Source organism: Brevundimonas diminuta, assembly GCF_050310045.1.
In the GTDB taxonomy this organism is placed as follows: domain Bacteria; phylum Pseudomonadota; class Alphaproteobacteria; order Caulobacterales; family Caulobacteraceae; genus Brevundimonas; species Brevundimonas diminuta_F.
In genome coordinates this window covers 2,376,398-2,434,068 of the sequence record NZ_CP190005.1, presented here as the reverse complement: position 1 = coordinate 2,434,068, position 57,671 = coordinate 2,376,398, and the positions used below count along the sequence as shown (strand labels likewise).

The following is a 57,671-nucleotide window of genomic DNA, read 5'->3' as shown; positions in this document are numbered from 1 at the left end:
CGACCATCGGCGCCATCGGCTTCATGATCGTCAGCTTCGGCCTGTTGTCGATCGCGATGAAGACGCTGCCGCTGGGCACAGCCTATGTCATCTGGACCGGCATCGGCGCCGTCGGGGCCTTTCTGGTCGGCATCGCCGTGCTGGGCGAGCCGGTCACGCCCATGCGTGTCATCGGCGCCGTTCTGATCGTCAGCGGTCTGGTTGTGCTGAAGCTCGCTTCCAGCCAATAAAAGCGGCGACAGCATCGGAGCCTCGCCATGGAATTGATCGTCGGGCCGCGCCTTTTCTCAACGTGGTCCCTGCGGCCGTGGCTGGTGTTGCGGCGAGCGGGCGCGGCGTTCGATACGCGCGAGGTCTGGTATCGCACCGCGGCCGAGAAGGCGGAACTGCGCCGTGTTTCGCCTTCCGGTTTCGTCCCCCTGTTGAAAGTCGAAGGCGAGACCTTGTGGGACTCGCTGGCCATCTGTGAATGGGCGGCTGAACGCTATCCCGAGGCGAAGCTGTGGCCGGGCGATCCGGTCGTGCGCGCCCTGGCCCGCGCGGCGACGGCCGAGATGCACGCGGGCTTTGCCGCCTTGCGCGACCTGTGCGGCATGGGGCCGGATCATCCGATCGCGGGCGAGGCGCGTAGCACGGCGCCGTCTGACCCGGGGCTGGATCGTGATCTGGCGCGTCTGGTCGTGCTGTGGTCGCAGATGCGCGATCGCTTCGGCGCGGGCGGGCCATGGCTGTTCGGCGACTGGTCGATCGCCGACGCCTTCTTCACGCCTGTGGCGGCGCGGGTGCGCCACTATCAGATCGACCTGTCGGTCCACGGCGACGACGGAACGGCCGCCGCCTATGTCGCCGCCCTGCTGGACCAGCCGCATTTTCATGAGTGGGAGGCGGCGGCGCTGTCATCCAATCTTGATTAACCGATCCTGAGAACGCGGGTTTAAGACGTGGAGACTATAGTCCAGCCTGTTCTCGGGGGAGCAGAACCATGCGCATGATCAGCAGAAACACCAACTGGGCGCGCATGGCGCGGGCCTACGCCCTTGCGGCCATTGTTCTGGCGCTTGTGTGGGTTTCTCTGAGCTCCGTGATCATCTGACGTCGGCGATGAATTAGCGGGCGTCTCCGATGACCGCCTCGGCCACCTGTAGGGACGGCTGCGCGGGCGGGACATAATCCAGATGGATCGGCACGGCGCGCGCGCCCGAAGCCAGCGCGTCCAGCGTCTTCAGCGGCCCGCCCATCATGCGTTGATAGATCCAGTAGGCCGCGACGACCTTCTCGACGTATTCGCGCGCCTGCGGGACGTCGATCGTCTCGATCAGCAGCAGGGGGTCGGCGTCGGCGCCCAGTTTGCGGATCGCCGCCAGCATCGGTCCCGGCCCGGCGTTGTACGAGGCCACCGCCTTCAGCAGGTCGCCCTGGAAGGACTCGATCTGGAACAGGCGGTTCACATAGTCCTGACCCAGCTTCATGTTCACCGCCGGGTCCAGCAGGCGCTGGGGCGTGCGGACATAGCCCTGATCGCCGGTCATATAGGCGGCGGTGGTCGGCATCACCTGCATCAGCCCATAGGCCCCGGCGCTTGAGCGGGCGCTGGCGTTGAAGTCCGTCTCCTTGCGCGCGATGGCGTAGACGAGGGCCTTTTCGATGGTGAAGCCGCCCATCGGCTGCAGGTCCGGCATCGGATAGCGGACGGCGTCGATGCGCATGGCCTCGGCCTGGGCGGCGCGGCCGGGCGCGACCAGACGGTAGAGGCCCGCCCACATCTGGCGCGCGGCGTTGTCGCCGCTGGCGGCGCGCAGGCCGTTGCGGGCGGCCAGTTCGGCGTCGCTGCGGCGGCCGACTTCAAACAGGGCCACGGTGCGACGAGCGTCCTCGTCTGACTGGATGAAGGCGTTCAGCGCCCCGGCGTCGACGCCGATCGGCTCTCGCGACAGGGCGGCGCGTTGCGCTGCTGTCTCATAGGGGCGCGGGCCGAGGTTCTCGATCACCGGCTCTTCGCCCAGCTGGCGCAGGGCGATCTGACCATAGAAGGTCGCGGGCCAGCGCGCGGCCTGACGCAGATAGTCGGCGACGCGTTCCTGACGGCCCGACTGGCCCGCCGCCCGCGCGGCCCAATAGGCGCCGCCCGCGCGCACCCACGGGTCCTCGGTCGGGTCCTGGGCCACATGGTCGAAGGCGTTGAAGGCGTCGGAATGCTGTTCCATCCGCCAGGCGGCCAGACCCGCCGTCCACCAGTCGCCGATCTGCTGGCCCATCGTATAGGCGCCGGTCAGGTCGTCGTTGTTCAGGGCCACGCGCGCGGCCTTGGCCGGATCGTTGACGCCGCCGTCGCCAGAGCCTGAGCTGGTCAGGCTGGCCCAGGTGCGGCTGATCAGGCCGCCGGGGCGTTTGGGCTCGGGCGCGCCGTCCGGGATGCGGCGCATCGCCAGCGTATAGACCCGGTCCGCCATCGGCAGGTCGGAATAGGTTTCGAGCCAAGCCGCCAGTTCGTCATAGTTGGCGACGTGGCTGGGGTGGAACAGGCGCTCGAACTCGACCTGACCCAGCAGGACGCGGTCCTTGGCCTGACGCGCCGAGGCGCGGGCCAGCTCCAGATCGCCGCGCCGCAGGGCGTCGAAGGCGGTGGTGTAGCTGAGCCGGTCCTCGCTGCTCAGCGCCGTCGGCGATGACTCACCGGCGCCACTGGCGGCATAGGGGCGGGAACTGTCGACATCTTCAGCCTGAGCAGCGGTCGCAGCCATGGCGCACAGCGCGATGGCGAACAGGGACGCGCGACGCGCCCGGCGGACAGAATACATGACGCGGCGGCCCCCTTCGTCGGCGTCGGCCCCGAATTAACCCGGGATTCTGCGACGCTCTGCGGACTGGTCTCCAAGGGTTCAGGATGCCTGAATCAGGCGCCCGGCTCAACCGCCTCGGCATGAAGTCGTGCGGACAAATCCAGAATATCCTTCCAGACCAGACCCTTGGCCTGCGGCTGACGCAACAGAAAAGCGGGGTGAAGGGTCGCCATGGCGGGCGCGGCGATTCCGCCTTCGGACAGTCGCCATTCGCGCCACTGGCCGCGCGTGCGCATGATTCCGTCGTCCGTCTTCAGCACGGCGCGGGCCGCCGCGGCCCCCACTACCAGCACCGCCTTGGGCTTGAGCAGGGTTGCGGCGCGCTCAAGCAAGGGGGCGCAGGCGGCCTGTTCCTGCGGCGTCGGGGTGCGGTTGCCGGGCGTCTTCCAGAAGACGGTGTTGGTGATGAAGGCTTCGTCCAGCAGGCCTGCCACCGTCAGGATGCGGTCCAGCAACTGCCCGGCCTGACCGACGAAGGGCTGGCCGCGCGCATCCTCTTCGGCGCCGGGGCCTTCGCCGATGACCATCAGCGAGCCCTGCGGATTGCCGCGCGCGAAGACGGCCTGACGGGCGCCCATGGCCCGCAGGGGGCAGCCCTCGAAGGCGGCGATGGCCTGCGCCAATTCGTCCAGAGTGGTCGCGCCCGCCGCCAGACGACGGGCCTCGGCCGCCGCCTCATCGGCGCTCGGCGCGGCGCCGGGCGCGCGCAGCGGCGTCACCGTGGCGGGCCCTCTGGATGGAGACGGAGCCACAAAAATCGTGCGGTCGACAGGCTCTTCGCCGAAGCAGGCGTCGACGCCCGCATCGCTCCAGAAGGCGAACAGGGCCTCTGCGGCAGCCATATCGAAGGAAAGAGCGTTCATGAAACCACAGGCAATAAGCCTTGACCGCCCCCGCGTCACCTCACGATAAGGCGGATAACCACGATGATAACAAGGATTCTGGGGACATGGCCGAGGAAATGATCGAAGGCGGCGCCAAGAACGCATGGCAGGAAGCCGTCATCGACAACCTGCCGCCGCTGGAGGCCCTGTCGGGCGTCGAGCGTGAGGTCATGGAATATGACGTCGTCATCGTCGGCGGCGGCCCCGCCGGCCTGTCCGCCGCCATCCGCCTGAAACAGCGGGCCGAGAAGGACGGAAAAGAGATTTCCGTCGCCGTGCTGGAGAAGTCGGCCGAGATTGGCGGCCACGTCCTGTCGGGCGCCGTCATCGACCCGAGGGCGCTGAACGAGCTGTTCCCCGACTGGAAGGAACGCGGCGCTCCGCTGGAGACGCCCGTCACCAAGGACAAGTTCCTGGTCCTGGGCCCGCAGGGGCAGGCCTCCCTGCCGATGTTCGCCCTGCCGCCCTTCATGCACAACGACGGCTGCTATATCGCCTCGCTGGGCAATGTCGCGCGCTGGCTGGCCGAACAGGCGGAAGGCTTGGGCGTCGAAGTCTATCCCGGCATGGCCGCCAGCCATGTGGTCTGGGAGGAAGAGACGGGCCGGGTGAAGGGCGTCGTCGCCGGCGTCTTCGGCATCGACCGCGAGGGCAAGCCGACCGGCGATTTCCAGCCCGGCATCGAACTGCACGGCAAATACGTCTTCATCGCCGAGGGCGTGCGCGGCTCGCTGGCCAAGACCATCATGGCCCGCCACAACCTGTGCGACGCGTCCGATCCCCAGAAGTTCGGCATCGGCCTGAAAGAACTGTGGCAGATCCCGGCCGAGAAGCACCAGCCCGGTCTGGTGCAGCACACCACCGGCTGGCCGCTGGACGACAAGACGGGCGGCGGATCCTTCCTGTATCACTTCGGCGACCGCTATGTGTCCGTCGGCTTCGTCGTCCACCTGAACTACAAGAACCCCTTCCTGTCGCCGTTCGACGAGTTCCAGCAGTTCAAGCACCACCCGGCGATCGCCGAGCATCTGGAGGGCGGCACGCGCGTCTCCTATGGCGCCCGCGCCATCACCGAGGGCGGCTTCCAGTCGGTGCCCAAGCTGGCCTTCCCCGGCGGCGCCCTGATCGGCTGCTCGGCGGGCTTTGTGAACGTGCCGCGCATCAAGGGCAGCCACAACGCCATGAAGACCGGAATGCTGGCCGCCGACGCCGCCTATGACGCCGTCATGGAAGGTCGCGAGGGCGATGTGTTGAGCGCCTATCAGGCGGCATACCTGCGCTCGTGGGTCTATAAGGAGCTGAAGGTCGTCCGTAACGCCAAGCCCCTGCTGTCCAAGCTGGGCACCATGATGGGCGGGGCGGTCGGCATGTTCGACCTGTGGGTCAACCACCTGACGGGCGGCTTCTCCTTCTTCGGCACCATGCGCCACGGCAAGACGGACGCGGCCTCGACCGAGCCGGCTTCGCAGCACAAGCCGATCGCCTATCCCAAGCCGGACGGGAAGCTGTCGTTCGACAAGCTGTCGAGCGTCTTCATCTCCAACACCAACCACGCCGAGGACCAGCCCGCGCACCTGAAGCTGCTGGACCCGTCCGTGCCGATCAACGTCAACCTGCCGAAGTATGGCGAGCCCGCGCGGCTGTACTGCCCGGCCGGGGTGTACGAAGTCGTCTATGCGGACGAGGCGAACCGCGCCGATCCGCGCTTCGTCATCAACGCCCAGAACTGCGTCCACTGCAAAACCTGCGACATCAAGGACCCGTCGCAGAACATCGTCTGGACCACGCCTGAAGGCGGCGGCGGCCCGAACTATCCGAACATGTAAGTCGCGCGCGGTTTCTCCCTCCCCTTCATGGGGAGGGCGGCTGAGGCCGTCAGGCCGACCCGAAGGACGGCGCGGAGCAGCCAAGCCGGGTGGGGGCGGCGAGGCTGTTCAAGCGCTGAGGCCTGGATCACCTGGCCCTCCCCACCCGCTCGTCGCTTCGCTCCGACCACCCTCCCCATGAAGGGGAAGGAGAAACGTTGCGCTGCTTTTCCCGCAGATCATCTTGCGGGCGAAGGGGAAAGCGTGAAGGGTCCGGCCATGCGTTTCGTCTCTTCCCGCCCTGTCCTTTTCCTCGCGGCTTCGGCCATTGCGCTGACGCTGGCTGCGCCGTCATCAGCGCAGGAAGCGCCGTCGTCCGTTCAGGTTGAAGAGCCTGTCCCGGAGGCGGCCCAAGACACGGACAAGTCCGCCGAAGAACCGAACGGCGACCCCCTGCCGCACATCATCATCGCCGACGAACCTGAGACGCCGGAAGAGCCGCCCGTCGTCCCCATTCCCGCCGAATGGGCGCCGATCCCGCTGGATGCGAAGAACAGCAGCGCCTACGGCCTGTATCTGGCGGCGCGCAACGCTCTGACCAGCGGCGAGAGCGCTGTGGGCGCCGACTATCTGGCGCGGGTCTACGCCCTGACGCCGGAACAGCCGCGCGTGCGCGAACAGGCCTTCACCGCGGCCCTGCTGGCGGGCGATCTGAACGAGGCGGCGCGCATGGCGCCGACCGACCCGGAGGTCTCGCCGGTCATCGTTCAGGCCGGGCGGCTGGTCGAGGCGGTCCAGACCTATGCGCGGGGCGATGCGCGCAGCGCCGACGCCCGGCTGAAGGCCGCGCCGGTGGGCGAGCCGCACGACCGCGCCGGCTTTTATGTTCAGGGCTGGATCGCGGCCGCCGCGCGCGACTGGGACCGGGCGCTGGCCATGCCGCCCGCCGATTTCGATCCGGTCAGCAGTCTGGTGGCGCGCGCCAACCGCGCCCGACTGCTGGAACAGCGCCGCCGCTATGACGAGGCTGACGCCGAATGGCGCGACCTGACCAGCCACGCCATCGCCGGCGCCCTGTTCCGCCAGCCCTATGGCGAGTTCCTTGAACGTCGCGGCCGCCGCGACGACGCCATGGTTCAGTATGACGCCGCCGTCACCGCTGGAACGGCCGACCGTCGGGTGATGCAGGGGCGCGAGCGCGTGCTGGCCAAGGGACGCCCGCCCGCTCTGCCGAACATGCGCGAGGGCGCGGCCCAGGCTCTGCGCACCGCCGCCGACCAGATGACGGCCCAGCGCGCGTATGAGTTCGCCGCCGTCTATCTGCGACTGGCCCAGAACCTGTCGCCCAGCGACAATACGCAGCTGCTGATCGGCCAGACCCTGATTCAGGGGGGCATCGAACCGGCGGGCCGCGCCGCCCTGGCCGAGGTCAGCGAAGCCTCGCCCGCCCTTTACGCCGCCGCCCGCATCCAGATGGCCATGAGCCTCAGCAAGGCCAAGCGCGATGAAGAGGCGCTGATCGAACTGCGCCGCGCCGCCGCCGTTCGGCCCGACGAAGGCGGCGTCGCCTATATGCTGGCCGGTCAACTGATGCAGATGGATCGGCATCAGGCGGCGCTGGACCTGCTGAACGGCCCGCTGCTGAACACGCCGGATCAGGGCTATGAGATCCATTTCCTGCGCGGCGCCGCCTATGAATCGCTGGACCGCGACGACGAGGCCGAGGCCGAGCTGTGGGCCGCCCTGCAGATGAAGCCGGACAACCCGACTCTGCTGAACTACCTCGGCTATCTGTGGGTTGATCGCGGCAGCCGGGTGCAGGAGGGCGCCGCCATGATCGCCCGCGCCCACGCCGCCGAGCCGAAGGACGGCAATATTCAGGACTCGCTGGGCTGGGCCCAGTTCCGTCAGGGCCAGTATGAGGCGGCGGTGGTCAATCTTGAGGGCGCTGTCGACAAACAGCCCGCCAATCCCGAGATCAACGACCATCTGGGCGACGCCTATTGGGCTGTGGGCCGTCAGCGCGAGGCGGGCTTCCAGTGGAACCGCGTCCTGACGCTGGAGGTCGACGACAAGCGCCGGGCCGAGGTCGAGGGCAAGCTGCGCGACCGTCTGGGACAGGATCTGACGGGGGATCATGGTCTGGGCTCGGCGGGCGGCGCGGCCGACTGACGCCATGTCTGAGCATGACGCCCTGACGGGGCTGGCGCCCGCCAAGATCAACCTGTTGCTGCACGTCGGGCCGGTGCGCGCCGACGGCTATCATCCGCTGGTCAGCCTGACCGCCTTCGCCGATATCGGCGACCGGGTGACGGTGCGCCGCGCCGAAGCTCTGTCGCTGGAGATCGAGGGACCGTTCGGCGCCGCCTTGCAGGCCGAGGAAGACAATCTGATCCTCAAGGCCCTGCGCGCGCTGGGCGCGGCGGCGGGGACCGGCGATCCGCCCGTGGCCGTGACGCTGGACAAGCGCCTGCCTATCGCCTCGGGGCTGGGCGGCGGCTCGGCCGATGCGGGCGCGGCGCTGCGGCTGACCGCGCGCCTACTGGGCCTCCACCTGTCCGAGACGGAGCTTGAGCGTCTGTCTCTGGCCGCCGGGGCGGACGGCCCCATGTGCCTGCGCGCGCGTCCGGCCTGGGCGTCCGGCGTCGGCGAGGTGCTGGAAGACGAGCAACGTCTGCCGATCCTGCACGGTGTCCTGCTGAACCCAGGCCTGCCGTCGCCGACGGGCGCGGTCTATCGCGCCTATGACGCCGCCCCGTCGCCAGAGGCGGATCGCCCGACGGCGCCGGATGAGTGGTCCGTCGGCGCCGTCATCGACTGGCTGGCGGCGCAGCGCAATGATCTGGAGGCGCCCGCCCTGTCGGTCACGCCGGGGATAGAGGGCGCGCTGGCAGCCATGCGCGCGGCGCCGGGCTGTCGCCTGACGCGGATGTCGGGTTCGGGGGCCACGGTCTTCGGCCTGTTCGACGACCGCGCGGCGGCGATCGAGGCGGCCTTCGCGCTGGACGGTCCCGGCTGGTGGTCGCGGCCGGTGGTGCTCGGCGCGCCGGACATCGAACCGCGGCCGGTAATTTAACCGGATTTACAGCCCCTGCGGTCAAGCTGTGGCCATGACACAGCTCTCGCCCGAACAGACCGCCGCCTTTGAACGCGTCCTGTCGCGTCTGTCGCCCGCCGACCGCGCCCGCGTCGAGGCTCTCAAGGAACCGGCCGCCCGCGCCGCCGCCGAGGTCGCCCCCCACTGGGATTTCGAGCTCGCCGCCCGCACCGTCGACGGTCTGTTGGGCGACGGCGCCAACGACGACCAGAGACGCGGCCTGATCGCCGCCTGGGCGCTGGAGCTGCCGGGCCGCATCGCCGCCCAGCGCCTGCCGCAGGCCGTGCTGGCGGGCTATCCGACCTACATCGACCGTCTGGCGACCTATCTGGACAGCGGCGCCGATCCCTATGACCCCGACTTCTGGGCCAAGGACGTGCGCGTGTCGCTGGCCCTCAGCGTGCCGGGCAGCAACACCCAGATGCTGGACCTGTCCTCGCCCGTCGGGCCGGGGCTGGTGGTGCGGCATATGCTGGGCGGGCGCGGCCCCGGCCCGCTGATCGGCTGGGTTCAGGCGGGCGGCTGGCGTCCGTGGCTGGAGACGCACACCGAAGCGCGCGATCTGTCGGACTTCAACGAGGCGGGCTGGGAACGCAACTGGGCCGCCGCCGCCGCCCTGTTGCAGACACGGCCGGAACTGGCGGGCGTCATCGGTTCAAGCTGGTTCTTCGACCCGCCGCTGGAGACGATCAGCCCGCGTCTGACCTATCTGCGCACCACGCCGATGAACAACGGCGCCTTCATGATCCATCAGGGCGGCGGCGACATCCATGACGAGCGCGCCTCCGCTTCCTCGCCCACGCGCCGCGCCATGATCGAGAAGGGCGAATACGCCGCCTGCTCCTGGCTGCTGTGCTGGCCGCGCAAGCCGCTGATCCGCTGGGCTGGCAAGAAAGGATTTTTGTAATCGAAACGATGAAACAGATTTAAGGGATAAAATATTCTATTTATTAGCGTACTTGTGCTATAAATTTTCCACTACCTATTGCGCTAGGCCAGTTTCTATTGAGCGTCATCGTTTACGCTTTCGGGCTTTATCCATGTTTTTCTTCTCTTTGTGAGCTTGATCACCACATCTTCGATGTGAGGCTAACCTCAAGAATTATCTTCGTTTGATATTTGACAGTGCGCGGAAATTTTCGTCACATTCTGTTCAGGGAGGATGGTAAGGCGAACGTCAGCGGACGGTCGGACCGGCGAATTCTCTCGACCTTTCCATTTGTTATTCGATGCGGTGCTCCATGATTAACGCTTTCAAGGCCGGTCTGCTTGTCGCGACTGCGGGTTCAGCCCTTATGTGGGCTGGCGATGTTTCAGCGCGCGCCAGCATCACGCCGCCGCCGGGCGGCTATTATACGGCGGATGGCGGGCGCACGACGGACTATGAAGCGGCGCTGGCGTCCTGGCGCGAAGACGCGCAATTTTCGATCGACTATTCCAAGGCCTATCTGGGACTTGAACACGCTTACGCCCTGGGTCTGACGGGCAAGGGTCTGATGATCGGCGTCAATGACGCGGGCGTTTACATGGATCACCCGCTGTTCGGCGGCGAGGGCAAGATCAAGGGCCTTCATACGGTGGTTTCGGACGATTACGGCAATGACGGCCGGATCAATCCGCGTCGCGGCTGGGAAGGTCACGGCACCCACGTGGCAGGCACCATCGGCGGCGGCCGTCGTGAAGACGGGCTGATGTTCGGCAACGCCTTCGGCGCCGGCATCTATTCCGCCACGACCAATTTCGCCGCTGGCGATTTCCTGTGGTTCCGCGACGTCTACATCAAGGATGACATTGTCAGCACGGCCCAGACCAATATCGTGGACCTGGCGGCGACGGGTGAGGTTCGTATCATCAACAACAGCTGGGGTTCGGGGAACAACATTCCCTATGATGCTTCGGCCGCCCTGGTGCGCAGTCTGCTGAGCCGCAACTACGGCGACTTCTACAAGCCGGTCCTGGACAATGACGTGCTTGTGGTTTTCTCGGCGGGCAATGGTTACGGGGTGCATGCTGGCATAGACGCAGCGGCGCCGATGTCGGATCCGCGCCTGCGTTCCAATTGGCTGTCGGTCGCCAACTATACGGATGAACTGACCCCCAGTCCCTCGACAAGCTTCTGCGGTCAGACCGCAACCTGGTGCGTGGCGGGGCCGGGCCATGCCATAGTGTCGGGCGTGCCGGGCTTTGATTTCGACTTCAACGCCATCGTGGCGCAGTACCGTCCGCAGGACTATCTGCCGCTCTATACGGCGACGACTGTCGCCCAGCTTCAAAATGCGGCGATCAACCGTTTCCTCGGCGCCCTGTACGCCTATCTGGACGAAAAGTACGACGCTGAGGACGCCGGTCTGCCTTTCGATGAAGCGGCCGCCCGCCAGAAGGTGGCGGCCGAAGCGGTGGCCATCACGCTGATTTCGGGCGGACGGATGGGCGACCCGGACGGCTTTACCGCCGAACTGGCGAACCTGCTGACAGCGACGCAGAACATGGCCATCCTGACGCCGGAATTCTCGTTTGACGTGTTGACGCATGCCAATGCCCTGCTGATGCAGAAGCTGGAAACACTGATCAACTATACGGGGCCGGACTACGCCGCCTATACGGGCACATCGATGGCGGCGCCGAACGTGTCAGGCTTCGCGGCCCTGCTGATGGAGCATTTCCCCGAATACGATACGCCGCTGATCGCCGATATTCTGGTGTCCAGTTCGCTGGACCTGGATGCGCCTGGCGTGGACCTGAAGTCCGGCTGGGGCGCGCCCCAGATGGAGGTCGCGCTCAAGGGGCCGACAGCCCTCCGCGCCGTTCGTGACGTGGATGTCCGCGTCGGCACGGTCGATGTGTGGAGCAACGACATCGGCGACGCCCGCGACCGCTATTCCGCCGAGGTGCTGGCTGAGTATCCCGACGATATCGGCGGCATCGTCAAAAAGGGCGGCGGCGAGCTGATCCTGACGGGCGCCAACGACTACACCGGCGCGACTCGCGTTGAGGGTGGTCTGCTGACCGTCAACGGCAGTTTGATCAACTCGACCTCGACGGTGGCCGAACTGGGCATGTTGGGCGGTCTGGGCCGTCTGGCAGATGTGATCGTCGACAAGGGCGGCGTCCTGGCGCCGGGCGACAAGGACAATCCGTTCGGCACGCTGACCATCGCCGACAATCTGGTGTTCAAGGACGGCTCCTATCTGTGGATCCGCTCCAGCCTGAACGGCGCCGAGCATTCGCGCGTGGCGGTCGAAGGCCAGACGATGCTGGAAGGCGGCAAGGTCATCCTGAAGGCCGACCAGGGCGAATGGAACCTGCGGACCCGGATGAACATCCTGCAGTCCGAGGGCGGCGTGACCGGCGCCTTCGCGGGCGCCGAAAGCGACCTGGCCTTCCTGAAGCCGATCCTGACCTACAGCGACAAGGCCGTTCAACTGACGCTGGCGCGCAATGACGTGACCATCGCCTCGGTCGGGGTGACGCCGAACCAGAAGTCGGTCGGCGCGGCGCTGGACGTCATGACCGGCGAGGTCATGGTCAATCCGCCGGCAGGCCGTAACACGTCCCTGGAAGACGCCATCCTGGACGGCAGCGTCGATAACGTCCGCGGGGCGCTGAACAGCCTGACGGGTGAAGTCCACGCCACCCTGGCGGGCGTGGCGTCGGGCGACTCGCGCTTCATCCGCGACGCCATGCTGACGCGGGGCCGTAACGGCGCGATCGAGCCGAACGACGGCCGAGGCGTCGCCGTCTGGGCGGCGGGCGTCTTCGGCAGCGGCCGTCAGGACAACGGCGAACTGGCCGGCTTCCGCAGCGAGACCAGCGGCTATATGGCTGGCGTGGAAAAGACTTTTGACGGGCGCGCCCACATCGGCGTCGCGGTCGGCGAAAGCGAGTCGGAAATCCGCGCCAACCGCCTGGCGTCCACCGGCGAGGTCAAGAACCGGCACATCGGCCTCTATGGCGCCGCCAGCCTGGGCGCATTCGATTTCCGTCTGGGCGGCGCATGGATGGATTCGCGCGTGCGCACCGACCGGACAGCCTCGCTGAACCGCTTCAACGAGCATCTGACCGGTCGTTACGACGGCGAGGCCTGGCAGGCATACGGCGAGGTGTCCTGGCGCAAGGCGGTCGCGGGTTCGACGGTTCTGGAGCCTTACCTGAACTACACCCGCATCGAGTATGACGCCGATGTCGTGGAACTGGGGGGCGACGCCGCCCTGTCAGGAGAGGCGTCGCAGACGTCGGACCTGCTGACGGCGGGCCTGCGCACGGAAACCCGTCTGGCGGGTGGAAACGGCCGTCCGGCGCTGTCCGCGGTCGGGCATCTGGCCTGGAGCGAGGATCTGAGCGGCGACGGGCCGATCTTCAATGCGGCCTTTGCCGACGGGCCGGTGTTCCGCATCGAAGGCGCGGACCTGAACTCCGGCTCGCTGCTGGCAGGTCTCGGTTTCAACATCGAGGCGAACCGGTCGACCAATATCGAGGTCGGCTATTCGGGCGTCTTCAACGACGACTATAAGGACCACCGCCTGACCGGCCGCATCAGCTTCCGGTTCTGATCAGCGCGGGCGCCGGGGCTGCTGTCCCGGCGATCCTGACGAACAGACGCCGTCGTCCCCAGCGGGCGGCGGCGTTTCCTTTTCAGGCGTCGCCGCTCAACCGCTCCCACGCCTCGCCGACCGGCAGGATCTCCAGCCCGGCCGCCTTGGCCAGACGGATCAGCCGGTCCAGATCCTCGGGCGTGCAGCCGTAGGGGGTGGGGGCGCTCTCGACATCATGGCCATAGGCGATCAGCCAGCCGGGCGCCTCGGCCGCGCGGGCGATCAGGGCCTCAAGGTCGTAGTGGGGCAGGCGGCGTGACTCCAGGCCGATGGCCTGAAGGTTGGCCCGGTCGGCGCGTCCGGCGTTGACCCCGTCGCGCACGCCGCGTCCCAGCAGGAAGCGCTCGTCGATCACCCCCTTGGCGCCCAACGCCACATCGCCGAAGGGCCAGGCGAAGGTGGTCATGACATGGCCGTCCAGCCGCTCGGCCACCCATTCGGCGTTGCGCGCCAACTGGTTCGTCAGTTCGGCGGAGCTGAGGCGCAGGGCGCTGACGTGGTCGAAGGTGTGGCAGCCGACCTCATGCCCCGCCTCATGGGCGGCCTGAAGATGTTCGACCTCGAACTGGGCCTTGCCGATGTTCTCGCTGCCGCACAGGCCGCCCGCGACGTAATAGGTCGCCCTGATCCCGTGTTCAGCCAGGATCGGCCCCGCCTCGGTCCAGGCGCTGGCCGGAAAATCATCGAAGCTGAGGCTGAGAATCCCGCGCGCGGGCGCGACCGTCACCGGCCTGACGCCCATATAGCGCGCCGCCCGGCGGCGCATCTGATCGATCCGTTGCTGCATCATGGGCGTCTTCTAGCGCATCCGCGCTTGCAGAAGGATGAAGGATTGCGCCGCCTCGCCTTGCTGGCGAAGCGTGGCGGCCCTATGGTCCGCGCCTCCCGAAATCGGACCGAAATGTCGACCGTGGCCGCTGCTGAACCTCTATCGTTTCAGGACCTGATCCTGACCCTGCACCATTATTGGAGCGAGCAGGGCTGCGCTATTCTGCAGCCCTATGACATCGAGGTCGGCGCCGGCACCCTGCACCCCGCCACCGTGCTGCGGGCGCTGGGCAAGAAGCCGTGGAAGGCCGCCTATGTCCAGCCGTCGCGCCGTCCCGGCGACGGCCGATATGGCGAAAACCCCAACCGGCTGCAGCACTATTACCAGTATCAGGTCATCCTGAAGCCGAACCCCGACAACCTGCAGGAGCTGTATCTGAACTCCCTGCGCGCCATCGGCATCGACCCCAGCTTGCACGACATCCGCTTCGTCGAGGACGACTGGGAGAACCCCACCGTCGGCGCCTGGGGCCTGGGCTGGGAGGTCTGGTGCGACGGCATGGAGGTGACGCAGTTCACCTATTTCCAGGGCGTCGGCGGCATCGAGGTCGACGTCGTCTCGGGCGAACTGACCTACGGGCTGGAGCGTCTGGCCATGTATGTTCAGGGCGTCGACAACGTCTATGACCTGAAGTTCAACAAGGAAGGCCTGACCTATGGCGAGGTCTTCCTCGAGAACGAGCGTCAGCAGTCCGAGGCCAACTTCCACGGCTATGACGTCGCCGCGCTGAAGCGCCGCTTTGAGGACATGGAGCGCGAGGCCGCCCACTTCCTTGAGATGAAGGGGCCGCAGGGGCAGCCGCTGGTGCTGCCCGCCTATGACCAGGTGCTGAAGGCCTCGCACCTGTTCAACCTGATGGACGCCCGCGGCGCCATCGCCGTCGCCGAACGCCAGAGCTACATCGGCCGCATCCGCGACCTGTGCAAAGCCTGCGCCCTCGCTCAAGTCGAACACGAACGGGCGACCGCCTGATGTCCCAGCTTCTCCTCGAAATCTTCTCCGAAGAAATCCCCGCCCGTATGCAACAGGGCGCCGCGCGCGATCTGGAGCGCATGGCGTCGGACCGCCTGAAGGCCGCAGGCCTGACCTGGGACGCGCTGACGACCTATGCCGGGCCGCGCCGCCTGACGCTGGTCATCGACGGCCTGCCCGCCGCCACGCCCGACCGCAACGAAGAGCTGAAGGGGCCGAAAACCTCGGCGCCCGCGCAGGCGCTGGAAGGTTTCCTGCGCAAGACCGGCCTGACGCAGGACCAACTGGTCGAGCGCGACGGCGTCTGGTTCGCCGAAATCAGCAGCAAGGGCCGCGCAACCACCGAGGTCGTGGCCGAGAGCGTCGACGACATCATCCGCCACTTCCCCTGGCCCAAGTCGATGCGCTGGGGCACAGGCACCCTGCGCTGGGTGCGGCCGATCAAGCGCATTCTGGCCCTGTTCGACGGCGCGGTGATCCCGTTCGAGGTCGACGGCATCCAGAGCGGCGACGTGACCGAGGGGCACCGCTTCATGGGCGCGGGCCAGCCGTTCGCGGTCAAGGACTTCGCCGATTATCGCACCAAGCTGGAGCGCAACTTCGTCCTGCTGGACGCCGCCGATCGCAAGCTGCGCATCCTTGAAGGCGCCAAGGCCGTGTGCGCGGCCAAGGGGCTGGCTCTGGTCGATGACGACGGCCTGCTGGACGAGGTGTCGGGTCTGGCCGAATGGCCGACGCCGATCCTCGGCGACATGGACCCGCAGTTCCTGGCTCTTCCGCCGGAAGTGGTCCAGCTGTCGATGAAGGTGCACCAGAAGTATTTCGCCGTGCGCGAACCGGGCAAGGAAGGCCCAGAATCTAAGGAATTGGCCCCGCACTTCGTCGTCGTCGCCAACGTCGAGGCGACCGACGGCGGGCAGGCTCTGGCGGCGGGCAACGCCAAGGTGCTGTCGGCCCGTCTCAGCGACGCGGAGTTCTTCTGGACCGAGGACCAGAAGGTCGGCTTCGACGCATGGAACGCCAAGCTGAAGGACGTCACCTTCCACGCCAAGCTGGGCACGCTGGCCGAGCGGGTGGACCGCATCGCGGCGCTGGCGCGCGAGATCGCCCCGCTGGTCGGCGCCGACGCGGCTCAGGCCGAACAGGCCGCGCGCCTGTCCAAGGCCGATCTGGCCTCGGGCATGGTGGGCGAGTTCCCGGAACTGCAAGGGATCATGGGCGGCTACTACGCCCGTCTGGCCGGTCAGCCCGACGCCGTGGCCGACGCCATCCGCGACCACTACAAGCCGCAGGGACCGGGCGACACCGTCCCGACCGCCCCGGTCACAGTCGCCGTCGCCATGGCCGAAAAGCTGGACACCCTGGTCGGCTTCTTCGCCATCGACGAAAAGCCCACGGGCTCGAAGGATCCCTACGCCTTGCGCCGCGCCGCGCTGGGCGTGATCCGGCTGGTGCTGGAGAACGGGGTGCGGATGCCGTTGCAGGGCATTGTTTTTGAAAGGCTAAAAGAACACGTCCGTCTTGATCGTATCTCAAGGCTGGAATTGCGTGCTGAAGCTCTAGATGAAGCAGAGCGTCAAGGTGCAAAGAGCACTGAGCTTGTGGAGGTTAGTGACTCTTGGGAAGACGAAATTGTCGCTCCTTTGAGTGAAGAAGAGCTATCACGAGCCAGTTCTGTTGCATTTGATCTAGTTAATTTTTTCGCCGATCGCCTGACCGTCCTCCTGCGCGACAAGGGCCAGCGTCACGACCTCGTGGCGGCCGTCTTCGTGCTGGGCGACGACGATCTGGTGCGGATCGTGCGTCGGGTGGAGGCGCTGGCCGCCTTCCTGGCGACGGACGACGGGGCGAACCTGCTGGCGGGCTACAAGCGCGCCGCCCAGCTGCTGAAGGCCGAGGAGAAGAAGGGGCCGCTGCCGGAAGGCGCCGTCGCCACCGGCCTGCCGAACCAGCCTGCGGAAGAGGTCGCTCTGGCCAATGCGGCGACGGCGGCTGCTGCGGCGGTGGACACCGCGCTGGAGGCCGAGGATTTCGCCGCCGCCATGACGGCGCTGGCCGCCCTGCGCGGCCCGGTGGACGCCTTCTTCACCGCCGTCATGGTCAACTCCGACGTGGCTGAAGAGCGCGAAAACCGCCTGAAGCTGCTGGTTCAGGTGCGCGGCGTCATGAACCGCGTCGCCGACTTCGGTCAGATCGCCGGTTGAGGCGCTCAGGCAGCCCCAGTCGGTAAACCTTATCCCCTCGAGGTGAGAAGGAAGACGTGAAAAACCCCGGCGACCGCGAGGACGCCGGGGTTTCTGTTTTCACAGCGGAAGAGGCGCGGTTCAGCCCAGTTTCGCCGCCACCGTGTAGTCGGCCTCGGTCTTGGCCGCGACTTCGTCCAGCGTGACGCCGTCGGCCAGTTCGATCAGTTCCAGCCCCGAGCCGTCCGGCTTGACGTCAAAGACGGCCAGGTCGGTGATGATGCGGCTGACCACGCCCGTGCCGGTTAGCGGCAGGGTGCAGGCCTTCAGCACCTTGGACTGGCCGTGCTTGTTGGCGTGATCCATGACCACGACCACGCGCTTGACGCCCGCGACCAGATCCATGGCACCGCCCATGCCCTTCACCAGCTTGCCGGGGATCATCCAGTTAGCGATGTCGCCGTTCTGGGCCACTTCCATCGCGCCGAGGATCGACAGGTTGATGTGGCCGCCGCGGATCATGGCGAAGCTGTCGGCAGAGCTGAAATAGGCGCTCTCGGGGATCTCCGTGATCGTCTGCTTGCCGGCGTTGATCAGGTCGGGGTCCTCCTCGCCCTCATAGGGGAAGGGGCCCATGCCCAGCATGCCGTTCTCGCTCTGCAGCGTGACGGTCATGCCCTCGGGGATATAGTTGGCCACCAGTGTCGGGATGCCGATGCCCAGGTTCACATAGAAGCCGTCCTGCAGCTCCTTGGCGGCGCGTTCAGCCAGTTGTTCGCGAGTGCGGGCCATTATACATTCTCCCTTTGGGCTACCGCTTCGCTACTTGAGCCCGGCTCCTTCTGACGGACAGTGCGCTGTTCGATGCGCTTCTCGGACACGGTCTGGATCAGGCGGTCGACATAGACGCCCGGCGTGTGGATGTGGTCGGGGTCCAGCGAGCCGACGGGCACGATCTCTTCCACCTCGACGACCGTCACCTTACCGGCGGTGGCCATCATCGGGTTGAAGTTGCGGGCCGTCTTGCGAAAGATCAGATTGCCGCGCTCATCGGCCTTCCACGCCTTGATGATGGACAGGTCGGCGACCAGCCCCGTCTCCATGACGTACTTGCGGCCGTCGAATTCGCGCACTTCCTTGCCTTCAGCGACCAGGGTGCCGACGCCGGTGGCGGTGAAGAAGGCGGGGATGCCTGCGCCGCCCGCGCGGATGCGCTCGGCCAGGGTGCCTTGCGGGTTGAACTCCAGTTGCAGCTCTCCGGCCAGATACTGGCGCTCGAACTCCTTGTTCTCGCCGACGTAGGACGAGATCATTTTCGCGATCTGGCGCGTTTCCAGCAACTGGCCCAGACCGAAGCCGTCCACACCCGCATTGTTGGAGATGACGGTCAGCCCCTTCACGCCCGTATCGCGCAGACCTGCGATCAGGTTCTCGGGAATACCGCACAGGCCGAAGCCGCCGGACATGACGGTCATGCCGTCGAATGTCAGCCCCTCCAGCGCGGACTTCACGTCAGCGTAAATCTTGCCCATCGAACTCCCTTTTCACCGTCTGATGAATATCGCGGTCATCTCCGTCATTAAAGCGGGGGAAGGGGAGGGGCAAGCGGCAAGCCGACCTGTCCGCCGTAAAGCCGCGTGGTTGACCCCGGCGCCACCGGACCGCAAAGCTGACCGTCCAAGCCGTGTCTTCAACGAGGAAGCTCCATGCGCCACCGTCTGTTGCGGGCCGCCTTGCCCGCCCTGGTTCTCGCCGCCGCCGTCCCTGCCCTGATCCTGCCGGTTGCAGCGGTCGCCCAGGATGCCGCGCCCACGTATCATCAGCCCCCGTCGCCGATCGCCCAGATTCTGGACGCCAAGCCCAATCCCGGCGTCAGCATCAGCCCGGACCGCAAGACCCTGCTGCTCAGCGACCGCGCCAATCTGCCGCCGATCGCCGAACTGGCCGAGCCGATGCTGCGGCTGGCGGGCTATCGCATCAATCCGAAGAACAACGGCCCGGCCAACAGCCGCGTCGCATGGCTGACGGGGCTCAGCTTCCAGACAGTGGACGGCGGGGCTGCGCGCCCGGTGACGGGCCTGCCCGCCAATGCGCGCCTGACCAACGTCAGCTGGGCGCCGGACGGCCAGACCGTGGCCTTTCTGCTCAATGCGCCGAACGGGCTGGAACTGTGGACCGCCGATGTCGCTCAGGCCAAGGCGCGCAGGCTGAACGGACCGATGGTCAACGCCGCGACGGGCGGCGGCTTTACCTGGCTGTCGGATTCTTCGGGCCTGCTGGTGCTGGCGGTTCCGGCAGGGCGCGGTCTGGCACCGAATGTCGACCATCCGCCGGAAGGTCCGATCATCACCGAGACAGGCGGCCGCGCCGCGCCGGTGCGGACCTATCAGGACCTGCTGTCCAATGCGGGCGATGAGGCTCTGTTCGACTATTATTTCACCAGCCAGCCGACGGTGGTGTCGCTGAACGGGCGCGCGCGATCCGTGGGCCAGCCGGGCGTCATTCTGGGCCTGTCGACCTCGCCGGACGGTCGCTACATCCTGCAGACGCGGGTGAAGAAGCCCTATTCCTATGTCGTGCCGGCCAGCCTGTTTCCGTCGGACATCATCGTCACCGACATGAACGGGCGTCAGGTGCACCGCGTGGCCGACCTGCCGCTGCGCGACAATGTGCCGACGCCGTTCGACGCCGTAGCGCCGGGGCCGCGCGCGGTGCAGTGGCGCGCGGACGCCGACGCCACTCTGGTCTGGGCCGAGGCTCAGGACGGCGGCGATCCGCGCAACCCCGCCGAGGTGCGCGACCGCGTCTTCATGCTGCGCGCGCCCTTCAACGACCGGGTGCAGACCCTGATCGACCTGAAGGAACGCTATGCCGGAACCACCTGGGGCCGGAACGATGTCGCCATCGTCAACAGCCGCTGGTTCAACACCCGGCACGAGACGCGCACCCTGATCGATCCGTCGAACCCGGGGCAGGGCCGTGTTCTGGTCGATCGCAACTATCAGGACCGCTACAATGACCCCGGCTCGGTCGTGACCGAGCCGAACGCGCGCGGCCGCTCGGTCATGCGCTTCAGCGCCGACGGCTCCAAGGTCTTCGTCGAGGGCGACGGGGCGACCCGTGAGGGCGCTTACCCCTTCCTCGACCTGCTGGACCTGAAATCGGGCGAGACGGAGCGCGTCTGGCGCTCGGCTCAGGGCGAGTATGAAACCGTCGTCGGCGTGCTGGACGAGGCGGGCCGCAAGCTGGTCACCTATCGCGAAAGCCGCACCGACCCGGCCAATCTCCGCGTGCGCGATCTGGATGGCGGCGTCACCCAACTGACGAACTTCCCCGACCCGGCGCCGCAACTGGCCGGGGCCACGCGCCAGTTGATCACCTACACCCGCGATGATGGGGTGGAGCTGTCGGGGACGCTGTATCTGCCCGCCGGTTATGACAAGGATCGCGACGGTCCGCTGCCGCTGTTGATGTGGGCCTATCCGGCCGAGTTCACCGACGCCGCTGTCGCCGGTCAGGTCGTGGACACCGACAACCGCTTCGTGCGGCCGTCGGGGTCGAGTCACCTGTTCCTGCTGACCCAGGGCTACGCCATCCTGGACAACCCGACGATGCCGATCATCGGCCGCGACGGGGCCGAGCCGAACGACACCTACATCGAGCAGCTGTCGGCCAGCGCCAAGGCGGCGGTCGACGCCGTGGTGGCTCTGGGCGTGGCGGATCGCGAGCGCATCGCCGTCGGCGGGCACAGCTACGGCGCCTTCATGACGGCGAACCTCTTGGCGCACACCGATCTGTTCAGGACCGGCATCGCGCGCTCGGGCGCTTATAACCGCACCCTGACGCCGTTCGGCTTCCAGGCGGAACAGCGCAACTACTGGGAGGCGACCGAGACCTATAACGCCATGTCGCCCTTCACCTACGCCAACCGGATCAACGAGCCGATCCTGCTGATTCACGGCGAGGCGGACGACAACTCGGGCACCTTCCCGGTGCAGAGCGAACGCTTCTATGCGGCGCTGAAGGGCAATGGCGCGACAGCGCGTTATGTTGTCCTGCCGCTGGAGGCCCACGGCTATCGCGCGCGGGAATCGGTGGGTCACACACTGTATGAGATGTCGTCGTGGCTGGATCGCTGGATGAAGTGAGCCAGAATCCTTCTCCCCTTGAGGGAGAAGGTGGCCCGTCAGGGCCGGATGAGGGGTGTCGGCGCGACGTCTGAATGGATGTCGCCAGCCCCGGTCTTCGCACCCCTCATCCGCCCGGCTTCGCCGTCCACCTTCTCCCACAAGGGGAGAAGGATCAGCGGTCCCAATCCGGCGTTTCGCCATACAGGCCGCTGAGGAAGTTGATGAAGGCGCGGACGCGGGTTTCGGCTCGCGCCCGGCCTGCCGTCAGGGCGAAGATCGCCACGTCCGACGATCCTGAATACTGCGGCAGCACCACCTTCAGCCGCCCGTCGCGCAGCTCGTCGCCGACGTCCCAGGTCGAGCGCAGGGCCACGCCGCCGCCCGCCAACGCCAGTTCACGCGCCACTTCGCTTGAGTTCGTCCGCACCCGGCTGCGGGCGCGAAAGACGACGGGGCCTTCGGGGCCTTCCAGCCGCCATGTCGACTGGTTCTCGGCCGCCAGCTGGGCGTGGCGGCGCAGGTCATCCAGACTGTCCGGCGCGCCGTGCTCGGCCAGATAGGCGGGGGAGGCGCACAGCACCCGCCGGTTCGGGGCCAGACGATGCATCAGCGGGTTCTCCGCCTCATAGCCGCCGATCCGCACCGCCACGTCGACGTCTTCGGCCATCAGGTCGACGAAGGCGTCGCTCAGGTTCAGCTCCAGCGTCAGGCGGGGCTGGGCCGCCAGAAACGGCTGGAGCAGCGGCGCCAGCCGTCGCCGTCCGAACGAGGTCGGGGCTGACACGCGCAGCAGGCCGCGCGCCTGCGTCGTGCGACGCGACACCACGGCCTCCAGATCCTCGACCCCCTCCAACAATTGCGCCGCGCGGTCATAGACCAGCCGCCCGGCCTCGGTCGGGGCCAGACGGCGCGAGGTGCGCTCGATCAGACGCACCCCCAGCCGGTCCTCCAGCCGCGCCAGCCTGCGCGAGGCCACGGCGGGCGACAGGTCCAGCCGACGCGCGGCGGCGGACAGGCTGCCTTCCTCCAGCGCACGGACGAAGATTTCATACTCGGCCAGCATGGCGGGCTCTCATCATTGCGGATTATGCAAAGATAAGCGTCTTTCTTCGCCGTGGATAGCGCAGGCCATGACGGCTTAATCTCCAGACTGAAGGAGACCGCCATGTTCGACGCCCCCACGACCCCCGCTGATGCCTACGTCCGCCACGGCGCGCTGAAGGTCGCCGCCGAACTGGACGCATTCGTGCGCGATCAGGCGACGCCGGATTCGGGCGTCAGCGCCGAGGCTTTCTGGGCCGGGGTTGAGGGGCTGCTGGCCCGCTTCGGCCGTCGCAACCGCGACCTGCTGGAGCGCCGCGACCAGCTTCAGCGCAAGCTGGACGACTGGCACCGCGCCTATCCGGGCCAGCCGGATCAGGCGGCCTATCAGGCCTATCTGCACGAGATCGGCTATATCGAGACCGAGCGCGACGGCGTGCAGGCCGAGACGGCGAACGTCGATCCCGAGATCGCGACCATGGCCGGGCCGCAGCTGGTCGTGCCGCTGACCAACGCCCGCTATCTGCTCAACGCGGCCAATGCGCGCTGGGGCAGCCTGTATGACGCGCTTTACGGCACCGATGCGCTGGGCGAGGCGCCCAAGGCGGGCGGCTATGACGTCGAGCGCGGCGCCAAAGTCATCGCTCGCGCTCGCGCGTTTCTGGATCAGGCGGCGCCGCTGGCGACCGGATCGCACGCTCAGGCCGCGGCCTATCGGGTCGAGCATGGCCGCCTGATCGTGACGCTGGACGGCGGGCTGGAGACGGGGCTGGCGGGCGCGGATGTGTTCGCGGGCTATTCGGGCAAGGCCGATGCGCCGTCGGGCGTCCTGTTGCGCCACAACGGCCTGCATCTGGAGATCGTCATCGACCGGGCGCACCGCATTGGCCGTGACGACCCGGCGGGCGTCGCCGATGTGCTGGTCGAGGCGGCCCTGTCGGCCATCGCCGACGCCGAGGACAGCGTCGCCGCCGTCGATGCGGCGGACAAGCGTCTGGTCTACGCCAATTGGCTGGGCCTGATGCGCGGCGATCTTCAGGCCGACTTCGAGAAGGACGGCCGCACGGTCGAGCGGCGGCTGAACCCCGACCGTCTCTATACGGCGCCGGATGGATCGCGGTTGGCCTTGAAGGGGCGCAGCCTGATGCTGGTGCGCAACGTCGGCCTGCACCTGACGACCGACGCCGTTCTGGACGCCCACGGACGTGAGACGCCCGAGCATCTGCTGGACATCGCCATGATGGGCCTGATCGGCCTGCACGACCTGCGTCGCCCGGCTGAGGCGCGCAACAGTCCGGCGGGCTCGGTCTATGTGGTGCGGCCCAAGATGCACGGCTCGGACGAAGTGGCCTTCACCGACGAACTGTTCGGCGCCGTCGAGACCATGCTGGGCCTGCCCGCCCTGACGCTGAAGATGGGCATCATGGACGAGGAGCGCCGCACCAGCGTCAACCTGATGAACTGCATCGCGGCGGCGAAGGGCAGGGTGGTCTTCATCAACACCGGCTTCCTGGATCGCACGGGCGACGAGATCCACACGGTGATGGAAGGCGGCCCCGTCGTCCGTAAGGAGGCGGTGCGCGAGACCGGCTGGATCAAGGCCTATGAGGATCGCAATGTCGACATCGGTCTGAAGGCGGGCCTGTCGGGCCGGGCGCAGATCGGCAAGGGCATGTGGGCCGCGCCCGACCGCATGGGCGACATGCTGGCGGCCAAGGCGGGCCACCCGCGCGCGGGCGCCTCGACGGCGTGGGTTCCGTCGCCGACGGCGGCGACCCTTCACGCCCTGCATTACCACGAGGTCGACGTCTGGGCGCGTCAGGCCGAGATCGCGACGCGCGCACAGACTGGCCTGACGCCACTGTTGACCCCGCCGTTCGCAACCGGAACGCCGAGCGCGGACGAGATCCGGCAGGAGCTGGACAACAACGCCCAGGGCATTCTGGGCTACGTCGTGCGCTGGGTGGATCAGGGCGTCGGCTGCTCCAAGGTGCCGGACATTCACGACGTGGGCCTGATGGAGGATCGAGCGACGCTGCGCATCTCCAGCCAGCATCTGGCCAACTGGCTGCGTCACGGCGTCACGACCGAGGACGAGGTCATGGAGGCGCTAAAGCGTATGGCTGTGGTGGTGGATCGCCAGAACGCGGGCGATGCGGACTATCGCCCTTTGGCGCCGGGATATGAGGGTCCGGCGTGGCAGGCGGCCTGCGATCTGGTGTTCAAGGGCAGGGAACAGCCGAACGGCTACACCGAGCACCTGCTGACCCACTGGCGCCGCAAGGCCAAGGCGCAGGGCTGACCACACACGCCGCCGCGCTCAAGCAGCGAGGCGCCGCGCGGCGAGCGATAGCGCAAAAAAAGAGGCGCGACCGGCTGGCCGCGCCTCTTCTTTCCGACGGGGGGAGAAACGTCTTAGGCCTTGGCGCCTGCGGCGCCCTTGGCCAGTTCGCGGTTCAGCCACAGGGCCAGCAGGGTGCAGATTGCGCCCGACAGCAGATAGGCGCCGCCCGCCACCAGCCCGAACCGGCCCGACAGCGCCAGCGCCGCCAGCGGGGCGAAGCCCGCGCCGAACAGCCACGCCAGGTCCGACGTCAGGGCCGAGGCGGTGTAGCGGTTCTTCAGGCTGAAGCTGGAGGCGATCGAACCCGACGCCTGACCGAACGACAGGCCCAGCAGGATGAAGCCCAGGATCATATAGCTCAGCTCGCCCGCAGAACCGCCGTCCAGAAGCTGGGGCGCAAAGCCCGAGAAGGCGGCGATGCCGGCCGCCGTGACCGCCAGCAGGGCGCGGCGGCCATAGCGGTCGGCCAGCCAGCCCGAAGCGAGGATGGCGAACAAGCCGAAGACGGCGCCGATCAGCTCGATCATCAGGAAGCGGCTGGGCGCCTCGTCGGTGTAGAGGAAGACCCATGACAGCGGGAACACCGTCACCATGTGGAACATGGCGAAGCTGGCCAGCGGGGCGAAGGCGCCGATGACGATGCTGCCGCCTTCTTCACGCACAGCCTTGGCGACGGGCGCGGGGTGCAGCTCCAGCGTTTCGAAGGCGGCCTGGAAGGTGGGCGTCACCACGATACGCAGGCGCGCGAACAGGGCCACGACGTTGATGGCGAAGGCCACGAAGAAGGGATAGCGCCAGCCCCAGTCCATGAAGTCGGCGGCCGACAGCTTGGTCAGGAAGTAGGCGAACAGGGCGCTGGCGACCATCAGGCCGATCGGGGCGCCCAGTTGCGGCACCATGGCGTACCAGCCGCGACGCTTTTCAGGGGCGCTGACCGACAGCAGGGAGGCCATGCCGTCCCAGGCGCCGCCCAGAGCCACGCCCTGACCGATCCGCAGAACGATCAGCATGGCGGCCGACCAGTGGCCGACCTGCTCATGTCCCGGCAGGAAACCCAGACAGACCGTCGACAGGCCCAGCAGGAACAGGGCGATGGTCAGCTTGGTCCCGCGCCCGAAGCGCCGGTCGATGGCGATGAACAGGGCCGTGCCGAACGGCCGGGCGATGAAGGCCACGGCGAAGACGGCGAAGGACAGCAGCGTCCCGCCCAGCGGTCCCGCATAGGGGAAGACCAACTGCGGAAACACCACGACCGAGGCGATGGCGTAGACGAAGAAGTCGAAGAACTCCGACGTCCGGCCGATAATGACGCCGATGGCGACTTCGCCCGCGTCGATTTTGCCGTCTCGTGCGTTGATCCGGCTGGCGTCCCGCTCAAGGGGCTCTGAAGAGGGCGCGCCGCTGGCTGCGTTCATGACCGATGAGGCTCCAGGAACCGGGGCGCACACGCGCCCGCGACAATAGAATGAAGGAAACGCCCCTTTGCTCCCGATGGCTGCAACTGGGGATAGGGCAGATTGTCCAATGTCGCCTGTTTCGGGGCGGGGTTACGGGGCGTGCAAGATGACCGTGCCCTTGTCCCCAACCTCGACTGGAGCCGCCGTGCGCCGCCTGCGTCCCCTGTTGCTTCTGCCTCTTCTGGCCCTGCTGCCCGGCTGCGAGGCCGTTGTCCTGGCCCCCGCCGGCGATATCGCCGCCCAGCAGCGCGATCTGCTGGTCATGTCCGTCATACTGATGCTGATCATCATCATTCCGGTGATGCTCCTGACGGTGTTCTTCGCCTGGAAGTACCGGGAGTCGAACAAGGAAGCCCGTTATGAGCCGGACTGGGACCACTCGACCCATTTGGAACTGGTGATCTGGGCGGCGCCGCTGCTGATCATCATCTGTCTGGGCGCGATCACCTGGGCGGGCACGCACCTGCTGGACCCCTATCGCCCGCTGGACCGCATCGCCGAGGGGCAGGCTGTGGCCGAAAATCACCGTCCGCTTCAGGTCGAGGTGGTGGCCATGGACTGGAAATGGCTGTTCATCTATCCCGAATACGGCATCGCCTCGGTGAATGAGCTGGCTGCGCCGGTCGACCGGCCGATCCGTTTCCACATCACCTCGACCGGGGTGATGAACTCCTTCTACATCCCCGCCCTGGCCGGTCAGATCTACGCCATGCCGGGCATGGAGACGAAGCTGCACGCCGTCATCAACCGTCCGGGCGAATACGTCGGCTTCTCGGCCAACTATTCCGGCGACGGCTTCTCGAACATGCGTTTCGCCTTCCGCGGCATGGATCAGGCCGGGTTCGACCACTGGGTCGCGGGCGTGCGCGCCGCCGGTCAGGGTCTGGACCGCGAGACCTATCTGGAACTGGAAAAACCCAGCGAGAAGGTGCCGGTCATCCACTACGCGACGGTCGACGACCGCCTGTTCGACGCCGTGGTCAATATGTGCGTCGAGCCGGGCAAGATGTGCATGGGCGAGATGATGGACATCGACCGCAAGGGCGGTCTGGGTCTGGCGGCGGTCAAGAACACCCTGCCGCTGGTCTATGACAAATACGCCCGTCGCGGCGACGCCGTCTTCGGCGCGGGCGAGTCCTATGTGATGACGTTGTGCACCCCGCTGGAGGCCGAGGCCGCCGCCGTCGACGCCGCGCGCCGCCGTCAGGCCTTCGGCGAGGACGTCGCCCGCGACACCCCGCTGAACCGGGTCATGGGGCAGGGGCTGGAACGCCCCGACAGATCCCAGCCGAACGAGCGTTTCGCCTCTCTCTTCTCCGCGCCTTCCACGGCGTCCGCGCCCGCCGCGTCGCAATCCTGAGCGCCTGAACGATCATGACTGTCGAACAAACCACATCGCCGCTTCTGGGCCGGTTGAACTGGGACTCGCTCCCGTTCCACGAGCCCATTCTGGTCGCCACCTTCGCCGTCGTCGTCATCGGCGGTCTGGGAGTGCTGGCCCTGCTCACCCGCTACAAGCTGTGGGGCTATCTCTGGAAGGAGTGGTTCACGACCGTGGACCACAAGAAGATCGGGATCATGTACATGATCCTGGGTCTGATCATGTTCCTGCGCGGTTTTGCCGACGCCATCATGATGCGGATCCAGCAGGCCATGGCCTTCGGCGGATCCGAGGGCTATCTGAACGCCCACCACTATGACCAGATCTTCACCGCCCACGGCGTGATCATGATCTTCTTCGTGGCCATGCCCATGATCACCGGCCTGATGAACTATCTGGTGCCGTTGCAGATCGGGGCGCGGGACGTCTCCTTCCCCTTCCTGAACAACTTCAGCTTCTGGATGACCACGGTCGGCGCCGTCCTGGTGATGATGTCGCTGTTCATCGGCGAGTTCGCACGGACGGGCTGGCTGGCCTATCCGCCGCTGTCGGGCATCGGCTACAGCCCCGGCGTCGGGGTCGACTATTATATTTGGGCGCTGCAGATCGCGGGGGTAGGGACCACTCTGTCCGGCATCAACCTGATCGCGACCATCGTGAAGATGCGCGCGCCGGGCATGGGCCTGATGAAGATGCCGGTCTTCACCTGGACCTCGCTGTGCGCCAACATCCTGATCGTGGCGTCCTTCCCGATCCTGACGGCGACGCTGGTGCTGTTGTCGGCGGACCGTTACGTCGGCACCAACTTCTTCACGAACGACTTCGGCGGCAACCCGATGATGTACGTGAACCTGATCTGGATCTGGGGCCACCCCGAGGTCTACATCCTGATCCTGCCGCTGTTCGGCGTGTTCTCCGAAGTCACCTCTACCTTCTCGGGCAAGAAGCTCTTCGGCTACACCTCGATGGTCTATGCGACGGTGGTCATCACCATCCTGTCCTACCTGGTGTGGCTGCACCACTTCTTCACCATGGGCTCGGGCGCGAGCGTGAACTCCTTCTTCGGGATCACGACGATGATCATTTCGATCCCGACAGGGGCGAAGTTGTTCAACTGGCTGTTCACCATGTATCGCGGCCGCATCCGGTTCGAGTTGCCGATGATGTGGACGGTCGCCTTCATGCTGACCTTCGTGATCGGCGGGATGACGGGCGTCATGCTGGCGGTGCCGCCGGCGGACTTCGTGCTGCACAACTCCCTGTTCCTGATCGCCCACTTCCACAACGTCATCATCGGCGGGGTGCTGTTCGGCCTGTTCGCCGCCATCAACTACTGGTGGCCCAAGGCCTTCGGCTTCAAGCTGGAGAAGAAGTGGGGGCTGGTCAGCTTCTGGTGCTGGGTGGTCGGCTTCTGGATGGCCTTCATGCCGCTGTACGTCCTGGGCTTCATGGGCGTGACGCGGCGGATGCGGGTCTTCGACGACCCAGCCTATCAGATCTGGTTCATCATCGCGGGCGTGGGCGTGGCCATCATCGCCGTCGGCATCCTGGCCATGCTGATCCAGTTCGCCGTCAGCATCATCAACCGCGACAAGCTGCGCGATGAGACGGGCGATCCGTGGAACGGCCGCACGCTGGAGTGGGCGACATCCTCTCCGCCGCCGGACTACAACTTCGCCAAGACGCCGATCATCCACGACGGCGACGCCTGGTGGGACATGAAGGCGCGCGGCTATCAGCGGCCGACCGAAGGCTTCAAGGCCATTCACATGCCGTCCAACACCGGGGCGGGGGTGATCCTGTCGGTGCTGTCGATGATCGTGGGTTTCGGCCTGATCTGGTACATCTGGTGGATGGCGGCGGCGGGCTTTGCGGCGCTGATCGCCTACGCCATCTTCCACACCTTCAACTACAAGCGCGACTACTACATCCCGGCCGAAACGGTTCAGGCGACCGAGGACGCGCGCACCAAGGCCCTGGCGGCCGCAGCAGCGACGCAGGGGTGATCCGATGAGCCACGCACCTTCCCTCAACCCCGACTATGTCGACGACGCCGGGCGGCCGATCTTCCACCCGGTAGAGGAGCCGCACCACCCGGAAGGCCACAGCACCATGCTGGGTTTCTGGATGTATCTGATGAGCGACTGCCTCATCTTTGCGATCCTGTTCGCCGTCTACGCCGTGCTGGGCGGCAACTATGCGGCGGGCCCGGCGCCCAAGGATCTGTTCGACCTGCCGCTGGTGGCGGTGAACACGTCGATGCTGCTGTTCTCGTCGATCACCTACGGCTTCGCCATGCTGGCGATGTACCGCAACAAGGTGGCGCAGACGCAGATCTGGCTGGCGGTCACGGGCCTGTTCGGCCTGTGCTTCCTGGGGATCGAGCTCTATGAGTTCGCCCACATGATCCACCTGGGCGCCACGCCCCAGCGCAGCGGCTTCCTGTCGGCCTTCTTCATCCTGGTGGGCACCCACGGCCTGCACGTCACCTTCGGCTGCATCTGGCTGGTCACCCTGATGATTCAGGTGGGTCAGAAGGGCCTGATCCAGGCCAACAAGCGCCGCCTCATGTGCCTGAGCCTGTTCTGGCACTTCCTGGACGTCATCTGGATCGGCGTCTTCACCTTCGTCTATCTGTTCGGGATGCTGCGATGAGCGCTGAAGCCCACAATGAGCACGCCGTGGACCATCACGACGATCACCACGGCGATGATCACGATCACGGCACCTACAAGGGCTATCTGATCGGGTTCGCCCTGTCGGTCGTGCTGACCGCCATTCCGTTCTGGCTGGTCATGGCCGGGGTGCTGGCGCCGCAGCTGACGGGTCTGATCATCACCGGCTTCGCCGTGGTGCAGATCGTGGTCCACATGATCTTCTTCCTGCATATGAACCATAAGTCCGAGGGCGGATGGAACATGCTGGCGCTGATCTTCACCCTGGTGATCGTGGTCATCGCCGTCGCAGGGTCGGTGTGGGTCATGTACCACCTGAACACCAATATGATGCCCGTCCACGACATGCAGGTGATGGGCTGATCCCCTCGCGCACGCGGAGGCGCCGTTGACGTCATCGTCAGCCCCCGGATCGGGTTCAGGCCGTCGGCCGGTAGCGCGACTGGTCGTGGGGCTGGCGATGTTCGCCGTGCTGTTCGTCGGCTTTTCGACGCTGGGCGTCTGGCAGGTCCAGCGGCTGGCCTGGAAGCAGGACCTGATCCGTCAGGTCGACAGCCGCATCCACGCCGAGCCTGTTCCGGCGCCGGGGCCGCAGGGCTTCGACGCCGTGACGCGGCAGGCGGATCAATACCGCCGCATCATGGCCAGCGGCCGCTTCCTGCATGACCGCGAGGTCCGGGTGAAGGCGGTGACGGACCTGGGGCCGGGCTTCTGGATCGTCACGCCGCTGGAAGATGCGCGCGGCTTCACCGTCCTGATCAACCGGGGCTTCGTCCCGGCCGAGCGCGCGGCGCCGGACGCCCGCGCCGAGGGGCAGGTCGCGGGGCCAGCCACCGTCACCGGCCTGTTGCGGATCAGCGAACCCAAGGGCGGTTTCCTGCGCGACAACGACCCGGCCGGCGACCGCTGGTTCTCACGCGATGTTGCGGCCATCGCCTCCGCCAAACAGTTGAGCGGCCCGGTCGCGCCTTATTTCATCGACGCCGACGCGACGCCCAATCCCGGCGACTGGCCGCGAGGCGGGCTGACGGTGGTGCGGTTCGCCAACAGCCATCTGGTTTACGCCCTGACATGGTTCGGGCTGGCGCTGATGTCGGCGGGCGGCGCTTGGTTCTGGCTGCGTGAAGAGCGTCGTCGCCGGGCAGGGCGGGGCCGATGAAGCCGTCCAGCATGGACCTGTTGCGATTCGCGCGTAATCTGCTGGGCATGGACGCCGCCGTAGAGACGCCCGTTTCGCCCGGCGCCGCCGCCCGCCGCAACATGCTGCTGCTGATCCAGCTGCGGTGGCTGGCGGTCATTGGTCAGGTGCTGACCATCGTCATCGTCCACTGGGGGCTGAAGATCAGCCTGCCGCTGGGGCCGCTGCTGCTGGCGCCGACCGCGCTGGCGGTGATGAACCTGGTCAGCGCGCCCGTGACCCTGCGCCGCAAGGAAGTCACCGACCCCGAGCTGCTGCTGGCCCTGTGCGTCGACGTGGCCGCGCTCAGCTGGCTGCTCTATTTCAGCGGCGGGGCGACCAATCCGTTTTCGGCGCTGTATCTGATGCAGGTGGTGCTGGCGGCGGTGCTGCTGCGGCCGTCGTTCGCCTGGGGTTTCGTGCTGGTGACCAGCGGTTGTCTGGCTCTGCTGGCCATCTGGCGCCAGCCGCTGGACCTGCCGATCGGGGCCGAGGCGCGGCTGGGGCTGATCCAGCAGGGGTCGCTGGTCAACTTCCTGCTGATCGCCGTGCTGCTGGTCGCCTTCGTCACGCGGATCACCCAGAACGTGCGCGCCCGCGACGCCTATCTGGCCGAGGCCCGCCAGCAGGCGGCGGAACAGGACCATATCGTGCGTATGGGGCTGCTGGCCTCGGGCGCGGCGCATGAACTGGGCACGCCGCTGGCCTCCCTGTCGGTCATTCTCAGCGACTGGCGGCGTATGCCCGCCCTGACCGAGGATGCGGACCTGCGCCACGACATCGAGCAGATGCAGGCCGAGGTCGAGCGCTGCAAATCCATCGTCACCAACATCCTGATGTCGGCGGGCGAGGCGCGCGGCGAGGCGCCGACCGTGACCGCCCTCAGCGCCTTTCTGGGTGAAATCATCGACGACTGGTCCGCCAGCCGCCCCGCCGACGCCATGCAGGCCGCCCTCAGCGGCCCGACGCCGCGCGACCCGTCGATCATCGCCGACCCGGCCCTGAAACAGGTGTTCAGCGCCCTTCTGGACAATGCGCAGGAAGCGGGCGCGCGCCATCTGGAGGTGCGGGCCGCCGCCGACGCCGACGGCCTGTTCATCGCCTTTGAGGATGACGGTCCCGGCTTTTCGCCCGCCATCCTCGAAAAGCTGGGCCAGCCCTATCAGTCGACCAAGGCGCGGGCAGGGGCCGGGCTGGGCCTGTTCCTGCTGGTTAATGTGGTGCGCAAGCTGGGCGGCACGGTCGTCGCCACCAACCGGCCCGGCGCGGCGGGCGGCGGGGCCATGGTGCGCCTGACCTTGCCCATCGACGCCCTGGCGCCGAAATAAGCAGTCTGGAAAGAGGGCATGAGATGACCGAAGAACCCCGCCAGCTTCTGATCGTCGAGGACGACGAGTCCTTCTCGCGCACCCTGCGGCGCTCGTTCGAGCGGCGCGGCTATCAGGTTTTGGCCGCGCACAGCCACGACCAGATGGTCGAGCTGCTGAAGACGCATCACCCTGACTATGCCGTGGTGGACCTGAAGCTTGGCACGGCGTCGGGCCTGACCTGCGTGCAGACGCTGCACGCCTTCGACCCGGATCTGGTGATCGTGGTCCTGACCGGTTTCGCCAGCATCGCCACGGCGGTCGAGGCCATCAAACTGGGCGCGCGCCACTACCTTGCCAAGCCGGCGGGCACGGACGACATCGAGGCGGCCTTCGGTCGCGCAGCGGGCGATCCCGATGCACCCCTGACCGCCCGCCCGACCTCGATCAAGACGCTGGAATGGGAGCGTATTCACGAGGTCCTGGCCGAGACCGACTTCAACATCTCCGAAGCTGCCCGGCGCCTCGGTATGCACCGCCGCACCCTGGCGCGGAAGCTGGAGAAGCGGCAGGTCAGCTGAAGGGCCCGTTTATCCGCACCTCTGCGGGCATGAGCGGGAGTGGGCTCAGTCCTTCGGAGCCAACGCCTCCAGCACCGCTTCCGTATCCTGCCCCAGTTTCGGCGGCGGGGCGTCGTATCGCACCGGCGTTTTCGACAGGCGGATGGGCGAGGCCACGGTGCGGACCGGGCCGTCCAGATCGGCGCGCGTCTGTTCGACCATCAGGCCGCGATGGATGGCCTGCGGCTCCTGAAACACCTGATCGATGGTGTTCACCGGGCCGCAGGGCACGCCTGCCGCCTCCAGCGTCTGCATCAGCCCCGGCATGGTGAAGCCCGCTGTCTTCGCCTCGATCAGCGGCCCCAGCGCCTCGCGATTGGCGACCCGCAGGGCGTTGGTGGCAAAGCGGTCCTCAGCCTCCAGCCCAAGGGCGCCGCACAGGGCGCGGAACTGGCTGTCGTTGCCCACGGCGATGATCACCATCCCGTCTGAACAGGCGAAGGGCTGATAGGGGGCCAGATTGGGGTGGGCGTTGCCCATCCGCGTCGGCGCCTTGCCGGACACGAACCAGTTGGTCGCCTGATTGGCCAGCATGGCGGCCTGAACGTCGAACAGGGCGATGTCGACGTGCTGGCCCTCGCCGGTCGCCCGCGCGTGCCACAGGGCGGCCAGTATGGCGTTGGAGGCGTAAAGGCCGGTGAACAGATCGACGACCGCCACCCCGACCTTCATCGGCTCGGCGCCCGGCGCGCCGTCGGGCTGGCCGGTGATGGACATCAGCCCGCCCATGGCCTGGATCATATAGTCATAGCCCGCCCGGTGCGCGTCCGGCCCGTCCTGCCCGAAGCCGGTGACGGAGCAATAGACCAGCTTCGGATTGACGGCCGCCAGCGCGGCGTAGTCGAGGCCGTACTTCTGCAACCCGCCGGTCTTGAAGTTCTCGACCGCCACGTCGCAGGTCGCGGCCAGACGGCGCACCGCCTCGGCGCCGTCCGGGCTGGCGATGTCCAGTTCGACCGACTTCTTGCCCCGATTGGCGCACAGGAAATAGGCGGCGTCGCCGGGCTGTCCGTCTGATGTCGTGGTGAAGGGCGGGCCCCAGTGGCGGGTATCGTCCCCCGCTCCCGGCCGCTCGATCTTGATGACCTCGGCCCCCAGATCCGCCAGCGTCTGCGTCGCCCACGGCCCGGCCAGAACACGCGAAAGGTCCAGTACGCGCACGCCGTGCAGCGGACCGTGAGGGGCGGGAATCATCGATGGATCGGTCATGGATTCCTTTCTATCAGAAGGCGGCTTCGCCGGTGATGGCGCGGCCCAGGATCAGGGCGTGGACGTCGTGGGCGCCTTCATAGGTGTTGACCGTCTCCAGGTTCATGGCGTGGCGCATGACGTGCAGTTCGCCGGTGATGCCGGCCCCGCCGTGCATGTCGCGGGCCTCGCGCGCGACGGCCAGGGCCTTGCCGCAGTTGTTGCGTTTCATCAGGCTGATGGCCTCGGGAACCCAGGCGCCCGTGTCCAGCAGACGACCCAGCGCATAGGCGCCCTCGAAGCCCAGGAATATCTCGGTCTGCATGTCGGCCAGCTTCTTCTGCACCAGCTGGCGCGACGATAGCGGGCGACCGAACAGGGTGCGCTCGGCCACATAGTTGCGGCTGGCGTGGAAGCAGAACTCGGCTGCGCCCATCGCGCCCCAGGCGATGCCGAAGCGCGCCTTGTTCAGGCACGAAAACGGCCCGCGCAGCCCCTGCACGCCGGGCAGGATGTTGGCTTCCGGCACAAAGACGTCGTTCAGGCCGATGTCGCCCGTCACCGAGGCGCGAAGCGACAGCTTGTCGCCGATCTTGCCCGTGGTGAAGCCGTCGAAGTCGCGCTCGACGATGAAGCCGCGGATCACGCCGTCCAGCTTGGCCCAGACGATGGCCAGGTCGGCGATGGGCGAGTTGGTGATCCAGTATTTGCCGCCGTTCAGGCGATAGCCGCCGTCGACCGCGACCGCCGTGGTCTTCATCGAGGCCGGGTCCGACCCGCCGTCGGCCTCGGTCAGGCCGAAGCAGCCGACCAGTTCGCCCGCCGCCATCTTCGGGAGAAACTTAAGCTTCTGCTCGTCCGAACCGAAGGCGAAGATCGGGTACATGGCCAGCGACGACTGCACGCTCATGGCCGAGCGGTATCCGCTGTCGATCGCCTCGACTTCGCGTGCAATCAGGCCATAGGCGACGTGGCTGGCGTCAGAGCCGCCGTACTGCTCGGGCAGGGTGGCGCCGAGGAAGCCCATCTCGCCCATCTCGGTCATGATGGCGCGGTCGAACGTCTCGTCACGGAAGGCGGCGACCACGCGCGGCAGCAGGGCCTCGCGCGCATAGGACCGCGCCGCGTCCTGAACCATCCGCTCCTCGTCCGTCAGACGCCCCGTCAGGTCGAACGGGTCATCCCAGCGGAAGGTTTGGGCGGAAGAAGTGGCGGGGTTCGACATGATGAGCGTTCCTGACGGACTGGAAGATGCGGGAAGGCGCTTGCCAAGGCTGCGCGTTTAGATGATATAAAACTATATCATTTAGTCCAGCAATGCCCTTGTGCGGCGCATCATCGGGAGAAGGCATGGGCCGGGGCTCCACCCTCGTTGAAAAGATCATCGCCCGGGCCGCTGGCCTGGACCGGGTCGCACCCGGTCAGCTGGTGACGGCGCAGGTCGATCTGGCTTTCGCGCATGACAGTTCGGGGCCGCGTCGCTGGGCGCCGATGCTGCGCGACCTTGGCGTGGGTCTGTGGGATCCACAGAAGGTCGCCATCGTCTCTGACCACTATGTCCCGGCGGTGGACGCCGAATCCGCGCGTATCCTGAAGCTGGCGCGGGAGTTTGCGGCCGAACATCAGGTCGGCGCCTTCTTCGACATGGTGGGCATCTGCCACCTGGTCCTGCCCGAGCATGGCCTGATCCGGCCGGGCGCCTTCGTGGCGGGGGGAGACAGTCACTCGCCGACGGCGGGGGCCTTCGGCGCCTATGCGGCTGGCTATGGCGCGACCGACATGGCCGCCATCGTCGCCACCGGCGAAACCTGGTTGGCCGTGCCCGAGACGATCCGCGTCGAGTGGTCGGGCTGGTTCGGCGCGGGCGTTGCGGCCAAGGACATCATGCTGTTCCTGTGCCGCGAACTGGGCATGGACAACGCCTTCAAGGCCATTGAATACGGCGGCGACACGGTCGAGGGCCTGTCGATGGCCGAGCGCATGGTCCTGTGCAACATGGCCGCTGAACTGGGCTGCGAGGCCGGGGTCGTGGCGCCGGACCGGACAACCTTCGACTATCTGCGCGCGGCCGGGCGTCCGGTCGAGGACGAGGCGGCGGCCCTGGCGCTGGCGTCCGACCGCGATGCTGTCTACGCCGCCGTTCACCGCTTCGATGCGGCGACGCTGCAGCCACAGATCGCCGCGCCGCATGATCCGTCACGCACTCAGGACGTGACCGAACACGCCGGGATCAAGGTGGATCAGTGCTACATCGGCGCCTGCGTCGGAGCCAAGATCGAAGACCTGCGCATGGCCGCCGCCGTGCTGAAGGGTCGCAAGGTGTCGCCGGACACTCGCCTGCTGATCGCCCCGGCGTCGCAGAAGACCACGACGACAGCGACGCAGGACGGCACCTTGCAGACGCTGATGGAGGCGGGAGCGGTCCTGCTGCCGTCCGGTTGCGGGGCCTGTGCTGGCTATGGCGCCGGGGTGCTGGCGGATGGCGAGGTCTGCATCTCTTCGACCAACCGCAACTTCAAGGGGCGCATGGGGTCCAAGGAGGCGCAGGTCTATCTCGGCTCGCCCTATTCCGTGGCCGCCGCAGCTGTTGCCGGCCGCATCGCCGATCCGCGTCAGTTTCTGGGAGAGACGGCATGAGCGGTCGGGCCTTCGTCTTCGGCGACAATATCGACACCGACGCCATGGCGCCGGGTACGCTGATGAAGCTGCCGCCTGAGGAGCTGGCGCAGCATTGTCTGGCCGCCGTCGATCCTGACTTCGCCCGCACGGTGGCCAAGGGCGACTTCGTCGTTGGCGGTCGCAGCTTCGGCATCGGCTCGTCGCGCGAACAGGCGGCGGTGTCGCTGAGTGTGCTGGGCGTGCGCGCCGTGATCGCGCGCTCCTTCGCGCGCATCTTCTGGCGCAATGCGATCAATCTGGGGGTGCCGTGCATCACCCTTGAACAGGCGGGCGAGATTTCCGCAGGCGACCGGCTGGAGGTCGATCTGGCGGCGGGGCGTTTGACCAATCTGACGACGGGGCGTGGCTATGATTTCACGCCTCTGCCGCCGCACCTTATGGCCATGATGGATGACGGGGGGCTGATGCCGCACCTGAAGAAGAAGCTGGCGGCTGCCGCATGAGCGAGCCTCTGAACCTGCGTCGTCGGCTCAAACAGTCGCACGCCCTGCTGGCGCCGGGCTGTTATGACGCCCTGTCCGGCCTGCTGGTCCAGCAGGCCGGGTTTGAGGCGGCCTATCTGTCGGGGGCCTCGGTCGCCTATACCCAGCTGGGGCGGCCCGATATCGGTCTGGTCAGTCTGGATCACGTCGTTGACGTGGCGGCGCGCATCACCGAGCGGATCGACATTCCTCTGATCGTCGACGCCGATACCGGCTTCGGCAACGCGCTGAACATGGGTCGCACGGTGCGGCTGTTCGAGCGCGCGGGCGCCCGCGCGATCCAGATCGAGGACCAGACCTTCCCCAAGCGGTGCGGCCATCTGCGCGGCAAGGGCGTGATTTCGGCGCAGGAGATGGCGGGCAAGGTCCGCGCCGCCGTCGATGCGCGCCACGACGACGACACCCTGATCATCGCCCGCACCGACGCCATCGCGGTCGAAGGCTTTGAAGCCGCGATGGATCGGGCCGAACTGTTCCTTGAGGCCGGGGCCGACGTCCTGTTCGTCGAGGCGCCACGCGATCTGGATCAGATGCGCGCGGTGGCTGAACGTTTCGCCGCCCGCGTTCCCCTGCTGGCCAATATGGTCGAGGGCGGAGACACGCCGCTGAGTTCGGCCGACAGCCTGTCCGAGTTGGGCTATCGTCTGGTCATTGCGCCGGGCGCGATGGTGCGCGCCGTCATTCCGGCCGTCGAAGCCTTCCTCTCGGTGCTGAAGCGCGACGGAGGCACGGCGGCGCATCGCCAGCACATGACGGACCTGATGGGGGTCAACGCCCGCATTGGCCTGGATGAGATGATGGCGCTGGGACAGCGATACGAAGCGCGGGAAGAGGAGAAGGCATGACGGTCGCGGACCCCAACCTCTACGACTACTGGCCCTATCGGGACCGGCCGAAGATCGTCTGGCCCGGCGGCAAGAAACTGGCCTTCTGGGTCGCGCCGAACATCGAGTTCTATGAGTTCGATCCCGCGAAGAACCCCGGCCGCGCCGGCTGGCCCAAGCCTGCGCCCGATGTCGTCGCCTATTCCCAGCGCGACTGGGGCAATCGGGTCGGCCACTGGCGGCTGATGGAGCTGCTGGACAAATACGGCCTGCGTGGCTCGGTGTCGCTGAACGTCGCCCTGTGCGACCACCATCCCGAGATCATCGAGGCCTGCGTCGAGCGGAACTGGGAGTTCTTTTCGCACGGCATCTACAACACCCGCTATTCCTACGGCATGGACGAGGCGCAGGAGCGCGCCATCATCGAGGACGCCGTCCGCACGGTCGAAAAGGCCAGCGGCCAGCGCATCCGCGGCTATCTGGCGCCGGCCTTGACGCATACCGAGCGGACGCTGGACCTGATCGCCGAGAATGACTTCTGGTACACCTGCGACCTGTTCCAGGATGACCAGCCCCAGCCGGTGAAGACGGCGTCGGGCAGGCTGATTTCGCTACCCTATTCGCTGGAGGTGAACGACGTCATCACCTACGGCGCCCTGGGGATGAGCCCGGCGCGCTACACCGACATCCTGAAGCGGCACTTCGACCAGTTGCTGGAAGAGGGCGAGCAGAGCGGCACGGTCATGTGCATTCCCCTGCACGCCTATCTGGTCAGCCAGCCCCATCGCATCGGCCCGTTCGAAGAGGCGCTGAAACACATTATGGGCCACGTGGACGACGTGTGGTTCGCCACCGGCGCCGAGATCGCGAGCTACTATCGCGACCACTGCTGGGACCAGACGCAGGCCGATATCGCGGCAAGAGGCTGCGCGACCGGAGGAAAGGGGTTCGGCCATGGCGCTGCCTGAGGACTATCTGACCTATCCGCACCGCTCCTACGGCATGGATCAGACGCTGTATCCGTGGCGTCCGGCGACCGAGCGGCCGAAGATCGTCTGGCCGGACGGCAAGACGGCCGCCGCGATGTTCGTGGTCCCGTTGGAGTTCCACCGGCTCAATCCGCAAGGGCGCCCGTTCAAGCACCCCGGCGCCATGCAGACGACCTATCCGGATTTGCGCCACTTCACGACGCGCGACTACGGCAATCGGGTCGGGGTGTTCCGCATTCTGGATGCGCTGAAGGCGAGGGGGCTGAAGGCGGTGTTTCCGACCAATGGGGTCCTGCTGGCCCGCGTCCAGCCCTTGGTTGAGGCCATCCTCGCCGACGGGCACGAGATCGCCGCCTATGGCTGGGAGGCGGACTGCATTCACTGGAGCGGGCTTGAGCAAGGCGTCGAAGCGGACTGGATCGGCCGCACGCGCGACGCCTTCGACAGGGCGGGGCTGAAGCCGCGCGCCTGGATGAGCCCGGCGCGGCAGCAGTCGTTCCAGACGCTGGAACTGATCGCCGAGGCAGGCTTCGACATCTGTCTGGACTGGGAGCAGGACACGGTTCCCGTGCCGATGCAGACCGACAAGGGCGTGGTCTGGGCGGCGCCTTTGTCGAATGAACTGGATGACCGCGCCCTGCTGACCGTTCGTCTTCAGACCGAGGACGAATGGGCCGATCAGGTGCTGGAGGCGGTCCGCCTGCACAAGGCCGAGGCCGACCGTTTCGGCGGCCAGGTCGTCGGCTTCACCCTGACGCCCTACGTCAGCGGCCTGCCGTTCCGGATGAAGGCGGTGCGTCGCGTGCTGGACGGTCTGGCGCAGGACAAGGCGGTCTGGACCGCCGGCGTCTCAGAGATCGTCGAGGCGGTGGGCGGCTGAGGCCGCCGTCGTCCCGGCTCCAGACTCGGTCGTCGCCCCCAACCTTCGGCCGGGAAGCGTAAAAGCGTAAAAGGAAGGGCGGCGGATTTCGATCCGCCGCCCTTCTGTCTATCAAGCTGCTGTCAACTCAGTGCGACGCTAGCCAGTCCAGCACCTCTTGCGCCGACACCACGTCGGCGTACTTCAGTTGGAGGTCGGTCAGATTGGCGTAGTGGTAGCTCTCGTGTTTATCCGCCACGCACTCTTCGGCGACGATGGTGCGGAAACCATAGGACAGGCTGTCCACCGCCGTGGCGCGCACACAGCCCGAGGTCGAGCCCCCCGTCACCAACACCGTGTCCACCTTGTGCCAGCGCAGGTAAGAGTTCAGCGGCGTCTCGAAGAAGGCCGAGGGCATCCGCTTGGTGTAGATCAGGTCCACAGCCTCATCGATCCGGCAGCGCGGATCGATGGCGTGGCGTTCGGACCCGTATTTGATGTTCTGCAGGCTGTCGGGCGTATCGGTGCGCGTGCCCCAGACCCCGGCGTCCCCGGCGTCGGCCTTATAGGCGACATGGCTCCAGATCACCGGCATCCCCTTGGCGCGCGCGGCGGCCGAGATGCGGTTGGTTAAGCCGATCTGGTCAGGATGGGTCACATAGGCCGTCTTCGGAAACAGGTCGGGGCGGGTGTAGGCCTGCTGGAAGTCGACGTTCACCACGGCCAGTTTCTCGCCAAAGCCGAAACGGGCGCGGGCGGGGTTGGCCTTGACCGCCTCGAACAACTCGCGCGCCGTCTTGTTCTCGCAGATCATGGTCGGGTCGAAGACAAGGTCGCTCACGGTCGGTCCGCCTTTAATGGTATAGGAATAGATCAACTATAGACCGTCCTGCGGCGGGCGCCAGTCGATCCTGAGGCGGCGAAGCGGAAATCAGGCGCCGTCCTGCCAACTCCCTTCCTCGCGGCGGCTGAGCAGGTGATAGCGGAAGCGGTCGGCGTGATAGTGGGCGTGAATATATTGGACCGGCGCGCCGTCGGCCCGACGCATGATCCGCTCGATCCGCAACAGGGGCGATCCGATCGCCACTTCCAGCGCTGAAGAAGCCGCAGCGTCCGCGCCGACGGACGAAATCCACAGTTCGGCTTCATGCGGGGCCGCGCCGGCCTGTTCCAGCAGATCCAGCATGGATTGTTCGGCGAAGGCGGCGTCGTGACAGCCCTTGGCGACGAAGTCGGGCAGCCACGACACCAGATAGGAGAACGGCGTCTCGCCCAGTCGGCGCAGGCGGATGATGCGCCGGACCGACGCGCCGGGGGCGACCGCCAGGGCGCGTGCGACATCGGCGTCGGCCGCTTCGGCCCGGCTCTCCAGCAGTTCGACCTGGGTCTCGTGCCCCATGGTCTTGAGCGAATCCATCAGGGTGGAGAACGAACCTGTCACCACAGGCAGTTCGACCTGCGGCGTCACCACGGTGCCGCGCCCGCGATGGCGCGTCACCAGACCCGCGTCGGCCAGTTCATTGAGCGCCCGCTTGACCGTAATGCGCGAGGCGCCCAGCATTTCTGATATCTGGTGTTCGCCAGGCAGCAGCGACCCGGCCGGAAATACGCCGCGCCGTATGCGTTCGGCCAGCAGCAGACGGATCTGATGGTAAAGCGGGACGGGCAACCGGTCGTCCAGAAGGTCTGGGCGAAGGTCCAGGGCGGCGTCAGACGGCGAGGCGGAGGTCATGCGATCCTGTGTGGCTTGCGGCGACGACGGATACAACCCGGAGTGGCCAAGCGGCGAAGGTCTGGTAATAAGCACAAGTTCGCTAATTGACGACGCAAGCCCTTACGGCGGCGCGTGGAGGATAGGTTTGGCCAGACAGGGTGCTGGGGCAGGGGGCGACATCGGTCGGCGCAGCCTTAAGGCGGACGGCGGTTCCAGCAGCCTGCCGATCTATCATCAACTGACCACCATTCTGCGCCAGCAGATCAAGGACAGCGCTTTTTCGCCGGAACTTCCGATGCCATCGGAAATGCAGCTGGCGGCGGCTTACGACGTGTCGCGCGTGACGGTCCGACGCGCGCTGGATCTTCTGGAACGTGAAGGCTGGATCCGGCGCAAGCATGGGGTAGGCACTTTCGTCGCGCCGCGCGCTGACGAGCAGCGGCTGGAAGAGAGCCGCGTATCAGGGCTGGTCGAGAATCTGATCACCCTGGGGCTGGAAACGACGGCTCGTCTGCTGGCCTATGAGGCGGAGGCGTCAACCCCTGCCGCCGTGCTTCAGGCGCTGGATCTCCCGGCTGATGATCGTGCGTTGCGCATCGAACGCCTGCGTTTCTTCAGGGACAAGCCGTTGTCGGTGACGACCGTCTGGCTGCCCCGCGCCGTGGCCCATCTGACGCCGCGTGACGCCATCGACGACCGGCCGATCATGCGTATTCTGGAAAGCGGCGGGGTTCGGGCCCAGCGCGCGGAACAGACCATCAGCGCCATTCCCGCCGACGACGCTGCGGCGAACAAGCTGAATGTGGCTATCGGCGCGCCGCTGTTGCGCCTGCGCCGTACGGTATTCGACGGCGACGGCCGCCCGTTCGAGCATCAGGTCAGCCTCTATAATCCCGATCAGTATGAATACCACATGCTGCTGACGCGCGATAACAGCTCGGCCCGTCCGCAGTGGCGCCACATCGGTTGACGCGAAGCGCGGCGGGACAGGCCCGCCGCAACCCCGTCGGGATCAGACGCCGAACTTGCGCAGCGGTACGTCGGCCAGCGGAAGGGTCGTCGTCTTCTCTTCGGTGAAGAAGGCCATGGAGGCGGCGGCTCCGTCGCGGCCGAGGCCCGAATCCTTCACGCCGCCGAAGGGTGCGCGCAGTTCACGCACCATGGGGGTGTTGACCCACATCAGCCCGGTCCGCACCGCCTGACTGACCCGCAGGGCCTTGTCGATGTTCTGCGTCCAGCAATAGCCGACCAGGCCGAACTGGCTTTCATTGGCCATGCGGACGGCGTCCTCCATGTCGCTGAATTTCACGAAGGCGGCGAAGGGTCCGAAGATTTCCTCCTGGCAGACGCGGTCGCTGTTGCTGGGAGCCAGGACGGCGGTCGGCTCGATGAAATAGCCCGGCCGGTCCAGCGCCCTGCCCCCGGTCAGCAGGGTCGCGCCCTGACTTTTGGCGATGTCGACATAGGACAGGATGTGCTGACGGTGGCGTGCCGAGGCGATGGGGCCGATCTCGGTGGCGTCGTCCAGCGGGTCGCCGACGCGGATCTTTCGCGCTCGCTCGACGAAGCGATCGACGAACTCGTCAAAGACGGAATCTTGGACCAGGATGCGCGACCCGGCCAGGCACTGTTGCCCGTTGTTTGAGAAGATGGAGATCAGGGCGCCGTCCAGGGCCCGCTCCTGATCGGCGTCGGCGAAGATGATGTTGGCTGACTTGCCGCCCAGTTCCATCGCCGCAGGCTTCAGCTGTCGTCCGGCGGCCTGCATGATGTGGCGGCCCGTCTCGGTGCCGCCGGTGAAGGCGATCAGGTCGACCTCGGGATGATCCACCAGAGCGGCGCCTGTGACCGCGCCGCGTCCATTGACCAGATTGACCACGCCGGGCGGCGTGACGGTGTTGATGATCTCGACCATCCGCGCCAGCGACAGCGGCGTCTGCTCCGACGGCTTCAGCACGCAGGTGTTGCCGAAGGCGATGGCCGAGGCGACCTTCATCGAGGCCAGCGCCAGCGGCGAGTTCCATGGCGCGATCAGGGCGGCCACGCCGACGGGGTGGCGGGTGACGAAGGTCAGGTGATCCTTGATCTGCTGCCAGACCTGCCCCGGTTGTTGGCTGATCGCCTCGGCGAAGAAGCGGAAATTATAGCCTGCGCGCACGACCTGACGACTGAGCACGTCGCGGCGGACGATCCCTGCGTTCAGCGTCTCCAGCGTGGCGAGCTCAAGGGCGTGGGCGTCGATGGCGTCGGCGATCCGGTAAAGCACCGCCTGACGGGCCTCCACCGACATGTCGCGCCACGCCGGGTCGTTGAAGGCCCGTCGGGCCGAGCGGACCGCGCGATCGACTTCCCCGGCGTCAGCCTCCTGCAGTTCGGAGATGATCTCGCCATTGCCGGGATAATAGGCGGGCAGGCGATGGCCGCCGCGCTCGCCGACATAGGCGCCTTCAATCAGGCTGGTGACGAGTCGGGGAGCCCAGTCGAAAGGAGAAGCTGGGATGGCCATGAGCGGGCGTCCTGATGCTGTGGCGACTTGTGTTGTGTTTAAGCTAATACGTGATTGGGTCGGATCGCAAGGCGAGACGATGCGGCGGAGCCAAAGCCCCCTGCGTCTGCTCGGACTGCCTATGTTTTGGAAGTTGAACCCCGTCTGCCCATGATGTTGCGACTGCCCCCTTGCCGGAATAGCGAACAAATGTATTAAGTCGGATACAAGTAGGCATGAGGTCGCCAGTATGCAGCAATGGGACGCCCAAGTGGTCATCGTCGGCGCCGGCCCGGTCGGGCTGAGCGCGGCCGTGAGGCTGGAAGCCTTCGGGATTTCAACCGTCGTCCTTGAGGCGGAAGCGGAGTTGCCGGAAGATCTGCGGGCCTCGACGTTCCACCCGCCGACGCTGGACATGCTGGCCCAGTACGGCCTGGCCGATCCGCTGATCGCCCAGGGATTGAAGTGCGAGCAGTGGCAGATTCGTCAGCATGAGACGGGCGAACGCGCTGTATTCGACCTGTCCTACCTGAAGGGCGAGACCCAGCATCCCTTCCGGCTTCAGTGTGAACAGTTCCGTCTGTGCCGCATCCTGGCCGACCATCTGGCGGACGCCCGTCACGTCGACATCCGCATGGGCGCGACGGTGTCCGGCGTGACACAGGACGAGGACGGCGTCAGCGTGCTCTATGAGCAGGATGGCCAGGCGCAGACGTTACGCTGCCGCTATCTGATCGGGGCCGACGGCGCCCGCAGCGCGGTCCGGACCCTGTTGGGCTGGGATCTGGACGGCAAAACCTATCCTGAGACGACCATTCTGGCGATTACGGACTTCCCCTTCGAGGACCACCTCGACGGCCTGTCTAACGTCAACTACTGCTGGACCGAGGGCGGGACCTTCTCCCTGCTCAAGCTCAAGGATTTCTGGCGCTGCAGCCTTTATCCGCGCGGCGAAGAAACCATCGAGGACGCGCTGGACCGCGCCAGCATCGAGCGCAAGCTGCAGGCGATCGTCGCTCGGGACGAACCCTATAGGGTGCTGGAGATCCGCCCCTATCGCGTGCATATGCGGATCGCGCCTGATTACCGCAGCGGCCGGGTCGTCCTGGCGGGCGACGCCGCCCACATCAACAGTCCTTCGGGCGGCATGGGCATGAACGGCGGCGTTCATGACGCCTTCAATCTGACCGAGAAGCTCAAGGCGGTTCTGGATGGCGCTGATGAAGGCCTGCTGGACCTCTACACGCGTCAGCGCCGTCCGATCGCGGAACAGGAGATTCTGGCGCAGGCGGACCGCAACCGAGGGCGGATGCAGGAGCGCGACCCGGAACGTCGCAAGGTCATCATGTCCGAGATGCAGGCCATGTTGGCCGATCCCGTGCGGCACAAGGACTATGTGATGCGTTCGTCGATGATTCATGGCCTGCGCAAGGCGGCGACGCTGACATGAGGCGAACTCCTCCGCCCGTCGCTGCTTGAGGGAGCGTCGGCGAAAGCGGATCGGGGCGAGGGGCGGCGGGCCGGGATGCAGGGCGTCCCGGCCCGTTTTTTCATCAGGCGCCCAACTGTCCCTTGAGGGCGTCGACCTCTTCCTGAAGCACATAGAAGACGCGGTCGGTCAGCGCCGCGTGGCGCGCACGGCGGGCCGCCTGCTGCGCCTCGGTCAGGACGTGATGATCCACGGCGTCCGGGGCCAGGACGCCCTGATCGGCCAACAGTCCTTCCAGCGTCGCGACCCGGTCGCCCAGCCCCGCGACCTCGGTGACGAGGGCGGTGATGATGGCGGTCAGGCGGTCGTTGGCCGTGTCGTCGAAGAAGGTCGGGCGGGGCGGTTTGGGCGTGGACATCGGAAAACTCCTCGAAACGAAATCAGAATGGGGCGTCAGGCGCTCATCAAGCGGTCGCGAACGGCGGGAAAGCGGCTCCATAGTCGTTCGCGCCAGGGCGCGTCGGGCGTCAGCCACGCCGCAATCGATGGCCGGTTTTCAAGTCCCAGGTTGCGCGTCACGGACCAGGCTGTGGCCAGGTTGGACGACAGGATCGGGATGTCGGTCTCGCCGCTGACGACGGCCAGGGCGGCCAGGCTAGGCGCGCCGGTGCCCATGGCGACGACGGCGTCGGCGACGCCGGCCTTCACGCCCTGGCGCAACCCCGTCAGCAGGGTGGCGGCCGTCTGGCCGTAGATCGGGTGGGCTGCGCCGGGCGCCAGGGGCGACTGGACGACGGCGACGACATCATAACCGGCGGCGCGCCAGTAGGTCTCGGCGGAGGTCGTCAGCGCCGACGGGTAGGGGCTGACCAGTATGATGCGGCGCGCGCCCAGGGACTGGAGCGCGTCTTTCAGGGCGTCAGCGGCGCAGACGACGGGGCAGGGGCCGTCGAGACGCTCCAGCGCCTGCGGCCGCCGCCGCGACGGGCCCAGCAGATAGGTCGAGCCTGTGCAGGCGAAGGCGATGGCGTCCAGCGGCGCCTCGTTGAATGGCGTGAGCCATTCCTCCAGTCGTGTTTCATAGGCTTTGAGCCTGATGCTCATCTCGGCGTTCGGCGCATACATGCGCGCGGTCAGCAGATTGATGTCGGGGGGCAGCAGGAGCGACAGTTCAGGCTCGGCTGTCGGGTTCTCGGCCGGGGTCAGCAGGGCGACGACGCCGCGCGCGCCCAGATCGGGTCGATGGCGATCCGTCGAGCGGATGGCGTGTGCAGGAAGCGACGTTGAGGGCATGGTCCGGTCCGACGAAGAGACTTCCGTACAAGAGGTATTTGAGATAATACATCATGAAGGACTGAACGCCAGTCGAACATGGAGGAGAGCGCATGATCATCGACCGTACGGCCACCCATGAGCTTCTGGCCCGACCGCTTCACGACGAGGCGGCCCGCACCCAGTACATCGTTCAGTTGAAGAACCGGCTGCGCCGTTATGAGGACGCCAACAGGACCGCGCTCGACGCCCGCGCAGGCCCTGCCTGGGCGGCGACGTCGGGCAGGACGCCTGAAACGGTCGAGGAGATCACGGCGGCCATGGTCCGTGATCCCTTCTATCAGATCTGGAGCGCCCTCAGCCGCAGCGCTCAGGACGTCATGTGGAACTCGGTGGGCGAGACCATTCATCGCGAATTGCCGCGCATGAAAGAGGTCGCCGCCCGTCTGGCCGAGGCTCCGGCCGGCGGCACCTGCGAGACCAGCCCGGATTTCGTCGCCCCGGCCGACGCCTATGCAGGGCATATCCACGGCCAGCCTGGCGGCTACATGCTGGGAGAAGGCTCGGCGGACGACTTCGTCGCGGGCGCCTTTTATGAGAGCGGCGGCAACGCCTATTCCCTGGGGGTGGGCATCGGCACGCGCGATTCCAAGTCGGCGGCCGTCATCGAATTCCTGGCCGAGCGCTATCCGGGCTTCAAGCCGCGTCGCATCCTGGATCTGGCCTGTTCTTCGGGCGGCGCCACGGTCGGCTATGCGGCGGCCTTCCCCGAGGCCGAGGTATACGGCGTCGACGTGGCGCCGGGTCTGCTGCGCTACGCCCACCTCCGGGCCGAGGCGATGGGATTGAAGGCGCACTTCCGTCAGATGGATGCGGGCGACATGCCGTTTGAGGACGAAAGCTTCGATCTGGTCGTGTCGCACAACATGATGCACGAAGTCTCGCGCGCCTCGCTCGGCCGCATCTTCAGCGAGGCGCGCCGCGTGCTGCGTCCGGGCGGCGTGGTGGTGCATCAGGACGTGCCCATGAAGGGCGCCGATTTCAGCGCCTTCGAGAAGTTCATCTTCGCGTGGCAGACCAGGAACAACGATGAGCCTTTCTGGGACGAATTCCTCTCCACCCAGGCGCCTGACGTCATGTTGGAGGCAGGCTTTGCTCCGGATGAAGTGGTCGAGACAACGGTCCGGATGCGCGATGGTCCGCGCGCCTGGTATGTGGTGCTGGGCGAGAAGCCGGATGCCGAAGGTCGGCGGGGGACAGCCTCCACCAGTTGATCGAAACGCTGCTCAGATATCAGCCCCGGGTGCGCCGCCGCCCGGGGCGTTTTTCTGTCTGGGAGCTGTGGGCATGAAAAAGGCCTGCGGCGTAACCCGCAGGCCCTGTTTTCATGATCGTAAGGACGCTCAGAAGTTGGCTTCGTAGGTCAGGCCGATTTGACGACCGCGCGGAAGGGAGCCGACGAACCCTCGCTTGCTGGTGCTGAAGTCCGAGTAGCGGATGATGCCGACCGGATCGATGTTGTCGAATATGTTGCGCCCGAACAGGATCACGCGGTGCATGCCGCGCTCCCATCCCAACTGGACATTCGCGGTATCACGTCCATCAACCCAGGCCAGGTTGGCGACCTGATCATATTTCTTCGAGCGGAAGGAATAGGAGCCGTCGATGAAGAAGCGGTTCTCGCCGACGTGCCAGGCGTAGTTGCTGCCCAGCGAGTATTGGATCTTGGGCGCGTTCGGGATGGCCTTGCCGCGCACATCGCCGTCACCTCCGCTCAGGGTGGCGAAGTCCGGATCAGTGGCGTTGGTGTATTCGGAGTCCGCATAGGCGAACGTGCCGCGCACTGACCAGTCGGCGGTGATCTTGGTCTGGGCCTCGACCTCGACGCCCTTGACCTCGACCTCGCCGACGTTGCGGATGAAGGAAACGGTTTCGGTCGAGGACAGATTGGCGACCTGAGTCATCTGCTGGTTCGACCAGTCGATATAATAACCGGCGACATTCAGGCGAACGCGACGGTCGAACAGGTCGCTCTTGAAGCCGAGTTCATAGTTCCAGGCGGTTTCCTCGCCGTAAGAGCGATCTGCAGGGGCCAGACGCACATCGGTGTTGAAGCCGCCCGGTTTGTTGCCGCGCGCCACCAGGCCGTAGAACATCAGGTCGTCGCTTGCCTTGTACGACAGGGTGAAGCGCGGATTGGTCGAGCGATAGGTCGCTTCGTAATCAAAGTTGGAATCGCCACCCGTCAGGTGCAGCTTTTCCTCCGCGACGCGCACTTCGGCAGTGCCTGACAGCCTGTCGGTGAAGTCAAAGCCGACCAGACCGAACGCGGCCAGGTTTTCAGTCTCGATCGTGCCGTTGTCCTGCAGGGCTCGCGAGACATAGCGATAGCGGCCGTCCCAGCGATCACTGTTGAAATAATAGGCGCCCGCCATCCAGTGCAGGCGTTCTCCGCGCGGTGAAGCGATGCGGAACTCCTGACTGAAGCCCTTGATGTTCACCCGGTCGTCGACATGCAGCGAGCCGCCCAGCAGGCGCTGGGGCAGGTAGTCCAGATCGGCCTTCCGGTGCTCTTCAGAGTCGTTGTAGGCGCTGATCGAGGTCAGGGTGTAACCGCCGCGCTCATATTCGGCGGTCAGGCTCAGGCGGCCGGTCTTGCGTTCGACGCCGCCGCCGCCGATCTCGTCCAGATTCAGGCCGATCATGTCCGGCGTGATGTTGATGGCGCCGCAGTAATACTGGGTGCGGGTATTCAGATAACAGTTGTTGGCGCTGGATCGCTGGATCGCCATCGGCTCATGGCCGTCGTCGTTGTGGGCGTATGAACCGCGCAGGATGAAGCTCAGGTCCGACGTCGGCGTGTACATCAGCGCCAGCGTGCCGCCGACAGTCTTTTCCTGACCTATGGTCCTGCCGTCGCTGGGCGTGCCGGGCGCATTGTTCCGGTACTCGCCGCCATAGGTGTAATAGTTGACCGAGGCCTGGGCCGACAGAACATCCTCTACCAGAGGGCCGCTCAGGCCCATCAGGAAGTTGTACTCATCATGCTCGGCCGCCGTGGCGCGGATCAGGCCCTCGACCTCTTGCGACGGCTTGCGCGTGGTGTAGCTGATGGCGCCTGAGAAGGTCTGGCGACCATATAGAGCCGACTGCGGCCCCTTGATCACTTCAACCTGGTCGACGAAGGCCATTTCGGTCGCGAACAGGCTGTCCGGGATATAGACGCCATCGATGAAGGAAGCGGCGTTTGGCGAGCCGAAGACATTGGCCTGACCGCGGATGACCGGGCGTTCGAAACGGCGACCCTGATCCTTTTCAATGTTCAGTCCAGGTGCGATCGAGGACAGGTCGGTGACTTCGCGAATCCCGCGACGCTGCATCTCTTCCGCGCTCATGGCTGTAATGGCCAGCGGCACTTCCTGCAGGCGCTCGCTGGTCTTGCGCGCTGTGACGATGATTTCATCGACCTGAACGACGTCCTGTGCAGCGGCCGGACCAGCCATAACGGAAAGGCCGGCGGCGACGGCGGTCATGGCCAACGCGTGGATAGGATGTCTCACGGTCACTCCCTCTCATACCCTTGTATCCGGGCATGTATCTTTATGAATACGAGTGATAGTCGACACAATGTGATTGCCGTGTCAATCATCCAGGAGGTGGTGGGAGTTCTTCAGCGATGTGGCGAATGACGCAGCATGAGTAATGTATTGAAGTTAATGCATCAGTGCATGATGCTTGATGCCAAGAGGCTCCAACAGGGCCGACAGGACGCTGGCGGGATAATGTCGATGTCGTTCAAGCGTCACCGGCGCCCGGATCGCTCATTTCCAGACGGGTGCTGGTTTTCCGGCTCCATGCCGAGCCTCAGCGACGTTGAAGAGAGGATGGACTGGGCGGGCTGACGTCAGTCGCGAAACGGTACGCCATCGGGTGATCCGTTCGGGTCGTTGATCGCTGTCAATCTGCGCAGACGCGGCGATCCGCCGGTAGGCGGCGGATGTATTTGGGCGTACGAGTGTCCGTCTCCAGCCAGCGACAAGGAGCCGCGACAGAGACCTTGCCATAGAGGTCGACCACGGGCTCAGCAGGTGTCGGCGGATAGGCGCCTTACGCCGGTTCGGATCTGGCCGCAGCGACAGTCGTACACAGCAGACCCGCCCGGTCGCGGCGGCGGTTGACCATGCTGATGTCCGATATGAGTTTCCTGCTTTCAGGATCGGGGGGGGGGCGACGACGCAGCGCCGCCCTGCAGGGCATGGCCGGCGCCGTGGTGCGCGCCGGCCATATCCCTGCCCGGTTCAGCGCCCCTGAAGCGCCCGGATTTCCTCCAGATCAAGCGGCGGAGCTTTCCAGCGTGGCTGCTCCTGAATCACGAAGTCGCGGATGGACGCAGGCAGGTCGTCGAAGGACTCATAGCGCCAACCCGCTTGATGAAGGTAGGACGTGCCTGCCCCCAGCGCCGGCGGGGTCGGGACTGATGATGCGAAACTGACCAGGTTTTTATAGGCGGCCCCGGATGTTTCAGGGAGAACAAAGAAGTCATAGGTTTCAAAGGACTGAAGTCTCTGTCCCCCCGGTAGCGGGCGATCACGATAGACGGGAACGGTAAAGTTGGCGATATCCCCGATCCACCGCGCGCTGATCACTTCATGCGGTCCGGTTACGCTGACACGATCCCCCGTTCCAACCACAGAGATGGTCTGCAGCCGGTCGCCGCTCAGCCGATAATGAATCTGCTGGTAGTCGAACAGGATGGGCTCCAGAGGGACGCCATTGAGTTCACGCAGAAGCTCGCCCGTCTGCACATCGCGATAGATGTACACCTTACGAGACAACTGGATGAAGCCGCCGGGATAATCCGGATCCGGGAGCAGGCGGGCTGTATCGAAGCCCTCCACCTTGGCCAAAACCTTGCCCGTCGGAAACTCGGTGATCTCTCCCGTTGAGTACCAGTAGACAGGCGACGCCCCCATTCCGCCTGTTCGTGTCTTCAACCAGACCTGAAATAGCTGCGCATCGAAGCCGTTCGCCAGCGCCGTCACCGGCGCCATTATGATAAGAGCGCTGACCAGCACGACAAGGCGCCACATTTTCCGAAACACCATCACTTCAATTCCCCTCCACAAGGCATCTTGTGCCTATTTAAATACAAGTCTAACGTTGGTATCGCTGTGTCAACGACATTCGACGGCACGACCCCTTTAAGGCGCCGTAGATCGTCCGAATGCCCCGGCGGGGAGGCCGGGGACGGATCAGGTCGATGATGCGGGACGCACGTAAGGGACGGAAGCCGGCGCGTTCGAGCGCCGCCTTCGCAGCAGGGGGGACCCACTGGATGAAGCGACCTCAATTTCTTTTGGCCACGGCGTCAGCGCTCGCCGTCGTCTGGACGTTTTCCGGCGCCGCGCAGGCCCAGGACACAGAAACCTCAAGCGCATCAATCGTCGATGACATCATCGTCACCGCGCGCAAACGCGAAGAATCCGCACAGGACGTCCCGGTGTCGGTCAGCGCTATGGGCGCAGAGACCATGGCCGCGCTGCAGATCGAAACCGTCATGGACGTGGCGCGATATACGCCGGGCTTCCAGATGCAGTCGTCATTCGGCAGCTTCAACGACCGCCCCGTCATCCGCGGCGCCTCGAACCTTCTTCTGGCGGACGGCAAGGTCGGCCTGTTTATCGACGGCGTGCCGTGGTTCGGGTCCCTGTCCACCCTGGACATGGAAAGCTTTCAGCGGGTGGAAGTCATGCGCGGCCCGCAATCGTCTCTCTATGGCCGGGGAACTCTGTCGGGCGCGATCAACCTGGTCACACGATTGCCCGGCGACGCCTTCTCTGCGCGCGGCGCAGTGACTGCGGGCTCGGACGGACGTCTGGATTACAACGTCAGCCTGTCCGGGCCGGTCGATGACAGCCTGGGATTTGTGCTGAGCGTCAGCCATTCTGAATTCGACGGGCAGTACAGAAACGAGGCTGGCCTGGGTGAAATGCTGGGGGCCCGCTCTTCCGACACCTACAACGCCGGTCTGTATTTCCACCCTAACGACCGTTTTGAAGCGTCCCTGCGCTACTATGGCGTCCGCTCTGCAGAGACCCAGGCGCCGCTGATGCTCCAGCCGGCGTCGGCGAACAACTGCTTCCTGACGACCCGCCCCTATTATTGCGGCGACATCCGGACGCCTACCCGTTTCGCGGTGAATACGGACAAGGTGCTGTCGCCAGGAATCTTCCGCGATACGGACGCGATCATGGGCTCTGTCGCCTATCAGTTCGGCGACGAGGGACCGCGGCTTTCCTATATGGCCGGCTGGTCGCGAACCCATCTCGAGACCGGGGTGGACCTCAGCTACGATGATCGTGACTTCTTCACCCTCGGCCCGGCGTGCGCCTTCGTGCCCATACCCAATCGCGACTGCAGCCGGTCCCTCTTCAATGATACGCGCGCGCAGGATCGGGACTCGGTCACGCAGGAAGTGCGCTTGGCCAGTTCGGGCAACCGCGCCCTGCGATGGTCGCTCGGCGTCTATTCGGGCAGCGACAAGACAACGCCGCTGAAAAAGTATCTGGAGATCACCGAAGTGGGGCCGGATGTGCTCGACGCCATCTATGAGGTTGAAAACCTGGCGTTGTTCGGCGGCGCCGAATACGACTTCACGGACCGTCTGACCGTCTCGCTGGAGGGGCGCTGGCAGCGGGACGAAGTGACCCAAACCGCCCAGTCCTATGTCGTCAGCGACTTCTTCAGTCCTGCTGTCATCGCGGGGTTGCGCTCTCCACTTCCGAGCCAGGTCGTCGGCGCCAATGATGTGCGCAATGCGGTGTTCGAAACCTTCCTGCCGCGCGTCAGCCTGACATGGAAACATGCTCCCGGCGTGAACCTTTACGCGCAATACTCGATGGGGAACTCGCCCGGCGGCTTCAATATCGTGACCGCTCCGGTCGCCACCTATGATGAAGAGCGCCTGACCAATTTCGAGATCGGAGCCAAAACATCTCTGTTCGGATTCAGATATCTGAATGCCGCCCTGTTCCATAACATCATCGAAAACCAGGTCCTCAGCACCACATTCCAGACCTTGACCGCCGCGGCCAGCTACATGACCAATGTGGGCGAAACTGAAGTCAATGGACTTGAAATCGAGGGTCTGCGAAACCTGACGCCAAATCTTTCTCTTCGCTTTGCATATACATATCTGGACACCAATATCACGCAGGGCGTCGATAATGACGAAGCGATCCTGCACCAGGGCATTGCCTGTAAAAGTCAGCTTCCCGGCACAACGACCTATTTCGTCGACCTGACCAAGCCGGGTTGTATGGACGCAGGCTCGATTGTCGGCCGTCGTTCGCCGCTGGTATCCGAACACACAGGCAGCGTGGGCCTGCGTTATGACGGCGCAACTGCGTGGAGTGATGTTGACTGGTTCGCTTCAGCCGATTTGACCTATGTCGGCTCCTTCTACGCCCAGGTTCACAATCTGGCGCGGATACCAGCGTCGCAACGCGTCAATCTCGCAGCCGGACTGTCACGGGGCAACCTGCAGTTCATGGTGTGGGGACGTAATGTCTTTGATGACGACACTGCCACTGGAGCGCTGCGTTACGTTGACTACACGGCGCCGGCCGTACAGTCGCCGGGCGGGGATCGGCCCCGCGCCTTCGGCGTCAGCGCGCCCGAGCGGCGCACCTGGGGCGTAAGTCTGTCGGTTCGCTATTGATCCCGCGGAGATGATGATCCTCCCCTGTTTTGGCAGGCGCTCGTGACGGATTTCTGAAACGGGGGAGGAATGTCTGAGGGGGGGGGGGGCTGACGTCAGGCGTCTCCGGCCTTGTTCAGGCGGAAGGCCGTTGATCGGGTCGTCACCGGCAGCTTGACCGTCATGGGCGGCCAGGGGATCGAAATTCCACGAGACGGTGTTGCATCAACTGATGACGCAGTTTGGAATGGAGGCGTCGTCGTCGTCGCCTGCGCTCCGCACCCGGCTGTGTCAGCCTTGGCGGAACCGGCCGCGGAGCAGTTTAACTCCCGTCATTGTCCATGAGAGAATCTGTCTGACGTATTCGTATGATGTCAGCGAAAATCCGATGGTTTAATTCCATGGCGCTTCATCTTGTCGTAAAGAGTCTTGCGAGGAATTTTGAGATGAGAAAGCGTTTTTCTTATGTCTCCACCCGTTTCCTCGAGGGTGTTTCTTAATATTTCGGCTTCGAACGTAGCCAGGCGTTTGGTCAGGCTGTGATCCTGGTCGTTTTCTGCGGTTGAAAATCTGGCGTCTTCAAGGCCCAGAGCAACCCGCTGGGCGAAATTTGCTAATTGTCGTATGTTCCCGGGCCAGTCATCTTCTGTCAGGCGTGCATGGATGGCGCTGGTTATCACCGGTTCCTCGCCGTCAGGACGGATAGTTGAACGTGCCAAAAGGCTGGTGAACAACAGGGGGATATCATCACGACGCTCACGCAGGGGCGGGACGCGCAGTCGCAGGACGTTCAGGCGATAATAGAGGTCTTCACGAATGTGTCCCTCCGCCACGGCTGTATCCAGGTCAGCGGTGGCGGAAGCCAGGACGCGTAGATTGACTATACGGGGTTCGTGGGCGCCGATCGGGTGGATTTCCCGCTCTTCCAGCACCCTCAGCATCTTGATCTGGGCTGTATGGGGCATATTTTCCACGGCGTCGAGAAACAGCGATCCGTTGTGCGCCCGTTCCACATGGCCCACCCGACGGCGCATGGCTCCGGCGAAAGCTCCTAATTCATGACCGAACAGTTCACTTTCAATCATGCCGTCAGGAAGGGCTCCGCAGTTTACCGCGACAAAGGGGTGTGGGCGTCGTCGTCCCCCGCCATGCAGCGCGCGCGCTACAGCCTCCTTGCCAACCCCGGTTTCACCTTCGATCAGCACGTTCATGGGCGCGTCAGCGATCTGAGCGATGGTAGCCCTTAGCGCCCGTATCGCCGGACTGTCGCCCAGAAGAGGCAAATCAACCTCGGCCTGGGCCGCCAGAATGCTCAGACGACGATTGTCCAGCACCAGGGCGCGTTTTTCCAGGGCTCTGTGAAGTGTTTCCAACAGACGCTCGAATGCGAAGGGCTTGGCGACAAAGTCATAAGCGCCGCCGCGAATGGCGGCCACAGCATCGGAAATGTCGCCGTGACCCGTGATCAATATGACGGGCAGCGTCGGATCCAGCGCCTGCAGGCGACGAAGGGCCTGTCGGCCGTCCAGGCCGGACATCCTCAGATCAGTCACGACCACGCCCGGAAAATCGGCGCTGATTTCCTTTAATGCATCGGCAGCCGCGCAATAGGCGCGCACCTGAATTCCTTCCATCTCCATGCGCTCAGCCAGGGCGGCGCGGAAGTCGACGTCATCCTCGATCAAAACCACCGTCTGCAGGCGTGGAAAGTCCATGGCATGAGATTCCATCACGCGGGCATCAGGCTGATGGCGAAAACAGTTCCCGTGGAAGAGGGATGCAAATCCAATTCTCCTCCGAAACCTGAGACGATGTCACGGCAGATGACCAGCCCCAGGCCAAGACCTTTGGGCTTGCTGGTCACGAAAGGTGTGAACAATTGATCCTGGACTTCGTGCGGTATCCCGGGACCGTTGTCGGCGACAGTAAGGATTATCCAGTCATCGTGCTGTCGCGTGGTCAGGACGATCTGACTGTCGGCGCGGCTGTCCAGCGCTTCGGCGGCGTTTTGCATCAGGTTTACGATCACCTGCTCCAGACGGAACCGGTCAGCCAGGACCTGAAAATCTCCTTCGCTGTTCCGCGTCAGTCGGATGCCGTCCTGACGCAGACGCCCGCCCAGAAGTAACAGCGCGCCATCGACGGCTTCGTCAAGGGACGTAGGGTGAACCTGCGGTTCCGCTTTTCGTGCGAAAGCCCGCAGCTCTTCGGTGATGGCGCCTATACGCATTGTAAGATCGCCTATGCGTTGGAGTGCCCGCATGGCTCTGGGGGTTTGGTCCCTGATCAGCCAGGCTGATGCGGTGTCGGCCTGGGTGCGGATCGCCGCCACGGGTTGGTTGATCTCATGCGCGATGCTGGCCGCGATCTGACCCAGCGCGGCCAGTTTTCCTGCCTGAACAAGTTCGTCGCGCAGGGCCTCGCGACTGGCTTCTGCTCGCATTCTTTCTTCAATCTGGAGATTTAAAGCTGCATTGGCCTGGCTGAGATCGCGGGTGCGTTCATCAATAAGGCGTTCCAATTCCTGACGGGCGCTTTCGGCCGCACGCTGCCTTGCGGCAGTCTGTTGCCGACGTCGTAGAAGAAAGGCCGCTATTCCGGACACGAGAGTCGAGATCAGTATAGCGAGAACTCTGGCATTCATCACGTTCGCATTGATGGCGCCTTTTTCTGGAGCAAGTAGATGCAGCGTCCAGCCTGGAGTAATTGTATCAATA

At 65.7% G+C, this 57,671-nt stretch carries 45 protein-coding genes (2 of these 45 running past the window's edge); 27 read left to right on the top strand and 18 right to left on the bottom strand.

Annotated elements, in window-relative coordinates:
* Together ACORJG_RS11665 and ACORJG_RS11660 are read left to right on the top strand one after the other, a co-directional pair.
* Positions 1–230, top strand: the 3' portion of a protein-coding gene (locus ACORJG_RS11665; RefSeq protein WP_427789185.1) for a DMT family transporter. It extends 91 nt beyond the left edge of the window; 230 of the gene's 321 nt are visible here — the last part of the coding sequence; the start codon falls outside the window, past its left edge; the stop codon is at positions 228–230.
* 27 nt (positions 231–257) lie between these two features.
* A complete protein-coding gene (locus ACORJG_RS11660) occupies positions 258–914 on the top strand; it encodes a glutathione S-transferase (protein ID WP_427789184.1) in 657 nt (218 codons plus the stop codon).
* A gap of 192 nt (positions 915–1,106) precedes the next feature.
* On the opposite strand, the gene ACORJG_RS11655 is transcribed toward ACORJG_RS11660, so the two are convergent.
* A complete protein-coding gene (locus ACORJG_RS11655; RefSeq protein WP_427789182.1) occupies positions 1,107–2,798 on the bottom strand; it encodes a lytic transglycosylase domain-containing protein in 1,692 nt (563 codons plus the stop codon).
* Between the two features lie 95 nt (positions 2,799–2,893).
* A complete protein-coding gene (locus ACORJG_RS11650; protein WP_427789180.1) occupies positions 2,894–3,703 on the bottom strand; it encodes a uracil-DNA glycosylase in 810 nt (269 codons plus the stop codon).
* Between the two features lie 191 nt (positions 3,704–3,894).
* Here ACORJG_RS11650 and ACORJG_RS11645 point away from each other — a divergent pair, with 191 nt between their 5' ends.
* The 5 genes from ACORJG_RS11645 (at position 3,895) to ACORJG_RS11625 (ending at position 13,176) form a co-directional block, all read left to right on the top strand.
* Positions 3,895–5,550, top strand: coding sequence for an electron transfer flavoprotein-ubiquinone oxidoreductase (locus ACORJG_RS11645; RefSeq protein ID WP_427793031.1), 1,656 nt, complete (start codon positions 3,895–3,897; stop codon positions 5,548–5,550).
* A 258-nt stretch (positions 5,551–5,808) separates the two neighbouring features.
* Entirely contained in the window at positions 5,809–7,701 is a 1,893-nt protein-coding gene (locus tag ACORJG_RS11640) for a tetratricopeptide repeat protein (protein ID WP_427789178.1), read from the top strand.
* Between the two features lie 4 nt (positions 7,702–7,705).
* Positions 7,706–8,605 (top strand): 4-(cytidine 5'-diphospho)-2-C-methyl-D-erythritol kinase, encoded by a 900-nt coding sequence (locus ACORJG_RS11635; protein WP_427789176.1) that lies wholly within the window; start codon positions 7,706–7,708, stop codon positions 8,603–8,605.
* 34 nt (positions 8,606–8,639) lie between these two features.
* Positions 8,640–9,533 (top strand): hypothetical protein, encoded by an 894-nt coding sequence (locus ACORJG_RS11630; protein WP_427789174.1) that lies wholly within the window; start codon positions 8,640–8,642, stop codon positions 9,531–9,533.
* Positions 9,534–9,867: 334 nt separating this feature from the next.
* On the top strand, positions 9,868–13,176 hold the full coding sequence (locus tag ACORJG_RS11625) for an autotransporter domain-containing protein (RefSeq protein ID WP_427789172.1): 3,309 nt from the start codon (positions 9,868–9,870) through the stop codon (positions 13,174–13,176).
* Positions 13,177–13,258: 82 nt separating this feature from the next.
* Here the strand turns inward: ACORJG_RS11625 and ACORJG_RS11620 are convergent, their stop codons facing one another.
* Complete coding sequence (locus tag ACORJG_RS11620) at positions 13,259–14,008, bottom strand: polysaccharide deacetylase family protein (RefSeq protein ID WP_427789170.1); 750 nt, start codon at positions 14,006–14,008, stop codon at positions 13,259–13,261.
* Positions 14,009–14,119: 111 nt separating this feature from the next.
* Here ACORJG_RS11620 and ACORJG_RS11615 point away from each other — a divergent pair, with 111 nt between their 5' ends.
* The gene (locus ACORJG_RS11615) at positions 14,120–15,019 is read left to right on the top strand and encodes a glycine--tRNA ligase subunit alpha (RefSeq protein WP_427793029.1); all 900 of its coding nucleotides are present in this window, start codon (positions 14,120–14,122) and stop codon (positions 15,017–15,019) included.
* The gene (gene glyS / locus ACORJG_RS11610; protein ID WP_427789169.1) at positions 15,019–17,223 is read left to right on the top strand and encodes a glycine--tRNA ligase subunit beta; all 2,205 of its coding nucleotides are present in this window, start codon (positions 15,019–15,021) and stop codon (positions 17,221–17,223) included. The genes ACORJG_RS11615 and glyS overlap by 1 nt, the downstream gene beginning before the upstream one ends.
* Positions 17,224–17,343: 120 nt before the next feature.
* Here glyS and ACORJG_RS11605 read toward each other — a convergent pair whose 3' ends face one another.
* Both ACORJG_RS11605 and ACORJG_RS11600 read right to left on the bottom strand, forming a co-directional pair.
* Positions 17,344–17,994: a 3-oxoacid CoA-transferase subunit B gene (locus ACORJG_RS11605; protein WP_427789168.1), complete on the bottom strand. Its 651-nt coding sequence runs from the start codon at positions 17,992–17,994 to the stop codon at positions 17,344–17,346.
* On the bottom strand, positions 17,994–18,734 hold the full coding sequence (locus ACORJG_RS11600; RefSeq protein ID WP_427789167.1) for a CoA transferase subunit A: 741 nt from the start codon (positions 18,732–18,734) through the stop codon (positions 17,994–17,996). The genes ACORJG_RS11605 and ACORJG_RS11600 overlap by 1 nt, the downstream gene beginning before the upstream one ends.
* Positions 18,735–18,908: 174 nt before the next feature.
* Between ACORJG_RS11600 and ACORJG_RS11595 the strand changes: the two genes are divergently transcribed.
* Positions 18,909–21,350, top strand: a complete 2,442-nt coding sequence (locus ACORJG_RS11595; protein WP_427789166.1) for a S9 family peptidase — start codon at positions 18,909–18,911, stop codon at positions 21,348–21,350.
* Between the two features lie 154 nt (positions 21,351–21,504).
* Here the strand turns inward: ACORJG_RS11595 and ACORJG_RS11590 are convergent, their stop codons facing one another.
* Positions 21,505–22,395, bottom strand: coding sequence for a LysR family transcriptional regulator (locus ACORJG_RS11590; RefSeq protein WP_427789165.1), 891 nt, complete (start codon positions 22,393–22,395; stop codon positions 21,505–21,507).
* 102 nt (positions 22,396–22,497) lie between these two features.
* On the opposite strand from ACORJG_RS11590, the gene ACORJG_RS11585 reads away from it, so the two are divergent.
* Positions 22,498–24,675 carry a malate synthase G gene (locus ACORJG_RS11585; protein ID WP_427789164.1) on the top strand — a complete coding sequence of 726 codons (2,178 nt, stop codon included), beginning with the start codon at positions 22,498–22,500 and terminating at the stop codon, positions 24,673–24,675.
* A 113-nt stretch (positions 24,676–24,788) separates the two neighbouring features.
* Here ACORJG_RS11585 and ACORJG_RS11580 read toward each other — a convergent pair whose 3' ends face one another.
* Positions 24,789–26,132 carry an MFS transporter gene (locus ACORJG_RS11580; protein ID WP_427789163.1) on the bottom strand — a complete coding sequence of 448 codons (1,344 nt, stop codon included), beginning with the start codon at positions 26,130–26,132 and terminating at the stop codon, positions 24,789–24,791.
* A 187-nt stretch (positions 26,133–26,319) separates the two neighbouring features.
* Between ACORJG_RS11580 and cyoA the strand changes: the two genes are divergently transcribed.
* Genes cyoA through ACORJG_RS11545 form a run of 7 tightly spaced genes read left to right on the top strand, consistent with a single transcriptional unit; the run spans position 26,320 to position 33,295 of the window.
* The gene (gene cyoA / locus ACORJG_RS11575; protein WP_427789162.1) at positions 26,320–27,534 is read left to right on the top strand and encodes a ubiquinol oxidase subunit II; all 1,215 of its coding nucleotides are present in this window, start codon (positions 26,320–26,322) and stop codon (positions 27,532–27,534) included.
* A gap of 14 nt (positions 27,535–27,548) precedes the next feature.
* Positions 27,549–29,561 carry a cytochrome o ubiquinol oxidase subunit I gene (gene cyoB / locus ACORJG_RS11570; protein ID WP_427789161.1) on the top strand — a complete coding sequence of 671 codons (2,013 nt, stop codon included), beginning with the start codon at positions 27,549–27,551 and terminating at the stop codon, positions 29,559–29,561.
* A 4-nt stretch (positions 29,562–29,565) separates the two neighbouring features.
* Positions 29,566–30,210, top strand: a complete 645-nt coding sequence (gene cyoC, locus ACORJG_RS11565; protein ID WP_427789160.1) for a cytochrome o ubiquinol oxidase subunit III — start codon at positions 29,566–29,568, stop codon at positions 30,208–30,210.
* Positions 30,207–30,593 (top strand): cytochrome o ubiquinol oxidase subunit IV, encoded by a 387-nt coding sequence (gene cyoD, locus ACORJG_RS11560; RefSeq protein ID WP_427789159.1) that lies wholly within the window; start codon positions 30,207–30,209, stop codon positions 30,591–30,593. The genes cyoC and cyoD overlap by 4 nt, the downstream gene beginning before the upstream one ends.
* A 25-nt stretch (positions 30,594–30,618) precedes the next feature.
* Complete coding sequence (locus ACORJG_RS11555) at positions 30,619–31,389, top strand: SURF1 family protein (protein ID WP_427789158.1); 771 nt, start codon at positions 30,619–30,621, stop codon at positions 31,387–31,389.
* Complete coding sequence (locus tag ACORJG_RS11550; protein WP_427789157.1) at positions 31,386–32,735, top strand: ATP-binding protein; 1,350 nt, start codon at positions 31,386–31,388, stop codon at positions 32,733–32,735. Before ACORJG_RS11555 ends, ACORJG_RS11550 begins: the two co-directional genes overlap by 4 nt.
* A 23-nt stretch (positions 32,736–32,758) precedes the next feature.
* A complete protein-coding gene (locus tag ACORJG_RS11545) occupies positions 32,759–33,295 on the top strand; it encodes a response regulator transcription factor (protein ID WP_427789156.1) in 537 nt (178 codons plus the stop codon).
* A 45-nt stretch (positions 33,296–33,340) separates the two neighbouring features.
* Here ACORJG_RS11545 and ACORJG_RS11540 read toward each other — a convergent pair whose 3' ends face one another.
* Together ACORJG_RS11540 and ACORJG_RS11535 are read right to left on the bottom strand one after the other, a co-directional pair.
* A complete protein-coding gene (locus ACORJG_RS11540; RefSeq protein WP_427789155.1) occupies positions 33,341–34,543 on the bottom strand; it encodes a CaiB/BaiF CoA transferase family protein in 1,203 nt (400 codons plus the stop codon).
* A 13-nt stretch (positions 34,544–34,556) separates the two neighbouring features.
* Positions 34,557–35,747 carry an acyl-CoA dehydrogenase gene (locus ACORJG_RS11535; protein ID WP_427789154.1) on the bottom strand — a complete coding sequence of 397 codons (1,191 nt, stop codon included), beginning with the start codon at positions 35,745–35,747 and terminating at the stop codon, positions 34,557–34,559.
* 125 nt (positions 35,748–35,872) lie between these two features.
* Here ACORJG_RS11535 and ACORJG_RS11530 point away from each other — a divergent pair, with 125 nt between their 5' ends.
* Genes ACORJG_RS11530 through ACORJG_RS11510 form a run of 5 tightly spaced genes read left to right on the top strand, consistent with a single transcriptional unit; the run spans position 35,873 to position 40,376 of the window.
* The gene (locus ACORJG_RS11530; RefSeq protein WP_427789153.1) at positions 35,873–37,159 is read left to right on the top strand and encodes an aconitase/3-isopropylmalate dehydratase large subunit family protein; all 1,287 of its coding nucleotides are present in this window, start codon (positions 35,873–35,875) and stop codon (positions 37,157–37,159) included.
* Positions 37,156–37,644: a 3-isopropylmalate dehydratase gene (locus tag ACORJG_RS11525; protein WP_427789152.1), complete on the top strand. Its 489-nt coding sequence runs from the start codon at positions 37,156–37,158 to the stop codon at positions 37,642–37,644. The genes ACORJG_RS11530 and ACORJG_RS11525 overlap by 4 nt, the downstream gene beginning before the upstream one ends.
* Complete coding sequence (locus ACORJG_RS11520) at positions 37,641–38,528, top strand: isocitrate lyase/PEP mutase family protein (RefSeq protein ID WP_427789151.1); 888 nt, start codon at positions 37,641–37,643, stop codon at positions 38,526–38,528. Before ACORJG_RS11525 ends, ACORJG_RS11520 begins: the two co-directional genes overlap by 4 nt.
* On the top strand, positions 38,525–39,475 hold the full coding sequence (locus tag ACORJG_RS11515) for a polysaccharide deacetylase family protein (protein WP_427789150.1): 951 nt from the start codon (positions 38,525–38,527) through the stop codon (positions 39,473–39,475). The genes ACORJG_RS11520 and ACORJG_RS11515 overlap by 4 nt, the downstream gene beginning before the upstream one ends.
* Entirely contained in the window at positions 39,462–40,376 is a 915-nt protein-coding gene (locus tag ACORJG_RS11510) for a polysaccharide deacetylase family protein (RefSeq protein WP_427789149.1), read from the top strand. Before ACORJG_RS11515 ends, ACORJG_RS11510 begins: the two co-directional genes overlap by 14 nt.
* 127 nt (positions 40,377–40,503) lie before the next feature.
* Here ACORJG_RS11510 and ACORJG_RS11505 read toward each other — a convergent pair whose 3' ends face one another.
* Both ACORJG_RS11505 and ACORJG_RS11500 read right to left on the bottom strand, forming a co-directional pair.
* On the bottom strand, positions 40,504–41,196 hold the full coding sequence (locus tag ACORJG_RS11505; protein WP_427789148.1) for an isochorismatase family protein: 693 nt from the start codon (positions 41,194–41,196) through the stop codon (positions 40,504–40,506).
* Positions 41,197–41,286: 90 nt separating this feature from the next.
* Positions 41,287–42,087 (bottom strand): GntR family transcriptional regulator, encoded by an 801-nt coding sequence (locus ACORJG_RS11500; protein WP_427789147.1) that lies wholly within the window; start codon positions 42,085–42,087, stop codon positions 41,287–41,289.
* A gap of 127 nt (positions 42,088–42,214) precedes the next feature.
* Between ACORJG_RS11500 and ACORJG_RS11495 the strand changes: the two genes are divergently transcribed.
* Positions 42,215–43,039, top strand: coding sequence for a GntR family transcriptional regulator (locus ACORJG_RS11495; RefSeq protein WP_427789146.1), 825 nt, complete (start codon positions 42,215–42,217; stop codon positions 43,037–43,039).
* Between the two features lie 42 nt (positions 43,040–43,081).
* Here the strand turns inward: ACORJG_RS11495 and ACORJG_RS11490 are convergent, their stop codons facing one another.
* Complete coding sequence (locus tag ACORJG_RS11490) at positions 43,082–44,575, bottom strand: aldehyde dehydrogenase (RefSeq protein WP_427789145.1); 1,494 nt, start codon at positions 44,573–44,575, stop codon at positions 43,082–43,084.
* A 229-nt stretch (positions 44,576–44,804) separates the two neighbouring features.
* Here ACORJG_RS11490 and ACORJG_RS11485 point away from each other — a divergent pair, with 229 nt between their 5' ends.
* Positions 44,805–46,004: an FAD-dependent oxidoreductase gene (locus tag ACORJG_RS11485; RefSeq protein ID WP_427789144.1), complete on the top strand. Its 1,200-nt coding sequence runs from the start codon at positions 44,805–44,807 to the stop codon at positions 46,002–46,004.
* Between the two features lie 103 nt (positions 46,005–46,107).
* On the opposite strand, the gene ACORJG_RS11480 is transcribed toward ACORJG_RS11485, so the two are convergent.
* A complete protein-coding gene (locus ACORJG_RS11480; protein ID WP_427789143.1) occupies positions 46,108–46,401 on the bottom strand; it encodes a hypothetical protein in 294 nt (97 codons plus the stop codon).
* A 35-nt stretch (positions 46,402–46,436) separates the two neighbouring features.
* Positions 46,437–47,276: a maleate cis-trans isomerase family protein gene (locus tag ACORJG_RS11475; protein WP_427789142.1), complete on the bottom strand. Its 840-nt coding sequence runs from the start codon at positions 47,274–47,276 to the stop codon at positions 46,437–46,439.
* A gap of 92 nt (positions 47,277–47,368) precedes the next feature.
* On the opposite strand from ACORJG_RS11475, the gene ACORJG_RS11470 reads away from it, so the two are divergent.
* Positions 47,369–48,529 (top strand): class I SAM-dependent methyltransferase, encoded by a 1,161-nt coding sequence (locus ACORJG_RS11470; RefSeq protein WP_427789141.1) that lies wholly within the window; start codon positions 47,369–47,371, stop codon positions 48,527–48,529.
* Positions 48,530–48,658: 129 nt separating this feature from the next.
* Here the strand turns inward: ACORJG_RS11470 and ACORJG_RS11465 are convergent, their stop codons facing one another.
* A complete protein-coding gene (locus tag ACORJG_RS11465) occupies positions 48,659–50,788 on the bottom strand; it encodes a TonB-dependent receptor (protein WP_427789140.1) in 2,130 nt (709 codons plus the stop codon).
* A 765-nt stretch (positions 50,789–51,553) separates the two neighbouring features.
* Positions 51,554–52,363, bottom strand: coding sequence for a hypothetical protein (locus ACORJG_RS11460; RefSeq protein WP_427789139.1), 810 nt, complete (start codon positions 52,361–52,363; stop codon positions 51,554–51,556).
* Between the two features lie 227 nt (positions 52,364–52,590).
* Here ACORJG_RS11460 and ACORJG_RS11455 point away from each other — a divergent pair, with 227 nt between their 5' ends.
* Positions 52,591–54,975 carry a TonB-dependent receptor gene (locus ACORJG_RS11455; RefSeq protein WP_427789138.1) on the top strand — a complete coding sequence of 795 codons (2,385 nt, stop codon included), beginning with the start codon at positions 52,591–52,593 and terminating at the stop codon, positions 54,973–54,975.
* Between the two features lie 353 nt (positions 54,976–55,328).
* Here the strand turns inward: ACORJG_RS11455 and ACORJG_RS11450 are convergent, their stop codons facing one another.
* Both ACORJG_RS11450 and ACORJG_RS11445 read right to left on the bottom strand, forming a co-directional pair.
* Positions 55,329–56,669, bottom strand: coding sequence for a sigma-54-dependent transcriptional regulator (locus tag ACORJG_RS11450; RefSeq protein WP_427789137.1), 1,341 nt, complete (start codon positions 56,667–56,669; stop codon positions 55,329–55,331).
* A 14-nt stretch (positions 56,670–56,683) separates the two neighbouring features.
* Positions 56,684–57,671 carry the 3' portion of a sensor histidine kinase gene (locus ACORJG_RS11445; RefSeq protein WP_427789136.1) on the bottom strand. The gene runs 833 nt beyond the window's last position, so 988 of the gene's 1,821 nt are visible here — the last part of the coding sequence; its start codon lies off the right edge, out of view; it ends in the stop codon at positions 56,684–56,686.

Bases quoted from the DNA above. Each gene is read 5' to 3' on its own strand.
- ACORJG_RS11660 (WP_427789184.1), top strand. From the start codon at position 258: ATGGAATTGATCGTCGGGCCGCGCCTTTTCTCAACGTGGTCCCTGCGG.
- ACORJG_RS11655 (WP_427789182.1), bottom strand. From the start codon at position 2,798: ATGTATTCTGTCCGCCGGGCGCGTCGCGCGTCCCTGTTCGCCATCGCG.
- ACORJG_RS11650 (WP_427789180.1), bottom strand. From the start codon at position 3,703: ATGAACGCTCTTTCCTTCGATATGGCTGCCGCAGAGGCCCTGTTCGCC.
- ACORJG_RS11645 (WP_427793031.1), top strand. From the start codon at position 3,895: ATGGAATATGACGTCGTCATCGTCGGCGGCGGCCCCGCCGGCCTGTCC.
- ACORJG_RS11640 (WP_427789178.1), top strand. From the start codon at position 5,809: ATGCGTTTCGTCTCTTCCCGCCCTGTCCTTTTCCTCGCGGCTTCGGCC.
- ACORJG_RS11635 (WP_427789176.1), top strand. From the start codon at position 7,706: ATGTCTGAGCATGACGCCCTGACGGGGCTGGCGCCCGCCAAGATCAAC.
- ACORJG_RS11630 (WP_427789174.1), top strand. From the start codon at position 8,640: ATGACACAGCTCTCGCCCGAACAGACCGCCGCCTTTGAACGCGTCCTG.
- ACORJG_RS11625 (WP_427789172.1), top strand. From the start codon at position 9,868: ATGATTAACGCTTTCAAGGCCGGTCTGCTTGTCGCGACTGCGGGTTCA.
- ACORJG_RS11620 (WP_427789170.1), bottom strand. From the start codon at position 14,008: ATGATGCAGCAACGGATCGATCAGATGCGCCGCCGGGCGGCGCGCTAT.
- ACORJG_RS11615 (WP_427793029.1), top strand. From the start codon at position 14,120: ATGTCGACCGTGGCCGCTGCTGAACCTCTATCGTTTCAGGACCTGATC.
- glyS (WP_427789169.1), top strand. From the start codon at position 15,019: ATGTCCCAGCTTCTCCTCGAAATCTTCTCCGAAGAAATCCCCGCCCGT.
- ACORJG_RS11605 (WP_427789168.1), bottom strand. From the start codon at position 17,994: ATGGCCCGCACTCGCGAACAACTGGCTGAACGCGCCGCCAAGGAGCTG.
- ACORJG_RS11600 (WP_427789167.1), bottom strand. From the start codon at position 18,734: ATGGGCAAGATTTACGCTGACGTGAAGTCCGCGCTGGAGGGGCTGACA.
- ACORJG_RS11595 (WP_427789166.1), top strand. From the start codon at position 18,909: ATGCGCCACCGTCTGTTGCGGGCCGCCTTGCCCGCCCTGGTTCTCGCC.
- ACORJG_RS11590 (WP_427789165.1), bottom strand. From the start codon at position 22,395: ATGCTGGCCGAGTATGAAATCTTCGTCCGTGCGCTGGAGGAAGGCAGC.
- ACORJG_RS11585 (WP_427789164.1), top strand. From the start codon at position 22,498: ATGTTCGACGCCCCCACGACCCCCGCTGATGCCTACGTCCGCCACGGC.
- ACORJG_RS11580 (WP_427789163.1), bottom strand. From the start codon at position 26,132: ATGAACGCAGCCAGCGGCGCGCCCTCTTCAGAGCCCCTTGAGCGGGAC.
- cyoB (WP_427789161.1), top strand. From the start codon at position 27,549: ATGACTGTCGAACAAACCACATCGCCGCTTCTGGGCCGGTTGAACTGG.
- cyoC (WP_427789160.1), top strand. From the start codon at position 29,566: ATGAGCCACGCACCTTCCCTCAACCCCGACTATGTCGACGACGCCGGG.
- cyoD (WP_427789159.1), top strand. From the start codon at position 30,207: ATGAGCGCTGAAGCCCACAATGAGCACGCCGTGGACCATCACGACGAT.
- ACORJG_RS11550 (WP_427789157.1), top strand. From the start codon at position 31,386: ATGAAGCCGTCCAGCATGGACCTGTTGCGATTCGCGCGTAATCTGCTG.
- ACORJG_RS11545 (WP_427789156.1), top strand. From the start codon at position 32,759: ATGACCGAAGAACCCCGCCAGCTTCTGATCGTCGAGGACGACGAGTCC.
- ACORJG_RS11540 (WP_427789155.1), bottom strand. From the start codon at position 34,543: ATGACCGATCCATCGATGATTCCCGCCCCTCACGGTCCGCTGCACGGC.
- ACORJG_RS11535 (WP_427789154.1), bottom strand. From the start codon at position 35,747: ATGTCGAACCCCGCCACTTCTTCCGCCCAAACCTTCCGCTGGGATGAC.
- ACORJG_RS11530 (WP_427789153.1), top strand. From the start codon at position 35,873: ATGGGCCGGGGCTCCACCCTCGTTGAAAAGATCATCGCCCGGGCCGCT.
- ACORJG_RS11525 (WP_427789152.1), top strand. From the start codon at position 37,156: ATGAGCGGTCGGGCCTTCGTCTTCGGCGACAATATCGACACCGACGCC.
- ACORJG_RS11520 (WP_427789151.1), top strand. From the start codon at position 37,641: ATGAGCGAGCCTCTGAACCTGCGTCGTCGGCTCAAACAGTCGCACGCC.
- ACORJG_RS11515 (WP_427789150.1), top strand. From the start codon at position 38,525: ATGACGGTCGCGGACCCCAACCTCTACGACTACTGGCCCTATCGGGAC.
- ACORJG_RS11510 (WP_427789149.1), top strand. From the start codon at position 39,462: ATGGCGCTGCCTGAGGACTATCTGACCTATCCGCACCGCTCCTACGGC.
- ACORJG_RS11500 (WP_427789147.1), bottom strand. From the start codon at position 42,087: ATGACCTCCGCCTCGCCGTCTGACGCCGCCCTGGACCTTCGCCCAGAC.
- ACORJG_RS11490 (WP_427789145.1), bottom strand. From the start codon at position 44,575: ATGGCCATCCCAGCTTCTCCTTTCGACTGGGCTCCCCGACTCGTCACC.
- ACORJG_RS11485 (WP_427789144.1), top strand. From the start codon at position 44,805: ATGCAGCAATGGGACGCCCAAGTGGTCATCGTCGGCGCCGGCCCGGTC.
- ACORJG_RS11480 (WP_427789143.1), bottom strand. From the start codon at position 46,401: ATGTCCACGCCCAAACCGCCCCGCCCGACCTTCTTCGACGACACGGCC.
- ACORJG_RS11475 (WP_427789142.1), bottom strand. From the start codon at position 47,276: ATGCCCTCAACGTCGCTTCCTGCACACGCCATCCGCTCGACGGATCGC.
- ACORJG_RS11470 (WP_427789141.1), top strand. From the start codon at position 47,369: ATGATCATCGACCGTACGGCCACCCATGAGCTTCTGGCCCGACCGCTT.
- ACORJG_RS11465 (WP_427789140.1), bottom strand. From the start codon at position 50,788: ATGACCGCCGTCGCCGCCGGCCTTTCCGTTATGGCTGGTCCGGCCGCT.
- ACORJG_RS11455 (WP_427789138.1), top strand. From the start codon at position 52,591: ATGAAGCGACCTCAATTTCTTTTGGCCACGGCGTCAGCGCTCGCCGTC.
- ACORJG_RS11450 (WP_427789137.1), bottom strand. From the start codon at position 56,669: ATGGACTTTCCACGCCTGCAGACGGTGGTTTTGATCGAGGATGACGTC.